We start from the raw sequence: 57,671 nt of genomic DNA, 5'->3' as shown, positions 1-57,671 counted from the left end.
AGAACGAGAAAACGCGTTCGAACCGTTTAGTCTGGTCGCGCATCGCGTTAACTATATTCTTCCGTTTACATACAGTGATCGTGTAAATAAACGCGCGTATGCCGACACCAAATACGGCGATGAACTGCGTAAGGAAGAGGCGGAGTTCCAAATCAGTTTTAAAGTACCAATGAACTATGATGACTTGTTGTTTGATGGCGATGGTCTGTTTTTTGGAATGACTCTTAAATCATTTTGGCAGGTATATACGGGTGCAGCATCTCGTCCATTCCGTGAAACCAATTATCGTCCAGAGCTTTTTTACTACACCCCAACTGACTGGAAACCACTTGATGGTTCGACTTGGTTAGGTTTTGGTATTGAACATGAGTCTAACGGTCAGAGACAGGAGCTATCGCGCAGTTGGAACCGTGTCTATGCCAACGTAACCTTTGCAAAAGACAATTTTGCGGTTTCTATCCAGCCTTGGTGGCGTATACCTGAAGATGAAAAGACATCGCCTAATGATCCCAAAGGTGATGATAACCCGGATATCGAAGACTATATGGGACACTTTGAGCTATCGAGTGCTTACAAGTGGAATGGTTACGAGTTTACCTTTTTAGGTCGCCAGAACTTTCAAACACATAAGGGTTTTGCAGAACTGGGAGTGTCATTTCCGATTTGGGGCAAAGTTCAGGGGTACGCACAATACTCAGCGGGTTATGGTAAGAGCTTGATCGACTATGATCATAATCAGCAGCGGATTGGTGTTGGTATTGCAATCAACGGTGTTTTGTAGTTTTTCGTAGATGGATAGAAATTAACACTGGCAATTGAAATTTCAATATTTAGAATGCGAGGCTGAAATTGATTTCTAACCTAGAGTGATTTTATGCTTCGTGATTACACCTTCGATTGTCTTGTAACTATGCCTCGCCATGAGCTGGAAGAGTTTAGTGCTCGTATGATCAGTAAAATGGTGCCAGAAGACGTGATGAATGATCTGTTCACCTTTGATCAAGAAGAAGTGGATAGTGAAGACCGCATGTTGTCTGCACGTCTTGATGCAATGCTACGCATGACAGCAATCGCACTGAGTGAAATTCAACAAGCGTTTGATGACTCAGACAACGCAAAGCAAAATAGCGAGCGAATGACGCGATTGGTGCTTTGGCATTTCTACGCGATCTCATTCCGTTTGGAAGAGGCCATCACGCTAGAAACACACTGTGCTCTAGTGGAAAAACTAATCGAAAATGCACCTTCGGATGTTTTTGCGTGGGTAAAAACATTGACGGATCTGCTGCACACTTACGCTGAAATCAACGCGAAAGAGAATCCTCAAGACTAAACACCTGTCGTTTATCGTTCAGTAAATTAGAAACAAGGCGAGCCATTTGGATCGCCTTGTTTTTTCGCGTCAGATAAACATTCGGGTTTGAAATACCAAACAAGCCTAGACTCAGATTTGTTCGTTCACTAGCGAACGGCGTGATTCCTTCTTACACTAAATCAAGGTGTTTGTTGCTAAACAAGCAAATGCATGACTAAGTCGTGTATTGTTTTCCACTTAAATGCGGATAATTTATGTCGAAGAACCTTCTGGTTTTTAAATTGGAACCGACTATTGAGCGTGTACGCTTTCCAGCTGAGCTTCATCTATCTAAAGGAAGTGAACGATGGATCCGTTAACGCAAGGTTTATTGGGTGCAGCTTTGCCACTGGCCGTGAGCAACAAGCGAAACCTTGCAGTTGTTGGCGTGTTGGGCGTGGTCTCTGGGATGGCTCCGGATTTAGATGTGCTCATCCGTTCTTCAACTGATCCTTTGCTGTATTTGGAATACCATCGCCAATTTACTCACTCGCTCTTGTTTATCCCGTTTGGTAGTTTCATTTGTGCTTTGTTGTTGTATCCGTTGTTCGTAAAGAAGCGAGGACTATGCTTCCGGCAGAGTTGGTTTTACTGCGCGCTTGGTTATAGTACCCATGCGTTATTAGACGCATGCACCAGTTATGGAACACAGCTTCTATGGCCGATAAGCAACACGCGTTATGCTTGGAACACTATTTCGGTAATCGACCCCGCGTTCACACTCCCTATTTTAATATTGCTTTTGTTTGTTGCACTGAAGCGAAGCCCAAACTATGCCCGCATTGCATTTTTATGGTGCCTGGCTTACCTAAGTCTTGGAACGATACAACGAGATAGAGCAGAAGTAGCTGGTTGGGAAATCGTCAAAGAGCGACAACACAACGCTATACAATTAAAAGCCAAACCAAGTTTCAGCAATCTTTTGGTTTGGAAACTAATTTATGAAACGGAAGAGAGCTACTATGTAGATGCCGTAAGGGTGGGGCGTTCAATAAAAATTTACCCTGGCGAATCAACTCCAAAGTTAAATATAAAAGAGCAATTTCCGTGGCTAAACCCGCAATCGCAACAAGCAAAAGACATCGAACGTTTCCGTTGGTTTTCAAACGGTTTTGTAGCGACGGATCCGAATAATGAAATGCGAATTGTTGATATGCGTTATTCCATCGTACCAAACCAAATTAATGCGTTATGGGGTATCAATCTATCCCCAAAAGCCAGTGCAGACGCGCACGTTGAATACACTGCTCATCGAGGAAGTACTGCAGAAGATCGCCAAGTTTTTTTCAACATGCTTACGGATTTTGAGTGATGGTTTTACTTTGGATGTCGATGCGGTTTCGTAATAACTATTACGCAGACTGAAAGTCCTTTACTAGGGTCGGCTTGCTAGCGAAGAAAATCTTGCCAAACAGGGACTTGTACTTCCAGCCAAGAGACAAAAGCCGTTTAGCTAAGTTCTTGTTTTCAATGATTGCAACCTCAACACCTTGGTAGTGGTAAGGATTGCTTTTGATGTAGTCGATAAATGCAGTAAGCACGCCTTGCCCGCGAACGGAGGGTGCAAAGTTGACTGCTACAATAGAAAAGCGTTGGCTACCTGCTGGGCAACGGACTAAACAGTGCCCAAGAGGATGAGTAATAGTCTCAGAAAATTCAGGAAAAGGGCGAGACTCAAGCTCTTGAGAAAGCGCATCGTATCGCTGACATAGATAAGAAAATAGTTGTTTCGCTTCGCTGTTCATATCGGTGCCGCTTTTGTGTTGCTTGGTTTAAAGGCATTGATGTCTCGAATATTGTAACCATAGATAGCAACACAAAACGCGGTAAACTTTTTCAGTAATGATTTCCTATTTTTGAAACCTGAATTGTTACAAATGAAGTTGATTGGGTTTTATATGGTGGTTGTGAACGAGTGTTTCTAGTTGAAGGGAGAATACGCTGGTTACTGGAATTCCTTTGTTAAAAGGCGAGCTGCTTGGTTTAATGCCGCTCGTTTAACTGCGAGTGGCATCTTTTGTATTTCGTCACCTTGTACAGCGACGATGGGACATGATGTGGGATCTTCTATCCTAGCTCTTCATGGTCTAAAATATCTCATTAACCACTCAGAGCGCAGCTATTAGATTCCTAGTCTCGCAAGGGCTCGCTGGACTGACACAAAAACATCGTTAAACTCCTGTTATTAAATTATTTGGTCCGCCTTTGCTTATTTTTGAGCGCTTAACTAGGCGTTACTCCAAGTGCTTAAATTGCAATGCCACAAGTCGCTGATACAACTCACAGCTTTGCATTAATGATTGGTGGTTACCAGCATCGACTAATTCGCCATTGTCGAGCACCGCAATTTTATCCGCATGTTGGATAGTCGAAAGACGATGAGCAATAATCAGCGTTGTGCGTCCTTTCATTAGAGCTTCAAGTGCTTGCTGAACGTGATGTTCACTTTCACTATCAAGGGCGCTGGTAGCTTCGTCTAGCAGTAAGATTTTTGGATCTTTTAGAATCGCGCGAGCAATCGCAATGCGCTGCTTTTGTCCGCCCGATAGCCTAACGCCGCGCTCCCCTAAAAAGCTGTGATAGCCTTCGGGAAGCTTCTCAATAAACTCATGGGCATGGGCTTTTTTCGCGGCTTCGATAACTTGTTCATCCGTCGCTTCAGGATTACCGTAGCGAATATTATGGAAAACATCATGGCTAAACAGCGCTGGTTGTTGTGGTACGAGCGCCATTTGACGTCGAAGCTCGTTTGGATCGAACTGTCGAATATCTTCACCACCAAACAACACTTGCCCTTTTTGCGGATCATAAAAGCGTTGCAGCAGTTCGAATAGTGTTGTTTTACCGGCACCAGAAGGGCCGACCAACGCCAACACTTTTCCTTGTTCAGCAGTTAGATTTAACTCTTTGATAGCTGGTTGATTTGGGCGAGAAGGGTAGTTGAAACTCACCGAATTAAAGTTAACCTCAGCAGGCATGTCGGCACGGACAGGCAAATGGTTGCTTGGCGCTTTAATATCACTGGCTACTTGAAGGATCTCAATCAGCCGTTCGGTAGCACCTGCGGCTCTTTGCAATTCACCCATGACTTCGGAAATGGTTGCAGTCGATGAGGCAACCATAATGGCATAAAACACAAATGCGGCTAGGTCACCCGCAGACATTTTTCCGTGAATCACATCGCTGCCGCCTATCCAAAGCATGCCTGAAATCGCGCTGAACACAATCACAATAACGCCTGATATCAGGATCGCTCGCTGCTTTACTCTCTGTCTGCCTACTTCATAAGCTTTTTCCACCTCGACAGCGAAAGCCGCTCGTTCATGCGACTCTGAGCTAAAACTTTGCACGGTTTTAATATGTTCTATCGCTTCTCCAGCGTAGCTTCCGACATCGGCCATTGAGTCCTGACTTTGGCGAGAGAGAGCACGCACGCGTCGTCCATAAAACAAAATTGGCACCAAAACCAAAGGCACAGAAGCAAGCACAATCAGCGTGAGCTTAACGTTGGTAGCGAATAACATAATGATGGCACCAAAACACATCAAAGCGCTACGCATCGCCATCGAGAACGATGAACCAATAATGCTTTGCAGCAATGTGGTATCGGTAGTCAGGCGCGACATTATGTCGCCGCTACTGTTGGTCTCAAAATAGCTCGGATGCAGCGTAATCACATGATTAAACACCGCAAGGCGAATATCCGCACTAACGCGCTCACCTACGGCAGAGACAAGGTAAAAGCGAAAGAAAGTCCCAATGGCAATACACAATGTGACACCGACAATAAACTGAATCGCATTGGTGAGCTCTTGCAATGATTGCTGAGCAAAGCCTTGGTCGATAAGAATGCGCACTCCATAGCCAACGGATAACGTCAAACTTGCTGTCGCGACAAGGGCAACCAAGGCTGCCGCAACCCGCCATTTATAAGGTGCAATAAAGGTGCTGAGTTTAAGAAGAATGCTGAGATTTTTGTTATTTTTTCTGCTCATGAGTGACTCACAAAGCGTTTTAGGTACCTGGCATAGTAAGCCAGTTTGGTTGGTGAGACCAGCGAACTACCGCTTTCGGATTAGGAAGTTGAGGAGTTTGATAGAGTAAACATTACTCTATCTGTTTACTTTTAAGTAATCACTTAAGTCACATTGACTACTTACGGAATCCCCATGGGATTGAAATTCAAACTTTCTGATGGGGTTGGTGGCTTCGCAGTTTAAATTAGACATATTTACTCTTTCCTTCATACCGATGACATGATGCCTGAAAACTCCTTTCCAAATAACAACCTTTTGATTGGCAACGGTTGTGGTCACTTCTACACTGCATATTGTTTGAAATAGACCGTCGAAAATACTTAGAACTTTATTCCTTTTTCTGAAAACAGGATCAAACTTGAATTCCCCATTTGTATTCGTGGTGAAGCTACGTTCGAAAGAACGATTTTCTGACCGAATGGTAAGTACTACATTTGCATTCTTTATGGGGGTATCGTTCTTCGTAATACGTCCTTTTATGCTTGGTGTAAACTCTTGAGCTTCCTTACCAAAAAATAAAAAGCCAACAGCAAAAACAGAAATCAGTACGAGTATGAGTAAAGCTGCAAACTGTTCTAAGAACAGAAAAACATTGTTGATCATCGCTTACAAATCAGTAGTCAGTGAATACACCTCGAATTGTTGCGTATTGTCTCGAGTGACTATAGCGAGTATCTAAATCGGTGAGACATAATTCACGATTTTTTTAGAAGTTTTGGAGGATAGAGTGACCCAGGCGATCTTTGTTTTGAATAAGAAGCACTGCGATATTGACAGATATAGCCAATATCGCATGTATATCGAAAATCACTTAAACGTCGAAGAGACTAGAATCAGCTTTTAGTTCGGAGGGGGTTACGCACGGCTTTTGGCGAGTAGCAGGTCGACTTTTCCTTTGGCTGTTTTACTGACCGTTTGCATCAACTGAAAACTTGGTTTTTCGACGCCTGAGTTTTCTATCCCTTCGACCATTAAGAGCCAAAGCTTGGCTGTCATTTGCGCATCGGCTAGTGCTCGGTGGAAAACACCGTCGTTGTCGATATTTTTATAGCGAACAAGTTCACCTAGCTTATGTGATGGGGCTTCTTGAATGAGCCGTCTTGCCACTAGTAAGGAGCAAGCAAACTCACCCGAATAACCACAGTTGATTCGTTCAAGCTCCGCATCTAAAAATCGTTTATCGAAGGACGCGTTGTGAGCGATAAGGTTTTCGCCTGCAATGAACTCACTAAATGACGCCATTACCTCTTCGCAGCTTGGTGCCGATCGCAACATATTGTTGGTAATGCCGGTGTAGTTCTCAATGAAAGAACTCACTCTGAAACCGGGATTCATGAGTTGCTGAAAACTATCGACAACCTCGCCATTGACTAACTTTACTGCACCAATTTCTATTGCGCGATCACCTAAAGTAGGAGAGAGACCTGTGGTTTCAAAGTCGAGTACGACCACAGAGTTTGCTTGAGGCATAAAATTTTCCAGCTGAGTAATATTGCGCAAGAGTATTATCGAAAGCGACAGAAAAAGAAAGGCGAACACAATGGTGAATATCTGTCTATCTTTACTCCACAAAGTCAGTGTTCGTCGTCCACTGTTTATGGACAGGTACGTTCTGGCTTACCCATCGCGGCTTGTGCGGTAGCCTTATATTTCAAATGTTTTTCGGCTTTTCGATTCATTTCAATTAAGCATTAACTTTCGATACAACATACTGATTATAAATTGATTTTATAAATCAACTTCGGCATCATTCACGGCTTGATTTTGAGTATGAATATCATCACGGCAAAAAATTAGAACAACTTATAATGAGAGGCTAGGGAACGATGGAACCAATGAAGAATCATTATTTAGAGATACCTGAAGAAAGAAAATTGCGTATTTTTCGTGAAGAAGATGAAGATTTCTACAGCTTCTGGGAAAGAATGCTTGATGAAAAACAATCTTTTTATAAGCAACCTCTTAAAAGAATGAAAGGCGATGCTTGGGATTCGCTTGAGGCATTCTTCACCGCTTCCGAATTCGGACAACATCAGGCCTCGCCAGCTTACATAAAAAGGGCGCTTGAGTTACTGAATAACGTGTACTTGCTGGCCAATCATTCAGACCAAGTGGTTGAATTTTCCGTTGGGCACCGACACTTTTCGGAAGTGGGTAACCGTTCTGTTGCAGAAGGAACAATGGATGCTTGGTTGGATGAAATCTGTTTAGCAATGGCAGCGAGAGATTGGCGCTGCGTAGAGCTGATGACCATCATGGATGAGTCGTTAGTTTCTATAAAGACGCCGTTTAATGTTGCGCTAGTCGAGTTCGTTAACGGTGTATTTAGCAATTCATCAGCGTTACCTGAGTTATTGCAAACTGTGATGGAGAAATCTTCTCCGCAATACTTAGAATCAACCAGAGTGCCATATGTACACTCTTTGTTTATTCCATTTGTGAATGTGTTTGTTGCCATTATCGATGGCGATGAGGCACATTATCAAGAGGCACTGAGGGATGCGTTAGAGGCGCATTACCAGTTCTACATGAATGAAGATGTTCGCTATTCGCCAAAAGGAAATGTTTCTCTGAAACTGACTGGTCTTGCTGCATTAGCATACGATAAGTATGGCTGGACGATTCCAGAAGCCGCATATTTACCTAAATGGCTTGTTTACGGTGAGCATGATCTTTGTTCTGCGTAAATCACTCTTAAGTTAAATCTATGTCCAACCGGAGGTTCAGCACGGAGGCATACGCAGAAAATACATCGCGAAAATGCAGTTTACGCCTCCGTTTTAACAAGTTACATTGTTGAAGCTTTGATTCAAAGGACAGAACAATGAGTGCCCACCTAAAACAGCTTTGTCATATCCATCTCTCTGGTAATAAAGAAGATTCTCCAGCCGAACACTTTGCGAAAATGACAAAGTGGTGCGAAGAGAACAACGTAAATCACGATGTCTACGGTGAGGGAGAAACGATTCAAGCGTTCGAGCAAAAGGTTGCCGATCTGCTGGGTTACGAGGCAGGGCTTTTTGTTGTAACAGGGACGATGACGCAGCCAACGGTGCTTGAAATTGTCACAAGACAAAAGCGTAATCCTATTGTCGCCATGCACGCATCTAGCCATATTCCGGTGCATGAAAAACAAGGCTATCAGCTTCAACATCGCTTTAGTATTTTGCCAGTAGGGAACCCTTATCAAACATGGAAGCTTGAGGATCTCACTGCTTGGCCGGATGAAATCGCAGCCGTTCTTTATGAACTCCCGATGCGAGAAATTGGTGGTCAGCTACCTTCATGGCAAGAACTGGAAGAAATCAAAGCGTACTGCGCCGAAAACAAAATTCATCTCCATATGGATGGCGCAAGACTTTGGGAAACCGCAGCTTACTATCAGAAAGAATACCGCGAGATCGCCGCTGGTTTTGATACGACCTATGTTTCACTTTACAAAGGCATCAACGGCATGGGCGGATCTATGTTGCTTGGCTCAAAGTCGTTCATTGAACTGGCTTCAATGTGGATGAAGCGGCAAGGTGGCAACCTCTATCACAGAACACCTTATGTGGTGTCTGCGGCAATGCAGTTTGATGAAAGGTTGTCACAAATGCCGGCTCTGTTTGAGCGAACAAAACAGATCTACAAGATCATTGAAGAGTTCCCATCTTTGGCGGTGAGACCAACCCAGCCTCAAGCAAACATGTTGCACCTTATCCTGCCATTTAGCTGCGAAGAGTTGAAAGAACTCCAACACACGTTTGCCACGGAAAAGGGCATTTGGTTTGGTAACCCGCAAGTCACGGCACATCCAAATCAATCGATTGTTGAATGGTATATTGGTGACTACCTGCTCAATCTTGGTGATGACGAATTAAGGTCGTTTTTCAATCAGTTACTCGGTAAGAAGGCATAAACTTATCAATATGCGAGCTTACTAACACGCCATACGCGACACTTCATGTATTCTTAATTGAAGCGAAGAAGAGGATTTATCAATGTCAAAAAGCTCCAAACTTCACAATGAAGACAAACTGGTTAAGAAGGCACTAGAGATTGGTGGGAAGATGGCGAAGCTACAAGGCTTTGACCTTCCTCAGTCACCACAACCTCTAAGAGTAAAAGCGATTTACCTATTCTTGGTTGATGCCAAACAGATCACCCCATTACCGGAAAGCAAGCTAGACGGCGCAAGCATCAAACACCGACTGGCAGTCTGGATACACAGTGCATTGCCAGACAACGACCCTCTAAAGTAGAAAACCTCATAAGTCATATAGGTCATTAATTAACAAGGCGAGCCAAATGGTTCGCCTTGTTTGATCTTGGCGAGTGCACCGAGGTCTTCTAATGTTTCGTTATCATTGATTTACAAAACAGTATCAAAAGGGCTAAAGATAAAGCCAGAGAAGCGCTACAATGCTCGCGTTGCAAGAGTGCAACCAAGAATACTCATTTACAGAAGCCTTGAAGTAACCATACATGTCTAAAGATTTCGAATTCACTACAGAATACACACTCGACAAGCCATTTTTTGCTGAGTGTTATGATCAAACTAGCCAGCCAGTTAAGTTCCCGCAAGCGTATTTGAAAGGGATCCTCTTTCTAATTTTTGGTGTGGTTTTATTGGAGTTTGAACTGCTACCTAACGGTTACGTCGGTTGGTTCTTTATCGTATTGAGTGTGATTGAAGCGTGCAGCGTTTACTTCAAAAGAACTTGGTGGCTGTGGCGTCAAACCATCAGCTCAAGTCGCGGCAGTAAAGTGGTGTTTGAAGTGAATGCAGATGGCGTACGCTACAAAAGCGGTAAAGTTGACCGCAGCCTCGCTTGGAATGATATCGACCAACTCGAACAAACTGATTTGGGCTTTATCCTTCACCTTGGTAAACAACGCCAATACATCAGCAAATCTTGCTTAAACGAAGAAGTGATCGCGTTTATGGTAGAGCAGCACGCGGCATCAAAAGCGAGCTAACAAAAAAGCGAGTCCGTGGGTTTGCTTTTTTGATCTTAGAGTTTGATGCTTATGGGGTAGCTCTGATTCAGGCTCAAAATCTGAACCACTACACTCGGTGTTTCTGGTTGCGTCTTTCCAGTATATGGACTCCTTAAGTGTGCTGCGGAGTTAGTGTGTAAACTGAACCAAAAAAGTGACAATGAGATAGTTTATTGTGAGCCTACAGTGATGACGCCAACTTCTAGAGCATTTTTGCTCGATTACTATGTTCGGCAAAGGTTTGACATTCGTTAGTTTGTTGGGTTTTCCCTAATAAAGTTCATGTGGCCAGTGTTGGACTTATGCGTCTAAAGGTAACTTCTATGCGGAAGAAACTTATTCGATTTGAGGGGGCTATCCATGGAATTGCGATTCGAGCCCCATGGGAGGCGTTCGAAGCTTTAGGTAAAGTAGCCTATGAGAATGGAGTGTACAGCGAGAATCGAACCTACATCATCATCAGCTTGGAAGGGGGCGCAGTTCGGGTTTTGTAAGAGCCATTTCCCATTAAATCTATTTAATGTCAATTGTTTAAGTTACTTTTCCAACAGAAATCCAAAAACAGTTGAAACTGTAAACCTACATTTTGGCTCCTAATCACGAATTTGAAAATAGTGAAAAATTCATTATTTTCAAATTCGTTTTGATAAATCGCGACCCGATTTGGTTAGAAAGTTTCATCTAAAAAGTGCTTAATAAGAATCCCATTTAGCGGCGTTATGTCAATGTCACCAGTTAACTTATGAGGTGACGAGTTCGCCTCTAACTAAGCATTCACGTTACTATGCCATTGCAATGGTTAGGTTAACTTAGCAACGATATCGCTTGTTTAGATACTCTGACTAGTCGTCCAATGGTTCTTTCGAAAACCCATCTAATGAATCGGGCGGATAGATCCTCAACGATGGTCCCATAGTGACCGGCAAAAACAAGCATATGGCCTAATAAGCCTTTTAGTTGCTCTTCATTGCGCTTAGATGATTTAGCAACGGCTTCTAGCTTTCTTGAAAGCCAATCATAAAAGGTCAAGCCAGCAATCACGCCTGCTTGAATCGTTACCGTTGACAAAAGAGCCACATCTTTCAAATAGGTGATAAGTGCGCCCTGTATTCTATCGGCCCAATACTCCGAAAAAGAAGCTTGATTTCGTTGCTCATACTTTAGACGGATAGGGGTAAATAAGTGGTCATTCGATTTCCTCTTCAACGCTCCCCAAGAATCCGAGGAAGCAGTGTTTAAGTAACCCGGATTTTTGTTTCTTGCCATCAAATGGGCTGATATGCTTAACCCAGTGCCAGAGTCCAAGCGGTACTCGCCTGTTGAGATTGGAGCATGAATAAATGGCCAAAGCGGTATTTTGGGTACAGGATCAGCACCATGCGTACATCGATAAACACCATCGTTTAGCTTTTCCGATGAGCGTGCGTATGCTTCCAGACCAACTCTAGGAGCGCCAAAGGTGTATAAGGTGGTTCTGACCTTCATCTCATTACGCACCCAATCAGCGCAAAGTGATGCGAGTGCTCCACCTAAGCTGTGCCCAACGCAATGTATACGTTTTGGTTTAGGATTCATCTGCATAATATACTGCTTCAACTTGGGGCTAAGACTTTGAAAACAATTGTTGAAACCAGCATGAGCGGGCGAACCGTTTGGTGATCCTTTCACCCCTATATTCGCATTTGTGATCCAGTCATTAGCATTTTGTGTTCCTCGAATTGAAATGACAATTTCATTCTCAAATGTAGAACCTTTACCAGTGCCAACCACTGCAAACGCCTCTGAAGTTCTCATCAAGCCAGGGATAACTTTACGCAATACCGGTACATTGGATAAACCCGCTACACCGCCTGTAAAACCATCAAATACATCATCTTCAGAAAAAGAAAAGTGATTTGAAAAACTGTTTTTGCCCGGCATGATAAAACGGCCATTATTTTCATAAGCTTTGTAAGGAATATCCGCTATTTCTGAAGCCATTTTTGGTGTTAACTTTGCCATTACGTGTCCTTATTTAGTAATATTTTTTCAGAAAATCCTTTCAAATCACACCTACTAATAATTTCAAGATCGAGGCCATTCTCAACAAATTTATTTTTAAAAAAGTAACGATATTCGTCCGAATTAATCTCACAACTTAAATCAAGAAGATTATCTGAAATAAATTCATAGGGTTTCACGTCAGAAAAGCGAGCCTCTAGTAAGTAGTATTTTTTGCCATCTACAAAAATGTAAATACCAATGTAGCTAGAGGATTCATGAAGGGCAGGTTCTTTAAACGTCTGATAGTGATATGTAGGTTGGAAATGAAAATAACCATTTTCTGACGTAATTGTCTCGGTGATATAACGGTTTTTAGAAAAAGCCGTGTGTAGATAAACTACCTCGCTAGTAAACGCTTTCCCGTCTAAGTATAAGCGACCAGTGATCTCTGAGCTAAGTATGTATTGAAACTTTTTTAATTTGAAGAAATTAAACATATCTGCGTTACAACCTGTTGAGAGCAATAATATTGTGGCACTCATAAGGGAAACCAGTATTTTAGTCATTTGTTTACCAATATTGTACATAGGTCAACCCATATCCACGCGTGAGACGATACTATGTCCTAATGCTCTCAAGTGCTAGCCTAGGACCGCCCCAATTCTCAAAAATAAGTCATGTCAAAGCTTATATCTAGGCATACTTTAAAAAATAATGTAAATGACATGTCTATTACTTTCATGGGGTAAACATAAGTAGACTCCCTCTGGCAAAAAAATACCGAGCTATTCGTTAAAGTACCTATCCACGTCCATTTCGTAAGCTTGCATACTCATTGTCTCATTCTGAATTCTTATCATGAAGACCAGTTAACAATAGCTACCGCGAAAATGGTTGTTTTTTTATAACCGATAAAACATGGCGCCATCTCAACTTTTTCAGCACCATTGCTATATCACAGCGAAAATACCTCGAGTTCACTATAAAGCTCATCGATGTGCCTGGGCAGGTTGGAGTGGTGTCAAAGATGAGCTTCCGAAAGCGAATGTTACTCTCGACTGGTTCCATATTGTGCAGTTATTACACTGGCTGTTGATGACGCTCGAAAAACAATGACATGCAAAAAGCTCTTCGTTGGGCGGTGTTAAAGGATGCTGAGAGTCCGATGACAGATAGGCAAGTACAAGCTTTAGTTGACTAGAGCCAGTAAGAAAAGTCCTAACAACCTTAGAAAAGCACCCAGAGAGAATACTTCAACGTTGGAGCTCGACCTATGCTAATACCGAGAATTTGACTGACCGAGGCACTGAATACTGTGGCCGTGTTGAACAGCATGATTACCAACTCTACCTAGCTATCAATGATATCGACCAATTCGAACAAACTGATTTGGGCTTTATCCTTCACCTTGGTAAACAACGCCAATACATCAGCAAATCTTGCTTAAATGAAGAAGCGATCGCGTTTATGGTAGAGCGGCACGCGGCATCAAAAGCGAGCTAACCAACTCACATCAAGCTGGAATGAGCGATCGAAAAAGTAGGTGATATATGATCGAACATTGTAACAAGTATATGGTCGATTCTGAATCAATTGGGTTTGATGTAGAAAGCTAATAAGGTTTAGAGGTTTCTCTTTCGGACATACTGCTTCGGTGTCATGCGCGCAATCTGCTTACACTCTCTAGTCATGTGTGCTTGATCGGAAAAACCTTGCTCTAGCGCCAACTCCGATAAAGTAAGATCGGGTTGCGCTCGGAGTTGCTCTAAAGTGTGCTTAACTCGTTTAATGCGTTGGTAATGTTTAGGAGTAATCCCCAACCATTTCTGAAAATTGCGCTCTCTCTGGCGCTGACTGATGGTCCCTGTAGGTTGGTCAATAATGTGGCCGACATACCGCGGTTCATATTCGTCAATCAGTGTTTGAACCCAGCGATATAACGTAGAAATCCTTGCATATGGCGAACGCGCTGTTTGCAGAGACTCAAATGTTGCTAGCGCAGAAGAAGCCAAAGGGTGGTCGTCTTGAATCCGCAATAGCTGTTCTAGACGTTTACCAAATAGTTGATAACTAACAGCAGGATGAAAGCGTACGCCAGTCATCACCGCACCTGGCGGTAGGCAGACCTGATGTGCCAGAATGCTTATAGGTAGTAGGACAACCCCTGGCGTTTGCCACTCACCATCCATTTGTACTTCATTCTGTAAAATGAATACCACACCTGTACCAGCATCACTGAGTAATTGTTTACGTACGGTTTGCGTCGTATCAGGTTTGACGGATGCTGACCAAATGGCTTGAACATAGCCAGCTAAAGCCTTTTGAGGTTTTAAAATATCAAATTCTAAGTTCAAATGAATCATCCTATTTAACCTCAACTTAAATGAGAAAGTGATACACATGTACTTTTCATCCTATTAAGTTGAGGTATAAGCAGTGGCTTACAAGTAAGAACCGTCAAATAGAATTATCGAGGTTTATAGACTCCAACCTTTGGCTTAAATGCCTTAACTATTCGGTTCCAACTATTGATCGCGTTGATTGCAATTGTTAGGTTGACCATAGCTTCTTCTCCGAAGGTATTCAAGGTCAGCTGATAGGTATCATCATCTACTGGTAGGCCAGCAGTTAGTAATTCAGCCCAACCTAGTGCAACGTGTTCTGCATCGCTGTAGAATGGCATATCTTTCCATGCACTAAGCCCCCATATGCGTTCCGGCTTTTCACCTAACTTAAGCGCATCTTTACTATGCATGTCGATACAAAATGCACATTGATTGATTTGCGATATGCGTAACTTAACCAGTTCCCATATGATCATGTTCATAGTTTCTGATTGGCTAAATTGTTCATGGAAGTAAGCTTCCTGAGCGTATAGGATTTCTATTGCTTTTGGCGCTACTTCAATATATTTGAGTCGTTTTTTCATGGTCATTCTCCTTTGTTTTTTACATAGTAAAAAACGCTCTTAGCAAAAGATTGAAGATTTTCGACATGCACTCAATAAAGTTAGATAAAAGAGTGAACGACGAAAGCGAAAAAATGTACCTATTGGAAACCAAGAAAACTTATGCCAATTAACAAAGTATTGCTCTAAATAATGCGACTTAAGGTTGGCGTCTATTTTTACTCCACCACCTTCCGTAAACGAGCAAAAGGTGCTGAGTTACCTATATACACACCAGCCGCAACGATAAAGACGCCTAAAACATTTTCCCATTGAGCCTGATCACCAGAAATGGACGAAATCAGTAGAGTGAATACCGGCATAATATTAAATAATGGAGACATTTTATCTGGACCAAGAACGATAGCGCCTTTCATCCAAAAGTAATAAGCAATCAAAGTTCCAAACAGGCTCATGTAAGCTATTAATGCTAGGTCTTTAAATGTTATGGCATTTAAGCTACGGCTAAAGTCGCCGTGGTACATCGCTATAGCGACCATTTGAATGGCACCAATACTTAACACCCAACGTAACTGCTGAGTTACTGGGATATGAGATGTTAAACGCTTCGCTAGAATTGTGTATAAACACCCACTAATTAAAGCAAATAACATGTATAGATCACCAATATTACTATTGCTGCTAATAGAATGAATATTTCCCCCTGTAATGACGATTACCACTCCACAAAAACTGATTAGTGCACCTAAAATAGTTTTAACCGAAATGGAAGTTTTGAGAATAAAGCCCGACAACAAGATAGTGACAAGTGGTAGATTTGCCTGAACAACCGCTGCGTTCACTGGGGTAGTAAAGCTCATTGCAGAGAAAATAGAGAAGTTTTGGATAGTTACACCCACGGTTGCTATAACAAACAACGACAACATACTTTTTCGTGTGAGCTTGGCTCCATATGGAGAGCGTTTAGTACCTCTTATCAACAAGAGTATTAAAGCTGCAACGGAAAACCGTAACGTCGCTGAATCCAAAGGAGAGACATCGCTATTAATAGCCTTTATTACGTTAAAATTACTAGACCAAAAAAAGATAGCGACAACAACACCGCACCAAATTGATAAATGCTTAGACATAGATCTTCCTGATAAAAATTAACTTGACGCGATAATGCTATATATTTCATATTTGATTTTTAATAGCCAAATTTAAGAGGGTTAATCCCAAATATGGAACGTCACTCTTTGGATGACCTTTTGTTATTCGTTTCTGTTGCTCGTTATCAAAGCCTAACACAAGCATCTGAGCGTCTTAATGTCCCGTTAGCCACGCTAAGCCGGAAGTTAAAAAGGCTGGAAACAAACTTAAATTGCAGACTATTTAACCGCAGTGCACACCACTTTGCGTTAACAACTGATGGCGAAAAATATTATCAACTCTGTGAGCCATTACTTCTTAGCTTAAATAATGTGACATCGAGAATTGCGACTGAGCGTCAGTCTTTAAGCGGAACGATAAAACTATCAGCGCCAATTAACATGACACAGATGTGGTTAAAGCGGTGCGTTTATGAATTTGCAGAGCAACATCCGAAGATATGTATCGATTTAGATGTACAGAATGAAAAAATCAATCTTGTATCTAACCGTGTCGATGTTAGTTTTCGTCTTGGTGATCTTATTGAACAAGACTGGATTGCTCAGAAATTATGGTCGATTCCATTTGCGCTTTGTGCATCACGAAGCTATTTAGAACAACACCAACCGATTACCCATCCAGAACAACTTGTTCATCATCGCCTAATTACGGTAAACAACGACAGCCAATGGAAATTAGTTAATCAAATCACCAATGAAACATTTGATCATCCGCTAAAGTTTCAATTCACTTCAAATGATGTACTACTAGTTAGAGACGCCGTCATCCATGGTTTAGGAATTGCGTGGATTCCAACCTATTACTTTCATGAGCTAAATCATGATCAACATAACCTGCTGCCTTTGTTGCCGGAATGGCAATGCTCGGGTAAAGAAGTATTCATTATGTATCGAGACCGCGATAAAAGGCCTGCAAGAGTTGATGCATTTATTGAACATGTCTTAAATTGGAAAAATCGCATTCAAATGTTTGCTTGAAAGAGGTTTATCACATTGTGCTGTGCCGGTAACCTCAAGTGAAGCTTCATGACTCTGCTTCAATTGAGTTCATTTATTTAACCTCTAAAAGAATCATGAATACATAGGCAGTTAATGGGATTCGAGTTTACAAGTGATTCGGTCAGCTAAAACTCAAGCTAAGTAGAAAGTATTTGCAGTTGTATTTGCCTCTGAAAATCGTTTAGAGCTTTCTCATCCGCGAAGTTCTATAAGAAATTATTAAGGATATATTTGTGTGCGATTTCGTGAAAAAAATTATTGTAGGTTTACTTTTCAGTGCTTCGTCTTTTGCTTCCTTAAGTCAATATGTTCCAGCAATGAATGATAAGAACGGTTATGTAGAACCATTTCAGATGTTTGATAATGTCTATTATGTAGGAGACAAGTGGGTCTCATCATATGCCATTGCTACAGAAGACGGACTTGTTATCATTGATACGCTTGACTTCCCTTACTCTGAGTGGATACCTATCAACCTAGAGAAGCTAGGGCTAAAAGATAAGCCAATAACGCACATATTGGTAACTCATGGGCATTCTGACCACGTTGGGGGCGCCCAGTTACTTCAAGAGAAGTATGGTTCCAAAGTCGTGATGACCAAAAGCGCTCATGAACTATCTATACAGCAATCAAACAAAAGCGAAGGTGAGAACAAGTTCCTTCCTCCAAATTTAGACATAGAGATAAAAAGCGATAGCTCCATGGTTATTGGTGGACATGAGTTTAAGTTCTATCTCACACCTGGCCACACGGAAGGTGATTATTCCTTAGACTTCGCTGTTGAAGATAATGGCGAACAATATCGTGCTTTTATCGTTGGTGGGCATAGCGTAAGTAGCAATGATCCAGAAGTTATTGGCCAGTTCCTGACTAGCATGGAGAAAATTAGAAAAATTTCACTACAGGCACCTATTGTGAACGTTAACCTTTCGAACCATCCACATAAAAATTTCCTTTTTGAAAATAGGAAGAAGCTCGGCACAAGCGGTAACCCGTTTATCAGTGAGGCAAACTTCTTCATGTTCCTTAAGCAACAAGAAGATTTAGCTAAGGGAAAACTAGAAGAACTATAATACCATGGTATACGAGCAGCCTTCGTTATTAGGTTAGAGGTTTACTCTTGAGTTATAGCTAAGGCTTTAATAAGTTGCTCAATCAAGATTCGACACTGGTGGCAGCTATATTGTTTGTCGGTTCTAGTGACAAAGGCGCTGTGCGTAAACATTCGTATTGTGTGCCTTAAACCTTTGCAAGGCGTTACGTGCTTTCTGGAAAAGTCTCAAAATAGCGTACAATTAGCGTTTTGACACAGCGGAAATCATCATGGCCAAAACTGTTCAGCAGCAAATCGGAAACATTGCTCTAGTCGTTGAAAATTACGACGATGCTATCGAGTTCTATACTCAAAAACTTCAATTCACTCTGGTTGAAGATACCAACCTAGGTGGTGGTAAACGCTGGGTTCAAGTTTCTCCTCCAAACTCCAATGGTACAAACCTACTTTTAGCTCAAGCGAGTACACCGGAGCAAACGCATGCAGTAGGAAATCAAACAGGTGGTCGTGTTTTCCTGTTTCTGCAAACTAATGATTTTTGGCGTGACTACGAGTTGATGAAGAAAAATGGTGTTGTATTTAATGAAGAGCCTCGTGTGGAAGAATACGGGACAGTGGTGGTGTTCCAAGATCTCTATGGTAATAAATGGGACTTACTGCAACTGAACTAGAAACTACATAGCACCTGCATAGCATAGTGTTCATGAGGAGTTTCCAACAAGCCTTTAAGGCTCTGAGATATTAGTGCTAATTCATAGGTTCTCAGAAGTTACTGTATTTCTAAATCACTTTTGTGCAAACAATAACTAGCCATCATTCCTTCTCGATGTATCAACAAGTGTTAGGGCGGCACACCAAAAACAAAAAGGCGAACCAAACGGTTCGCCTTTGTCGATTTAGAGACTACAAAAATTAATCTTCGTAGTTATCGATGCTTGGGCATGAACAGATTAGGTTACGGTCGCCGTATACGTTATCTACGCGGTTTACCGTTGGCCAGTACTTCCAAGATTTGGTCGCTTTAGACGGGAAGCAGCCAATCTCGCGAGAGTAAGGGCGGTCCCAATCTTCAGCTGAAAGATCAACTTGTGTGTGTGGCGCGTTAACAAGTGGGTTGTTATCCAGTGGCCATTCACCGTTTTTCACTTTCTCCATTTCTTCGCGGATAGCGATCATCGCATCACAGAAGCGGTCCAGCTCTTCTAGATCTTCCGATTCCGTTGGCTCAACCATTAGCGTGCCCGCTACAGGGAACGACATAGTTGGTGCGTGGAAACCGTAGTCCATTAGACGCTTCGCGATGTCTTCTTCGCTGATACCTGTTTCTTCTTTCAGCGGACGAATGTCGATAATACATTCGTGCGCTACGCGGCCATTTTTGCCACGGTAAAGAACAGGGTAGTGTTGGCGAAGTGTTTCCATCACGTAGTTTGCGTTCAGAATTGCTACTTTTGTAGCATCTGTTAGGCCAGCTTCGCCCATCATTGCGATGTAAGCCCAAGAGATAGGCAGGATAGAAGCGCTACCCATATCTGCTGCTGATACTGCGAAATCTGCGCCTTCTACACCGTCTTCAATATGCCCTGGTAAGAAAGGAGCTAGGTGAGATTTCACACCGATAGGACCCATACCCGGACCGCCACCACCGTGCGGGATGCAGAAGGTTTTGTGTAGGTTTAGGTGAGAAACATCTGAACCGATGAAGCCTGGTGATGTTAGACCAACCTGCGCGTTCATGTTAGCGCCGTCTAGGTAAACCTGACCACCAGCGGCATGAACCATTTCACACACTTCTTTCACTTTCTCTTCGTAAACGCCGTGCGTAGAAGGGTAAGTGATCATAATGCTTGATAGGTTGTCTTTGTGTTTCTCGATTTTCGCTGCTAGGTCGTCGATGTCGATGTTGCCTTCTTCATCACACTTAACCACAACCACTTTCATTGACACCATAGATGCTGTCGCAGGGTTAGTACCGTGCGCAGAGCTTGGGATCAAACATACGTTGCGGTGACCTTCGCCACGGCTTTCGTGGTAGCGTTGAATCGCGATAAGACCTGCGTACTCACCCGATGCACCAGAGTTTGGTTGTAGTGAGAATGCGTCATAGCCAGTGATTTCACATAGCTTTTCTTTAAGGTCTTTTGCGAGTGCAGCGTAACCAGCTGCTTGTTCTGCTGGTGCGAACGGGTGGATCGAACCAAACTCAGGCCAAGTTACTGGAATCATCTCTGCTGCTGCGTTCAGCTTCATCGTACAGCTGCCCAGTGGGATCATGCCGTGCGTGAGTGAGAAGTCTTTGTTCTCTAGCTGTTTTAGGTAACGCATCATCTGTGTTTCGCTGTGGTGCGTGTTAAACACAGGGTGTGTTAGATATTCTGTTGTGCGGCGCAATGCTTCTGGAATGGCTGCAAACTCGTTGCCTGCGATTTCAGTTGATAGTGCTGCGACTTCTTCTTTCACACCGAATACTGCGAATAGGGCTTCTACATCTGCCACGGTTGTGGTTTCGTCGAAGCTCACACCTAGCTGAGTATCCAACTTACGTAGGTTGATGTCTGCGGCTAGTGCTTTCGCGTATAGGTCTTCAGTTTGTGCACCTGTGTTGATAGTGATGGTGTCGAAGAAGCTGTTGTGAGCAAGCTCGAAGCCGCCTTTAGTTAGGCCAGCGGCTAGGATGGCTGTCATGTGGTGCGTACGACGAGCAATCGTGCGTAGACCTTCTGCGCCGTGGTAAACCGCGTAGAAAGACGCCATGTTCGCTAGCAGTGCTTGAGCAGTACAAATGTTTGAAGTCGCTTTTTCACGACGGATGTGCTGTTCACGCGTTTGCATTGCCATACGCAGTGCTTGGTTACCGTTGGTATCGATAGAAACACCGATAACACGCCCAGGCATTGTACGCTTGTGCTTATCACGAGTTGCCATGAAAGCAGCGTGTGGACCGCCGTAACCCATCGGCACGCCAAAACGTTGTGCTGAACCGATTGCTACGTCTGCGCCCATTTCACCTGCAGGTTTAAGCAGGGTAGAAGCAAGAAGGTCCGTTGCTACAGTCACTAGTGTTTTGTTTGCTTGCGCTTTAGCGATGATGTCCGTTAGGTCACGAACTTCACCTGTTGTACTTGGGTATTGAACTAGTGCGCCGAACACGTCTTGCTCTGGTAGTGATTCTAAAGAACCAACCAAGACTTCAAAGCCGATGAATTTCGCACGAGTTTTTACCACTTCGATGGTTTGTGGGTGAACGTCGTCAGCAACGAAGAATACGTTGCTCTTGCTTTTACCCGCACGCTTACAAAGTGTCATCGCTTCTGCTGCTGCCGTTGCTTCATCAAGCAATGACGCGTTCGCGATTTCCATACCAGTAAGATCCATCACCATTTGTTGGTAGTTTAGAAGTGCTTCTAAACGACCTTGTGAGATCTCTGGTTGGTAAGGGGTGTAAGCAGTGTACCAGCCCGGGTTTTCCATCACGTTGCGTAGAATCACGTTCGGCGTGAAGGTGTTGTAGTAACCCTGACCAATGAATGTACGTTTAACTTGGTTCTGATCGGCGAACTTACGCATGGCTGCCAGCATGTCTGCTTCGCTTTTCGCTTCAGCCAAGCTCATTGGTTGCTCTAGGCGAATTTGTGCTGGTACGGTTTCGTCGATAAGCGAATCTAGGCTAACTGCGTTGATCGCTTCCAACATTTTCTGTTGGTCAGATTTGTTTGGTCCATTGTGGCGAGCAACGAACTCGTTTTGTGTGCTGAGGCTTTGAAGTAATTCAGTCATTGTCCTTTACCTACTCCTTGGTTCGGGTAACGGATTTGCGTTACTGATAAATTAAATTATACGTCCGAACCTAGAAAAAAAGCTGTTCTCTAAACAGGCTAGGGAACAGCTTTCGTCACATCCTAATTACTCTTCTTCGATAGAGTTTAGGTATTCGTCTGCGTCTTTCAGGTTATCTAGTTCAGATACATCAGACATCTTCACTTTTACGATCCAGCCACCTTCGTACGGCTCTTCGTTAATTAGCTCTGGGCTGTCTTCTAGTTCTTCATTGATTTCTACGATTTCACCAGTGATTGGTGCGTAGATGTCTGACGCTGCTTTTACAGATTCAACGAGAGAGAAGCTTTCACCTGCTTCAACTTCGTCTTCTACGTCTGGTAGGTCAACGAATACCACGTCACCTAGCATTTCTTGTGCATGCTCAGAAATACCAATTGTTACTGTGCCGTCACCGTTGTCACGTACCCACTCGTGGCTATCTGCAAACTTCAGTGTTTTGTCCATTGCTTAATCTCCGAATAACTTGTCAGGAATTATTATGATTTCAAAAAAATCGTTTACTGGTATAGAGGAAAGCGACTGCAAAGTTCTTTTACTTCTTTGCGAACGCGTTTTTCAACTTCTGCGTCACCTTCAGGGTTGTTCACTAAACCGTCCAGTACGTCACCAATCCAATTACCGATGAGTTTGAATTCTTCAGCGCCAAAGCCGCGGCTTGTACCCGCAGGCGTTCCTAAACGGATGCCCGATGTAATCATAGGCTTCTCTGTATCGAATGGGATGCCATTTTTGTTACATGTGATCCCAGCACGCTCTAGAGCTTCTTCTGCTTTATTGCCTTTCAACCCTTTCGGACGAAGGTCAACCAGCATTAGGTGCGTGTCTGTGCCACCCGTTACGATGTCGCAACCGCGAGTTTGCAATACTTCCGCTAGGACTTTTGCGTTATTGATCACCGAATCAATATAAGTTTTAAATTCAGGGCCAAGCGCTTCACCAAATGCGACCGCTTTGGCTGCGATAACGTGCATCAGTGGGCCACCTTGTAGGCCAGGGAATACGGCTGAGTTGATTTTCTTAATGATGTCTTCGTGGTTAGTAAGAATCATACCGCCGCGAGGGCCACGCAATGTTTTGTGTGTTGTAGTCGTAACAACGTGTGCGTGTGGCAGTGGGCTAGGGTGTGCGCCTGTTGCGATAAGACCAGCGATGTGCGCCATGTCGACCATAAGAATTGCATTTACTTCGTCTGCGATTTCACGGAATTTTGCAAAGTCGATAGTACGTGGAATAGCGCTACCACCTGCGATGATCATTTTAGGTTGGTGCTCAAGTGCTAGCTCACGAACATCTTCGTAGCTAATTTCTAGTGTTTCGCGATCAACACCGTATTGAACTGCGTTAAACCATTTACCAGAAAGTGCAGGGCGAGCACCGTGTGTTAGGTGGCCACCTGCGTCCAGAGACATACCAAGAATGGTGTCGCCAGGTTGAAGCAGTGCCAACTTTACTGCGCCGTTTGCTTGTGCGCCTGAGTGTGGTTGAACGTTTGCGTATTCACAATTGAAAAGTTTTTTTGCGCGTTCGATAGCAATGGCTTCCACTGTATCTACGTGCTCACAACCACCATAGTAACGGCGACCTGGGTAACCTTCAGCGTATTTGTTTGTTAGGCATGTGCCTTGAGCTTGCATTACCGCTTTAGAAACAATGTTCTCTGAAGCGATAAGTTCGATTTGTTCGTTTTGGCGAGCGGATTCCGCTTGAATTCCAGCAAAGACAGCATCATCTGTCGCAGAGAGGTTGGTAGAGAAAAAGTTTTCCAAGCTGTGGTTAGGGTAACTCTTATTCATGGTAGTTGACCTTCCAAATCTGAAAATGAACCCGCAATAGATGAGTTATGATTTGCGGTTGTGGTTCATTTGTCCTCAAAAACAGCTGAACTGCGTAGCAGAACAGAGTGAACATCCGGCCCTAAATTTGGGCAAAAACTCCGTTGGATTGCGTGTTTCCTTTACCAATCTCTTACGGAAATATGCATCTCTACATCTAACAAGTTGGTAACATAGCGCCTGTGACGGGAACAATCAACCAAAAATTTCCTATAGGAAACAAGATTTCAAAATTTGTTAACAAGAGCACGCTTTAATTCACTTGGTGGACTTCTATCCACTATGTGCTTCATGCACAATGCGAGTAAGACAAAAAATATGGATATCTATAGAGGGATTTATGGCAGAAAGTATTTACGATGAATACCCATCGATGACGTTGGCAAAAGAGCAACATGACCAAAATATCGAGCCGTTAAAACTGGGCCAGCGTATTAAGGATATCCGCTCGAAACTCGGTATCACATTAGAAGAAGCGAGTCAGCGAACCGGGCTTGCTCGATCTACACTGAGCAAAATAGAAAATGAGCAGATCTCCCCGACGTTTCAAGCGATGCAAAAATTGGCACTAGGCTTACAAATTGACATGCCACAACTCTTTGAGCCACCTAGAAAAAAGGTAGCGACAGGGCGCAGGGATGTTACCAAGAAGAATGAAGGTAAACCACACCCAACACAAACCTATGAACATGAACTGCTCGCGACACAACTTTCCAATAAGAAAATGATGCCGTTTAAGAGCCAAATTCGAGCTCGTAGTTTTGATGAATATAAAGACTGGGTTCGTCATGACGGCGAAGAATTTTTACTTATCTTATCTGGCGAGGTTATGTTCTATTCTGAGTTTTACGAACCTGTTGTTTTAAGCGAGGGAGACAGCGTTTATTACGATGCAAATATGGGACATATGTTGACCAGTGTTAGCGAGGAAGATGCGCTCATTTTGTGGGTGACAGCCAAATAGTGATAAATACTTGTAAATTTCCTATAGTGAAAGCAAACGATTGCTGTTGGTGGTCGTTATGATGAAAAAGCGCTTTTTTGATGAGAACTTGCTCATTAAAGCGCTTTTTTTGTACGATTTGTTGTGATTAAAATGTTAAGAGTCACACTTTTGAAAGTCGAGCGATGTCTTGTTCGTGCAAAATTGAATCAAGCGTGTTTATTATTGGAAACAAATACCCAAGTGACTTCAAGATGCAGGATTCAGAGCGTTGCCATTGATTCGAGTTCAAGGAAAACAATGCAGCGTAATAGCCAGCTCTTGCCAAGTTGTTTGACGCAGAAGTCGGTTCAATGACACGCTCCCGAAGGGCGAGTTGCCTTGGCTTGCATACTTTTTTGCCGATTCTTGATTTAGAGCCACTAGACCTTTAAATCGCCGCCGCGTCTGCAAACCAAGTCATTCTCGCTGAACCAAGCATCTCGAGGTTACTTGGGTATTATTCAAGTGAATGCCGACAGCATTCTCGGGTCTATCTAAATGGAGACGAAAATGACTCAAGAACTACTGAAAACACCACTACACGCACTTCACGTTGAAGTTGGTGCCAAAATGGTCCCGTTCGCGGGTTACGATATGCCTGTTCAGTATCCTCTAGGCGTAAAGAAGGAACACTTACATACTCGTGATGCGGCAGGTCTGTTTGACGTTTCTCACATGGGACAGCTTCGCCTAATTGGTGACGGTGCAGCTGCGTTCCTAGAAACATTAGTTCCAGTGGATATTGTGGATCTTGAGTCTGGTAAACAGCGTTACGCTTTTTTCACTAATGAAGAGGGCGGCATCATGGACGACTTGATGGTGGCTAACCTAGGCGATCATCTGTTTGTGGTTGTGAACGCAGCATGTAAAGCACAAGATATCGCACACCTACAAGCGCATTTACCATCTGGTGTTGAGCTAGAAATTATCGAAGACCGAGCTCTACTTGCAATCCAAGGCCCTAAAGCGGCGGCTGTATTGGCGCGTTTTGCACCAGAAGTTTCTGAAATGCTGTTCATGGATATTTGTAAAGTCGATGTTTTAGGCGCCGAGTGCATTGTTTCTCGTAGTGGTTATACAGGCGAAGACGGTTACGAAATCTCGGTTCCTGCTGACAAAGCCGAAGAGCTAGCACGTAAACTGACTGCGGAAGATGAAGTTGAATGGATTGGCCTTGGTGCTCGTGATTCACTTCGTCTTGAGTGTGGCCTTTGTCTATACGGTCATGACCTAGACACAACAACAACACCTGTTGAAGCGAGCTTGCTATGGGGTATCCAAAAAGTTCGTCGTATTGGTGGTGAACGTGAAGGTGGTTTCCCTGGCGCAGACATTATTCTTAAGCAGATTGAGACTAAAGATGTGGCGCGTAAGCGTGTGGGTCTAGTAGGTCAAACCAAAGCGCCAGTGCGTGAAGGTGTTGAACTGTTCGATGCTGACGGCGTTAAAATTGGCGTTGTAACCAGCGGTACGGCGGGTCCGAATGCAGGTAAGCCAGTCTCAATGGGTTATGTTCGTGCGGATTTGGCGGCGATTGGTACTGAAGTGTTCGCTGAAGTGCGTGGTAAAATGCTACCAATGACAGTTGAAAAAATGCCGTTCGTACCACAACGCTACTACCGTGGTTAAAACGAATTGAAACAAAAATGCCGAGCTTTGTAGCTCGGCATTTTTTATGTCTTCTTTTCGCTTGTTTACTTTTAGTTTACTGCTTCATCAATAGTACAGCACATATCAATAACGATATCTTCAAGCTTTTCCGGATGAATCATCTCTTCTTTTGGGATCCCAAATTGAGAGGCCATAATGGTATTAAACAATTCCCAATGCTTGATCAGCAGTTTTTCGCGATTATCTGCAATATCCGGCCATGTTTCTTGCATCATTGGCGCGAGACTGACAGCACCATGTGCGAAGATCAACATTTGCCACTTTGATTCCCACTGATCAAATTGTGCATTAGGGTTTTCGCTGTTGTACTGCTCGAAAATTCCGGTAAATATCGCAGCGAACTCATCTTTTGACTTTAAGAAATACTGCAGCAGAGCACCGTCATCGCCTTGTCGAATGGCATCGGCGATCATCTGTACTGGATGAGGATTGACGAGAGCAAATGCTAGCATGCGAACCATAAACAGATAAATTTTTCTATTCGAAGGTGTGTTCTCCGGCATTTCATTGATGAGTTCAGCCATATAGCACTGCATGAACTCGTCCATTGCATCGCTAACCGCTTGCCAGATTTTCTCTTTGCTGCCGAAGTGGTGACGGATCAAACTATGTGAAACACCAGCCTTTTCACTGATATTGCGCAGCGAGACACGCTCGTAACCAAGTTCACAAAACATATCTGCTGCCACTTTAAGGATCAGACACTTAGTTTGTTCTGCTGCTTCAGCACTTCTACGCCCCTGCTTTCTTTCATTCATAGTTCGAATTTTCCCGAATATTAATCACGCGCTTACTTTTACCAGAAACCGAACGCTTTGACTAATTAATTTGCTATCCACCTGGAAAATATGTTGATCAATTTCAAATTCTGCTTATACTGCACGGCTGTGTAATATATAAAACCTACGGAGAAAGCGGGTGCGAAAACAATATTTAAAGCGCACTTTAGTTGGCGCAGTGGTGACATTAAGTCTTTCTGGGATGCTAACTGGGTGTAATAAAGCCATTTCTGAGCCGTCTGAACCTTTAATCAAACCTGTAAAATTACTGGCGGTGAAAGACCTAGAACTTGAAGACTCGCACGCCTTTTTAGCGCGTATTGATGCAACACATCGCGCGCAGCTTTCTTTTCAGGTTGGTGGAGAGGTTGATGAATTACGTGTACGCATGGGTCAAAAAGTCCAAAAAGGTGAAGTGCTCGCAACGTTAGACCCTAAAGATCTTCAGCTTGCGTTAGATGCCGCTCAAGCGCAGTACGCGTTAGCGAAAACACAATGGGACCGCGCGAAAAACCTTTACGGAAAAAAACTCATTAGTACTGATGAGTACGATCAGAAAGAAACTCAATATAAAGCGGCATTGGCGAACCACGAACAAGCTAAAACCGATTTGAGCTATACCAAAATTCACGCACCGTTTGATGGCATTGTGTCATATACCTATGTCAACCCGTTTCAAGTAGTAGCAGAGAAGCAGGAGATCTTGAATCTCATTGATAACACGACGTTGGATGTATCTTTCACCTTGCCAGTAAGTTATGCGGAATCTGTATCACTTGAGTCACTGCAAAACTCCGATATGTGGGTGACGATGGATAGCGAGCCAGGAAAACGTATCCCTGGGCAATTTAAAGAAATCTCGACGCAGCCAAACATCGATACCAATAGTTATGAGGCGATCGTGACCATCACTCGACCAGAAGATCGCAATTTGCTGACAGGTATGACTGGGCAGGTACACATTGCTAAACAACATGTATCGGACGCGATGACGTTACCTCAGTCTGCTTGGGTCAACAAAAATGGGACGCAAGGTGAAGTTTGGGTAATGGACAGAAGCACGCAGCAGGTCAATAAAGTCACTGTGTCACTTGACGCAGCAGGTGGTGTGAAAGCCGGGCTTGATAACAATGATTACGTTGTTATTGCTGGTGTTGAGAGACTGGTTGAAGGACAAGTGGTGAAAGCTTGGGTTCGTGAGGGAGGCATTTAATGAAACGTTCTCTACTTACGATCTCTGCGATTGCACTTGCAGTTTTAACAGGGTGCAAAAATGAAAACCAAGCTATCGTCGAGCAGCCACTTTTTGTGTCGACTATCTCGGTGGATGCACCAGTACAAAGTCAACATCGCGCGTTCAAAGGCATAGTAGTGCCTGCAGAGCAAACGCCAATGGCATTTCGCCGCGCTGGGGAAGTTCAGCACGTATTGGTTAAAGCGGGTGACGTTGTGAAGCAGGGGCAAATGATCGCAAAGCTAGATGATAGCAAAGAGAAGCAAGCCGTGAATGACGCAGAAGCACAATACACACTTGCAATTCGTCAGCTTAAACGCGGTGAAGACTTGCATGCACGTCAAATGATTTCAAAAGCGGAACTTGATGAGCTAACCGCCAATAAAGAGCTAGCTGAGGCTACTTTCTATAACGCGACCAATCAATTGAATTACACCCGTTTATTCGCCCCGTTCGCCGGTAAAGTATCCGATGTTTTCAAAGAACGTTTTGAGCGTGTGGCAATTGGTGAACCCGTGTTAAACCTATACCAAAACGATTTGGTTTACGTGCGTATTGAGCTTTCCGACAATGTTTTAGCGATGGTAGACCCGAACTCAGACAGCATGAGCTACAAGCCTAGAGCAACCTTCTCCGGCATCGATGGCAGATTTGCTTTGGACTATTTAGAGCACACAAGTGAACCCAACGCTGAAACTCAAACCTACGAAATGTACTTGACGATGCCACAGCCAAAAACAGAGATATTGCCGGGAACCAGCGTAAGCGTTTTGGTCGATATGGTGAAGGCGGGCATTACCTCTATCGATGGTTACAGTGTGCCTGTCACGGCGCTTCAAGCAGGCAGTGAAGGGAATGAGTTCTTTGTGTGGAAAAAAGAAGGTGACATTGTCACACGGGTGCCTGTCATGATTTCTCAAGTGAATGGCAATGGAGCCATTGTGTCGTCAGGTGTTAGCCAGGGCGATATTCTGATTAATTCAAATCTGCGTAAATTACGCGAAGGTAAACATGTGGATGTTGTGGAGAATAACCAATAATGAACATTGCTGAGTATTCAATAAAAAACAAAGTCATCAGCTGGTTGTTCATTATTATCCTTGCTGTTGGTGGTTTAACGTCATTTTTGGAGCTGGGACGATTAGAAGACCCGGCATTTACGATCAAAGATGCCATGATCATCTCAACATACCCTGGCGCGACGTCAAAAGAAGTTGAAGAAGAGCTGACGTATCCTCTAGAAAAAGAGATTCGAAAACTCCCTTATATCGACAAAATTACCTCTACGTCTTCTAATGGTATGTCTCAAATAACGGTGAGCATGGAAATGGACTATGGTCCTGATGAACTGCCGCAAATTTGGGATGAAATGCGCCGTAAAATTAATGATTTACGACCATCATTGCCTCAAGGTGTTCAGTCTTTACAGATCATTGATGATTTCGGTGACGTTTATGGCGTGATGTTAATGCTCACTGGTGACGATTACGACTATGTAGAGCTGAAACGTTATGCGGATTACCTGACCCGTGAAATCGAGCTTGTTGATGGTGTTGGTAAGGTAGACATCACGGGCGATCAGCAAGAAATGCTATTCGTTGAGATCTCACTTGATCGCCTTGCTGCACTGAACTTAGACATGAATGTGGTTTCGAGCTTGTTGAACCAGCAAAACAATGTGGTTTCAGCAGGTGAAGTGATGGTCAATGGCGAAAGCCTTGTTATTCGCCCAAGCGGCACTTTAAACACTGTAGAAGCACTAGAAAATCTGATCATTCATGGCCGTGACACAGGAAATCTAATTCGTCTAAAAGACGTAGCAACGATTTCTCGCGGTATTCAAGAGAAGCCAAGCAACGTCGTACTCTTTAACGGTCAAAAAGCGATTAATATCGGTATCTCGTTTGCGTCGGGTGTGAACGTGGTTGAGGTTGGTGAACGTTTGGATGCGGAGCTCGCGAGCCTAGAGTCTATCAAGCCTGCTGGCATCGATATGAACTACTTTTACAACCAAGCCAATGAGGTGGATGAATCTGTTAAAGCGTTTGTAATTAGTCTAGCGGAGGCAGTGGCGATCGTAATCATTGTGTTGCTGTTTACTATGGGTTTACGCAGTGGTGTCATCATTGGAGTTGTGTTGTTATTGACGGTATTTGGTACCTTCATTTTGATGAATTACAACAACATCGAACTGCATCGTATTTCTCTTGGCGCGTTAATTATTGCCTTGGGTATGCTGGTTGATAACGCGATTGTTGTCGTGGAAGGCATATTGGTTGGCCTAAAGAAAGGGCGTACCAAAGTTCAAGCGGCTGTCGATATTGTAAAGCAAACACAATGGCCTTTGCTGGGCGCAACTGTTATTGCAATTACGGCTTTTGCACCTATCGGTTTGTCGCAAGATGCGACAGGTGAGTTCATGGGCTCTCTATTCTGGGTGCTGTGTTTCTCACTATTTTTAAGCTGGATTACCGCTATTACACTGACGCCTTTCCTTGCCGATCTTTTGTTGAAAGAGGAAAACAAAGAGCAGGGTACTAGCGAAGATGATCCTTATAAAGGCTGGTTGTTTGTCGTATTTGGGGCATCACTGAAATTTGCATTGCGATTCCGCTGGCTTACCGTTGCTGGCATGGTGGCGCTATTAGTGGGTGCTGTCGTGGCATTTGGTAATGTAAAACAGCAGTTCTTCCCACCATCGAATACGCCGATGTTCTACGTGGATATGTGGATGCCAGAGGGTACTGACATCCGAGAAACGATTAAAAAAGCTGAAGAGGTCGAAAGCTACATTCGTCAGCAAGATGATATTGACTTTGTTTCTGCTTCGATTGGGCAGGGCCTACAGCGTTTTGCTTTAACCTATCAACCAGAAAAAAGTTACGAAGCGTACGCGCAGTTCCAAGTTCGCGCGACTGATCGTGAGAAAATGTTTGGTTTACTGCATAAGTTAGATGAGAATCTGGCGAAAACATTTGATGCGCCTACGTTCCAGTTTAAATTGATGGAATTTGGTCCATCACCAGCGTCTAAGATCGAAGCGCGTATTACTGGCCCTGATCCACAAGTTTTACGTGACTTGGCGGTGCAAGTTGAAGACATCCTTCATACCGATCCTGGTGCCCGAAACATTCGTCACGATTGGCGAGAGCGCACCAAGGAACTTGTACCCGTTTTCAATGAGTCTAAAGCTCGTCGCTTAGGTATTTCGAAAGAAGATCTTTCAAGCACACTGCAAATGGCGTTTGGTGGTAGCACCTTAGGTTACTTGCGTGATGGTACACATACGTTGCCAATTATGACACGTCTTCCTGAAGAAGAACGCGTAGATTTTGAATCACTACAAAACGTGACCATTTGGAGTCCTTCGTTGCAAACTTATATTCCGGTTGATCAAGTGATTGATGGCGTTCAACTGGATTGGAGTGAGCCGCTAATTCAGCGTCGTGACCGTAAGCGTACGTTAACCGTTCTCGCGGACCATGATGTGTTGAGTGACGACACGGCAGCAAGCTTATTTGCTCGTGTACAGCCTAAAGTGATGGCATTGCATGTTCCAGAAGGGTACGAAATCACATGGGGTGGTGAGTACGAATCATCCAAAGATGCACAAGAAGGCCTATTCGGTTCATTGCCGATGGGTTACTTGTTGATGTTCATCATTACTATTTTACTGTTTAACTCAATCAAAAAGCCGTTGGTCATTTGGTTCACCGTTCCGTTAGCGATCATTGGCGTTGCTTTTGGTTTGCTTACCACGAACATGCCGTTCAGTTTTACAGCATTCCTTGGTTTGTTAAGCCTAAGTGGCATGATTTTGAAAAACGGTATTGTGTTGCTTGACCAAATTAACCTTGAGTTGGAGTCAGGTAAAGATCCTTACCTCGCGATTGTCGATAGTGCGATAAGCCGCGTTCGTCCGGTAAGTATGGCTGCCCTAACAACTATCTTGGGGATGATACCACTGGTCTTCGACGCCTTCTTTGGCTCGATGGCAATAACGATTATGGCAGGTCTTGGTTTTGCTACTGTACTGACACTGATAGTGGTGCCAGTGATGTTTGCAATTCTGTTTAGGGTAAAACCGACCACTGCATAGGGACTCCTGGCTATTTGCCAGCTTCCTGCCTAGCCCTGAAGGTTTTCTTCGGGGCTTTTTTGATCTTACTAATACATACCAAACCATTCATTTGCTTGATTTTAATGATTTTCTTACGATTACAATGCAAATCATGCGTATACTGATGTAACGACACATCAAAGATTGAGATTACATGAATAAGCGCATATTAAACGGACTCTTCTTCGTTGGTTCTTTCACCTTGGTTGGCTGCACCGCGACGGATAGCATGCCGACAGAAACCAAACAACCTGCCCCTAAAATTAACAGTGTTAGTGCCGAAGTCATTTCCAGTTGGATTGATAGTAAGGTTTTAGCCCCTGAAGGGCTGTCGCTCGAGCAAGACAACCTACGTTATCTATCGGGTAGCGCCGACCTAAACAGCGACGGAAAGGCAGAACACATAGTGTTGCTTCAAGATCGCTATTTCTGTGGTAGTGGTGGCTGCTCTGCATATATGTTTGATAATGAGGGAAACGTTATTAATCGAATGTCGGTAACTCGCACGCCTATTGTACTAGCCGACAGTTACAGTAATGGTTGGCAGGACTTTATCGTTTGGAGTAATGGCTCATATCGACTCATGAGTTACAACGGTGAATCTTATCCAAGTAACCCGTCATTAGAGCCAAAGGTTGATCGAGACGCTAACCAGCAGGCGGCAATCGCAAATGTAATGGCGACAGAGCTTTATCAGCAAGACGGCTATGACATTCTGCCCGCAGAGTCAAAAACCTTGTGGACGCCAGCTAACGTTTACCACTTTACCTTCAAGCACTACGGTGACCCGCATAGCGCTTATCAAGCAACGGTGGATATGAGCAGTGGGGAAGTAGACATTGTAGCCGTTCCGGCTGCGGAATAAAAAACACCTCCCTTAACCGGAATTAAAGGGAGGTGCTAAATGCCAAATTCGAGGGTGGCATTGTTAACCGGAGTCGCTCTAATTAAGCTGCGACTTCTTGCTTCGCTTCTGCTTTGCTTTTTAAGAATGCGTAAGTAAAGCCAGTTACCGCTGTACCCGCTGCAATAGCCACTAAATACATTAATACTGGTGAAATTGCGTTAGGAATTAGCAGCACGAATAGACCGCCGTGTGGTGCCATTAATTTCGCACCGAATAGCATCGATAGGGCACCAGTAAGCGCGCCACCTGCCATACAAGATGGAATCACGCGCATTGGATCTTTCGCAGCAAATGGAATTGCGCCTTCAGAGATGAAACACAGGCCCAAGACAAATGATGCTTTACCAGCCTCACGTTCATTTTGTTCAAATTTGTTCTTCGCAATGAAGGTCGCTAAACCCATACCTAGCGCAGGAACCATACCTGCGGCCATGATTGCCGCCATTGGTGCGTAAGTTTGTGAAGCCAGAAGGCCAACACCAAATGCGTAAGCGGCTTTGTTTACCGGGCCTCCTAGGTCGAAACACATCATTGCGCCAAGGATAATACCCAGTAGTACTGCACTGTCAGAACCCATGTTGTTTAGGAAGTCAGTCAGGCCGTTCATGATGCCTGAAACTGGGCCGCCTACGATGTAGATCATGACAAGGCCAGTGAACAATGTTGCTACAAATGGAATGATCAGGATTGGTTTAAGCGCTTCCATCGATTGTGGGAGTTTTACTTTGTCCGCAAGGAGCTTCGCTGCATAACCGGCAATGAAGCCAGCTGCGATACCACCTAAGAAACCAGCACCCGTTGAACTCGCTAGCATACCGCCAACAAGACCAGGAGCCAGACCCGGACGGTCAGCAATTGAGAACGCGATGTAACCAGCAAGTACAGGAATCATCAATGCGAATGCAGAGCCACCACCAATGTTCATCAAGGCTGCTGCTAGTGTGCCTTCTTCTTTAAATGCTTCAATACCGAACACGAAAGATAGTGCGATGATCAAACCACCTGCAACGACAACAGGAAGCATGTGCGAAACACCCGTCATTAGGTGTTTGTAAGCGCCTTTTTTCTCTTCGGTGGTAGATGAAGAGTTAGCTGAACCAGAATGCTGATACACAGTGGCTTGCTCGAATGCTTTGTCCATCTCTTCGGCTGTTTTTTTCAGAGCTGGGCCTGTTTTCGTGCGGTACATCTTTTTGCCGTTAAAGCGATCAAGTGGCACTTCAATATCCGCAGCAATGATCACCAGATCGGCATCTGCAATTTCTTGCTCAGTCAGTTGGTTTTTAGCGCCAACTGAACCACGAGTTTCCACCTTGATTTGATGACCACGACGCTTGCCTTCTTCTTCTAAAGCTTCTGCCGCCATAAAGGTATGCGCAACGCCAGTAGGGCAAGCGGTGATTGCAACAATTTTCTTCGCTGCTGATGTTGTATCTGCAGTGATAGGGGCTGCAAGTGTGGTTGCTTTTTCAAGTAAAGTGGCGTTTTCAACCGCTTGCTGGAGAAACGCAGTTGCGTCTTTTGCTACTTCGCTAATTTCCGCTTGGTAAACCTTTTTTCCTACAAAACGGGAAGTGTCGACGCTAGTATTTGCCGCAATGACAATGACTTCTGCTTGTTCAACGTCAGCTTCCGTCAATAGTGTTGGTTCAACCACACTTGATTGACATTCTATTTTGGCATTCCAGTTTAATTTTGCGGCGGCTTGTTCTAGTAATCCTGCCGCAAGGATGCTATTTGCTACACCGCTCGGACAGGCAGTAATAATGGCAATATTCATACGATAACCTTCTGTTCCTTAGTTTTGTTCTAAGTTTGTAATAGGGTAAAGCGCGCTAACTTCAGTTTGTCGCTTGATATTTTCCAGTTCTTCCTGACTGGTTAGCCCTACGCCAACTTGACTAACTGCCAAAGCAGAAAGTGCCGTAGCGAAGCGCAATAAATCGTTTTTAGGCATCAGTTGCATGTGGCCCCAACACAAGCCAGCGACCAGCGTATCTCCTGCGCCAACGGTGCTCACTACATTCATTCGAGGCGGTTTTGCACTAAGCCATTCGCCTTGGTTGAGCCACATAACACCGTCAGGTCCCATAGAAACCACGATGTTTTCTATGCCCTTGTCGCTCAGTGTTTGCGCAGCAGCTTGGCATTGTTCAGGCGTTTCTAGGTGTTCGCCAACAAAATCACCAAGTTCTTCATCGTTAGGTTTAATCAACCATGGGTGAGCATCAATACCTGACTTCAATGCGGCTTTGCTACTGTCGAACAACACCTTTTTGCCTTGTTGATGCAGTGCTTCTATCCATGCAGCGCATTGTTCAGCGGTTACGCCTCCAGGTAAGCTACCTGCAAGTACAAAGTAATCATGCGTCTCCGCTAGACGAAATAGTGTCTCCTCAAAGCGAGTAATTTCGTCGGCCGCTACTTGAACGCCAGGGAAGTTGATATCACTGACGTTGCCATTGGCCTCAACCAGCTTAACGTTGATACGAGTGGCACCCTCTACTTCCACAAATTCATTCTTAACGTTGATGTCATTAAAAAGCTGATGAAATAGCTCAGGGTTATCTTTACCGAGAAAGCCGGTAACCGTGACGTCTGCGCCTAAATCGCTCAATACTTTTGCTACGTTGACACCTTTACCAGCAGCGTGGAGATTGCTTTGCTGTACTAAGCTCACGGAACCAACGTTTAGTTCATTTACTGAACCTGTTAAATCCAATGCTGGGTTGAGCGTAATAGTGACAACCTTATTTGTTTTGTTTGTCATATCGGATCCTTAACCTTCACCAAGGCCAGAAGCGATTGCATTTCCGATAGACTCCAAGGCTTGCGGCGCATCAGGGCCTTCTGCTGTAAATTGAAGTTGGTGACCGTGCTTAACGCCCAGCGCGATGACTTTCATTAGGCTCTTCGCGTTTACTGCTTTTCCATCTCCGTCTAGGTTGGAAACACGTATAGTGGATTCAAACTTTTTCGCTTCTGCGACTAACATTGCCCCCGGACGAGCATGTAGGCCGTGAGAGTTTTTGATTTTAAATACAGCGGTATTGCCTTCTTCTGAAGATGCAGCTGTGACTTCTTCACCTTTGAACAAAGCAAGAATCTGTTCTACTGATGCATCTAAAAGCTTGCCGTGTTCATTGTTAAACACAATATTAGAAAGCGTTTTTAGGATAGGTTGGTGAGCATTGTTACATGCCGCGAACGCGACAAGTGCACGCACTTTTTGACCTTCATATTCGCAGTCGTTTGCCGTCGAGACAAATGACACACCTGTGCGAGTGACATGTTTGTCACTGCCAATTAACCACAGGCCATTACCTAAGTGAGTTGGTTGTTTGGTAACGAGATCTGCAACGAATTCGTTATCAGCACATCCCGTATTTTTTAACAGACCACCAGCAACAGCACTCATCTGTAGCATGTCGCTTGCAGGGAACATGAGTTGAATTAAAGAAGCGTCAAAGTCTGCTTCAAGCTGAACATCACCGTGCAGTAGGGCGATGATCTCGTCTTCGTTTTTTGCATTACGCAGACGCTCTTCTACGCCATCTGCGCCTAGCACTTTGGTGAGCTGTTTAAGAATGCCAAGGTGTTCATCAGATTTAGCTGCGATACCGATAGCGACGAACACAGTATTGCCATCACCCCAGTCGACACCTTGTGGGAAGTGATGCACAGCAACACCCGTTGTTTTCACCATTGCACGAGTGTCGGTTGTACCGTGCGGGATGGCGATACCGTTCCCCAAAAACGTAGAGTTTTGGTTTTCACGGTTTAGCATGCCTTCAACGTAACCGCGTTCAACTAGGCCTTTATCAGTCAGGCTATGAGCAATACTCTTTATTGCTTCAAACTTATCTGTCGCTGATTGCGAGAGGGTAATGTCGTTCTTATTTAGCTTAAGCATGGTGCTTCTCCAGCCTTAAGGTATCAATTTAAAAATGTATTCTGTGTGAGAAGTTGAACGCCGCTTCTTCTGAGCGCTTATCACTCCTCAAACCTTTTATCTTTCAAGCTAAATCGATTCAGCTTGTTGGTAAATTTTTTAAAAGACTCAGAAAAACTGTTTTAAAAACTGATGTTAACAAACGAGCCTTTGCCGCTGTCCTATAGCCTAGCCTACAAATTGGTTTGTTGTGTATTCAGGTGATTTACGTCAATTTTTAAGTTTTGCTGAATCCTTTCAGCTTTTATACTGAATCGGTTCAGCTTATAATTCAACTTATCGAAAGATCGTTGATGTATTAATATGATCGCGCGCACAGAATAAGGTTTAGAATATGACACTGGATGAAATAGCCAAATTAGCGGGTGTTTCTAAGACAACTGCAAGCTATGTGATTAACGGAAAAGCGCAGAAATACCGCATCAGCGAGAAGACTCAGAAAAAGGTGATGGCCGTTGTAGAAGAGTACAATTATAAGCCAGATCATGCGGCGTCTTCCTTGCGGGCAGGTAATTCACGCTCATTTGGGCTTATCATCCCAGACTTAGAGAACACCAGTTATGCGCGTCTTGCAAAGCTGATAGAGCAAAACTCTCGGAAAGCGGGGTACCAAATTTTGATTGGCTGCTCTGATGATGATCCTGATACAGAGCAAAAGGTGGCGGAAGCATTAGTCAGTCGTCGTATTGATGCGTTGTTTGTGGCAAGTGGTATGCCCACTGCAAACGAGTATTATCTTAAGTTGCAAAATTCAGGTACGCCAGTTATCGCGCTAGACCGTCCAATGGATGATGAGCACTTTTGTTGTGTCATCAGCGAAGATTTTGACGCCGCACTTGAACTCACTCAGTCAGTACTGTCCGAAGATATTAAGTCCATTGGCTTAATCGGTGCATTGCAAGATCTTCAAGTCTCAAAAGAGCGTGAGCTCGGTTTTCTATCTGCTTCTCAACAAGGTGGCAAAACGGCAACAGTGGGTTATGGACAACACTTCTCTCGGGAAGAAGGCAAGAAAGTCTTAGAGAGATGGTTAACAGAGAACGCATTGCCAGATGCCATTGTTACAACGTCATACACACTGTTAGAAGGTGTGTTGGATGTAATGCTAGAAAAACCAGAACTGATGGGAAAGGTGCGTTTAGCGACATTTGGTGATAATCGACTGCTGGACTTCTTGCCTGTGAAAATCAACTCTTTGCCTCAACAGTTTGAGTTGATCGCGGACAGCGCAATGGAGTTAGCACTCAACGCTTCCGCCAAGCGTTACAAGCCTGGCGTAGAACTTATCCCGCGTAAAATTGTGAAACGTCACTAAGTAACTAAATAGGTTGCTCAAAGCTTTACTTCAACCGTCAGCGCCACAAATGCGTGGTCGCTGGCGTTTTTATCTCTGTTATAAATCGGGTTGATCAGATGTTGGTTAGACACCTGATAGTCAACAACCTCGGCAACCGATATATCTGATAAGGTATCAAACTCTTGTGAGAGCAAGATATAGTCGAGTACATTCCCAGTGGAAAAATGATAGTGCGTGGCTGGGCGTTCATCCTTCAGGGTGTCACTTTGCAATAACCAACCATCTTTGAGTTGTAATTCAGTGACGCTGTCACCAGTGTTGGATACCAATGAGCTGTTAACGCTGATAGGAGTGATAGGTTCATTCATATCGCCCATTAACACTGTCGGCATTGGTTCTTTTCGATACCTCTTTTGCATCGCGTCTCTTAACATCGCTGCTTCCCAGCCTCTTTGCTGGGTGGATAACCAGCGCCCAATAATCGTGCTAGACGTTTCTGGTTGTTCTGAGTCGGCTGGGCGTTGAGATTTCAGGTGCGTTACGTAAACGGCGATATGACCAAGTACAGGATGTATTACTTGGGCATAGATAGGTTTGCGACTGAACTCTGGAACAACACTTACTCCAAAAGGCTCAAGCGTTGCTAAGTCAAACTCTACCGCTTGTACTTTTTCTATTGGAAACCGAGATGCGATTGCCACAACAGGGCTTGAGTAAATGTACTCATCTTCAACATGTGGGGTGTCAACGGTCGCAAAGTAGGGGTAGCCGATGGTTGAAAAGAATGCCTGGGTCTTCTCGATACTGAATACTTCTTGTAAGCCAATCACGTCGCCTTCCAGTTTTTCAACTTGACGTTGTGTCCACGAAAGTTTGTCTCGCCATTGCTCTAACGAGTATATGTTCTCGAAATCATAGTAGGCGTTAGGCGGTGCGACAAAATTAAACAAGTTCGCAGTGACAAAGGTAATTCTACTTGGTTGAGACAAAGTATTCGCTCTTTTCAACAATAACTTAGAGAGTATATACCTTCAGGTTGCGTAATTGCAGCTTCGTTTGAGCTACGCATCGGTATACAAGTTAACAAGCGACAAGTTAAATGGGTTAAGAGGTGCTCAAATGCCAAGGCGAATCGGTGATTGAACATCGGCAGAGGTTTCTATTTTTAAGCATTGCGTTTAAACTTCAGGGCATCAAATAGTAAGAGTAAGTAACATGACCCAAGATTACGACCACGAAGAGTATTTAGAAGGCGAAGAGATTGAGATCGAAGCGATTGGCATCGATGTTGATGCGCATCCAATCGAACTGTACAAGCTTTTTAAAATCGCAAACTTGGTCAGCGGTGGCGGCGAAGCAAAACATATCATCGAGGAAGGCTACGTCGCGGTGAATGGTGAACTAGAAACACGTAAGCGCCGCAAGATGTATGATGGTGACTTTTTCGAGTTTAACCAGGAATATTATGTTGTGGTTTGCGATGCGCCAGTAACCGAACCTGAAACGGCAGAGCAAAAAGCAGAAAAGAAAGCGAAAAAAGAAGCGCAGTCTTCTCGTAAAGATAAGTCTCGTCAAAGTAAGTCACCTAAAGCCTCTGGGCCTAAATCAACAGGCCGCAAAGCGGCACATAAAGAGCGTAAAGCGCAGAAAGAAGCGTTGTCTCAGTCTGCTAAGAAAGGCAAAAAAGAAGACAAACCACAAGCCACTCGTGATCCGAAGAGCGGTCGTAATTCTATTGATTTTTTCTAGGGAAATGAACGCTTAACTAAATAAGTGACATCTGAGTAAAACTAAAAAGCGCCGAGCATATTATATCGGCGCTTTTTTGGTTTCACTGTGCTGTAAGTGGGCAGTGTTAATGCACTGTCGTCTCGATGTTTAGGCGATCTGTCCAGTGATGAATGGCGCAAGGCTTTCCTAAGTAAAAGCCTTGGTAATAATCCAAATTAAGTTGATACATAGCTTGTAGCTGCACGTCTTCTTCAACCCCTTCTATAATGACTTTTGCTCCCATATGATCCGCTAGATCAACGGCGCTATGTATGGAAAAGGTTTCTCCGGCGCAGTAGTCTAGCAAATAGGAACGATCGATTTTGATGATGTCAGGGCAGAGCTGCTGAACACGTGCGATATCAGAATGTTGGGCGCCAAAATCATCGATAGCAAAGATAAAACCATTTGCTTTCATTAACTGTACGGCTTTGATTAATAAATCCGTATCTCCGCATGACTCTTCGACTACTTCAAAAACTACGTCTGATGGGCTCATACCAAGTTCGGAAAGGCGTTTGTAAAGCAGGCCGTTATCTTTAAAGCCCATGTCTTTGGTTAGTGTGAGTAGCGTTTGAGGCATGACGTTAAGAAACAGTTTGATCGGCGTCCCTGCGAAATAGCGTGCGAAATTTCGAATGTGCATTGCTCTAGATAAAAACTCTACACATAAGCGAAAGTAGGGATCAAGACCATTATTGGCCAGAAACACGTCAGGACGAATTAGGGAACCATCAATGCCACGAATACGCAGTAAGGCTTCCATACCAATAATACGTTGGCGTCTATCAAAAATTGGCTGATAAACACTGTGAAAAGTGAATTGATTGAGAACTACGTAATATTCACCAAGATTATCTTATTTTATGTATCGCTCGTAGTCGGATTGATTCTTTAACTCCATGAAAAACGCCGAAAATTTAGCATCTTGCCAATGTAACAGGGTGCAATTCTGATTTGAAGAATCAAATGTGCCTAATTACATATGCGGTTGAGTTAATTTGAAATGGCTTCCGATTTTGCTTCAATATGGCGAAAAATAAGTGACAGACCAAAACAAATTAAGAAGTAAGCGAGGCCGACAATCAACCAAATTTCAAATATATACCCTGATGAATTTGCCATCTCTGTCCCAACAAACGTCATTTCTTGTATCGAAATCAGTGAAACAATAGAGGTGTCTTTCACCAAAGAGATGGTTTGACCGGCAAGTGCAGGTGTTATTGATTTAAGCACCTGTGGCGCGATAACAAATCGGTATTTCACCCATCGAGACAAGCCCAATGAGTCAGCCGCTTCCCACTGACCTTGGTCGATACTTAGTAAGCCACCGCGCACAACTTCTGCAATGTAGGCAGAAGAAAGTAAGCCGACACATAACACGCCAGAGGCAAGGTTTTCCCAAAGGTTCGAAGGCCCAAACAGAAAGTGCTGTAGCGTATTTGGTTCGCCGTTGTAGTTTCGTAGAAGATCTTCCAAACCGAGTAACGGGATCAATTGGTTAGATATGAAAAAGTAGAAAATAAAAACAAACACCAACGGAGGGATGTTTCTCACTAACTGGATAAACGCATTGGCAGGTGTGCGCAACCAAACGGAACGAGAGAAGAGTGCTAAGCCTAACAAAGTGCCAAACACTAATGCGAAGCTGATGCCCCAAATACTGAGCCTTAACGTCGAAATCAAACCTTGGAAGAAGTAGGGCAAACCACCATCTGCTCTAGGCGTGAAAAGTAATTCAAGCGCCTCTTTCCACTGCCACAAATAATGCACACCAATAGTGGACCGATGGTACAGCCAAACACCACCGATACCGCACATAACAAGTAGTACCCAGTCTAGTGTGTTTAATTGCGGTAAAAGGTAGCCTGTGCTGGATTTCGCGGGTGCAGTGCGAGTGGTAGTGTGTTCGCCCAAAAATTTAACTCCGATAGATGATGGAAAAGTAAAATAGATGATTCAAAAGTATAGGCTCGCGGCGTCCACGAGCCATTTAGATTACTGGCCTTGCGCGACTTGATCTTGCCAATCTAATGTCGAGAACCAGTATTCATAACGTTGTTTTAACCATCCATCTTGGGTTCTTGCTTCAATCCATTTATTGAAAAAGGCTTTTTTATCTTCTTCCCCCAAGCGAACAGCAAAGGCTTCGTTACCTTTTGATAGTCGCTCAGAGAATGGAAGGAATAGTTTGTCGCTGTGTTTCACTGTCTCATGTTCAGGTTTTGGGCTAGAAGCAATGACCGCGTGGGCGTTACCATTCAGCACCTCTTGGAACGCTTGCGCGTCGTCATCAAATTGCAGGATCTTCGCTTTCGGGAAGGTTTCTCTGGCTACTTGAACGGTGAATGCGCCGCGACGAGCCGCAATTTTTACGCGTCGTGAGTCAAAATCCGAAAATTCGCTAAAACCAGAGGCGAGTTCTTTGTTTGCTGCTACTTGAACGCCTGAGTGCGAGTAGGGCGCAGTAAACAAGACGCTTTTGGAACGTTCAGGCGTAACAGACATGCCACCAATGATCACGTCGAACTTTTTCGCCAGTAGTGCGGGAATAATGCCATCCCACGCAGTCGGTACGAATTCCACTTTCAAACCTGAATCTTGTGCTAAGCGTTTGGCAACATCGATTTCAAAACCGATTAACTCACCTTGCTTGTTACGCATTGCCCAAGGTACAAATGTTGACATACCAACGCGCAAAGTTCCTCGTTCTTTGATTTGATCTACATTGGGTGTGGCGACATCTTCTTTCGCGATTGTAGGCATAGCGATGGCTAGCCCTAATAATGCAGTAATGGTCGCTTTGAATAACTTCATGTTATCTCCTTATAATTTGCGCCAACTGGCTCCGAGTTTGTGTTCTAGCCATGCAGACAAGCCAGAAAGTGACAGAGTGAGAGCAAGATAAATTGCTGCCACGGTAAACCAAATTTCGAACGGCATCGCCGTCTCTGAGACGATGTTGCGTGCCTGTGTTGTTAAATCAAAAATCGCCATCACGCTTACAATGGAAGAGTTTTTGATCAAAGAAACCACTTCATTGGTCAATGGCGGTAATGTGCGCTGTAAAACCTGGGGCAAAATTACGTCTTTGTAAGTGTAAAACGGTGATAACCCGAGTGTTTGTGCTGCTTCGAATTGCCCTTTAGGAATACTGTTTAAACCTGCGCGGAATATTTCTGCAGTGTAAGCACCTTGGAAAAGGGACAATGCCAAAACGGCGGTACTGAATCGGTCCAAACCAATCACGGGGCCAAACACGAAGTAGAGCAAATAGATTTGCACCAACAACGGCGTGTTGCGTATTACCTCGACATAAGTGGTGCCAATAACATTGCCGACTTTCGAATCGCTAAGCCTTAGTAACGCGGTGACCAACCCCAACACTAAGGTGAAGAATAGACTAATACCCGAGATGTTTAGCGTGACCAATAACCCATCGATAAGTTCTGCTGGCCACCATTCCCCATCTTCATAAAAAGCGATGTAATCAGGTACGCGTTCCCATTGCCATTGATAGCCCATAGCAGCGGCACCAGAGTCCAACACCCACACAATCGCGATGAAGAGGAGCATCATTTGCAGCAAAGCTTGAAGGACGGGTTTGATTACGCGAACTATCATCAGTAACTTAAAATTTGGTTCAAAAATGCTTGGGTTCGTGGATGCTGTGGTGTTTCAAATAAGGCGATCGGTGAGTTCATTTCCACGATTTGGCCTTCATCCATAAATACCACGCGGTTCGCTACTTTTTTGGCAAATCCCATTTCGTGCGTGACGCAAATCATCGTCATTCCACTTTGAGCCAGTTCAACCATGACATCCAACACTTCGTTGATCATTTCCGGGTCAAGCGCCGAAGTCGGTTCGTCAAACAGGAGTAAATCCGGTTCCATACACAAGGAGCGGGCAATCGCGACGCGTTGCTGCTGACCGCCAGAAAGCTGGATAGGATACTTACTCGCTTGCTCTTCAATATTGACTCGCTTTAGGTAATGTCTTGCGCGTTTTTCAGCTTCTTGTTTTGATAATTTGTGTGTGCGAATCGGCGCTAAGGTGAGGTTTTCCAGTACAGTCAAATGAGGAAAAAGGTGAAAGTGTTGGAACACCATGCCGATTTTACCGGGCTTGAGAGATTTTGCGTGAGAAGGCTGGCCGAACACATGAAGCTGGCCTTCTTGAATCGATTCAAGATGATTGATGCAACGAATGAGCGTTGATTTTCCGGAACCTGAAGGGCCACACACCACGACGATCTCGCCAGAATGCACGGAGAAGTTGATGTCTTTTAGAGCGTGGTAATCGCCATACCACTTATTTACGTCGCTAAACTCAACGACGGGAGTATTCTCTTTCAAAGGGGCACGCTATAACGGAAAAATATCCTTTTACAATAGCAAGTTGTGCGCGTAATTTCATTAAGAATAAGCTAATGTTTAGGCGATGATTTTAAGACTCTATTCAGATCGCTTACAAGATACATCCATGTTTCTTTAATGTTGGTGCAGTCTAGAGTATGACTAACTCAGTTCAACGAGATACGGATAACGAACAACAATCGCAACAACAGACATAACCATTAGTGTCTGTGCAGAATAGTAGGTCACCATGACAACTTGTCGTGAAAATATTGACCGTCCTCCAAAGCGTTCGAAAGCCAATACGATGCCAGAGATAATAAAGATAAAGCTTCCGAGCACTGCAAAAGAGGAGGATTGTGTTTTCCCACTCAAATAATACTCGATCGAAGCCCAGCACATAGTCATCAGTACCAATATATAACTAGCAACTGGCCGTTTTTCTTTACCGAGATCCGGTCGGAACAACCAGTAGACGCATATACCGAGTCCGAACAAGGCAATTGGGAGCCAAGGTGTAAAATGCCACGCTGACATGATGGCAAAACCATAACTATAGGAGAGATGGGCAGAGCAAAAGAGCACTAATCCTGTAATGAACTTGTCTCTAGGGAGCATTAATAACACGTCACCAAGCAACGAGAGCGATAAGCCAATCAAAATCCAATGCGCATATGGCATTGGGTAAGCCGGGGACTGAATTAAAATACCAAGCATACAGAGCACTGGTAATGGTTTAGAAACGTAAAAGAGCCATTTAGAGCCTTTACGGATACTGATGATATGTATGAATGCTAATACGACAACAACTAGCCACATAAAGTGTTTTCTCGAACAGACAAAATTATGTAGTACATCACTACAACAAATCAAAACTTAATTAACGAGTTAACTCGTTCTTTGATCTCAATTATTTTTATTTGTGTAAAGCTGGACAGTTGTCTCTTTACTAACCAACACGGCCGATTTTTTGTCTGGAGGGAATCGTTGTTTTTAGAAGCCTCCTCGTTTTGAACGTGATGTGGCTTACAAAATAGCATAAAAAAACGGTATTGTGACTGTTAAGTCACAATACCGTTAAACCCTAGGAAGGGCAGTGAAGAATTGTTGCAGTTATGAGACAGCTAACTCTAAGATTTCTCGGCTACGTTCAAGTGTGATCGCCTGGTTTTCACCTAAAACAGTCATGCCGTGTTTGTTTAGTTGATCAATGATGGCATCGATAGCTTGTTCACGGCTCTCACCATAGTTTTCGAGCTTAGTTGCGACATCAAGTTGATGATAAAACGCTTCGATAGCTTCGATTGTGCGCTCTGCTAAATCCTCACCTGCTTCAAGACCAAATACGTTGCGACCCATTTGTTCTAACTTAGGGCGCTTAAACTGCATTTGGTTACGAAGTAACGACGGTTGGACAATTGCAAGAGAACGCGCATGATCAACGCCCCATAGAGCCGTTAATTCATGGCCGATCATATGTGTTGCCCAGTCTTGTGGAACGCCACTACCAATTAACCCATTCAATGCTTGGTTAGCAGACCACATTAAGTTTGCGCGCCACATATCGTCGTCTCGTTCCGTAAACTGTTCTCCGAGTGTTTTTAAAGTTTTCAGCAGTGTTTCTGCGTAACCATCTTGAACCATTGCACCGGTAGGAAGCGTCAAGTATTGCTCACATACGTGCACCCATGCGTCAACAATGCCGTTGATAAGTTGGCGTTCTGGCAGTGTTTTCATTACATCTGGGTCTAACACGGCAAATTTTGGCTGCACTGCTGGAGACATGAACGGAAGTTTGTCTTGAGTTTCTTTTTTAGTGATAACTGCGCCCATGTTTGACTCTGAGCCTGTTGCTGGCAATGTCAAAATTGCAGCTAGAGGCGTCGCTTCAGTGACTTGGTGCTTACCAATCATGATATCCCAACCATCACCATCATACTTTGATGCCGCTGCTACGTATTTGGAGCCATCGATGACTGAACCACCACCTACCGCTAAAATAAAGTCAACGCCATGCTCTTTTACCATTGCGACTGCTTTATCGAGTGTTTCTTTGGTTGGGTTTGGTTCAACACCTGAAAACTCTAGCCATTCATGTCCCTCAAGAGCTTCTGCTACTTGGTCGTACACGCCATTTTTTTTGATGGAGCCACCACCGTATACCACTAAAACTTTTTGGTCGGATGGGATAGCTTCTTTGATTGCTGCGATTTGTTTTTGACCAAAGAAAATCTTGGTTGGGTTTACATAAGAAAAGTTCATTATTAGCCCTCTTGCTTCCAGTGAAGGAGATTGAATACATGCATATTAGTCCTGATTAACGATGGTTAACAGGTCGATTTCTGCAAATAATTTGCCTATTTCTACAAAATTGATGCTCTTGAGCTAGAAAGTTAAAGTCGAGAGGAAGTATAGTGCTCGAAACGATAATAGAGACCAAACTCGTTGGTCATTGATGGAGCGCTCTAATGCACACTCTCGCAGATATCATGCAGCAATATGTTGAAAAGCAGGGGCTGCATGACCTAGAAGGTATGAAGAAAACAGCGATAGATGGCGTATGGTTTTATCGCAGTAGCAAAGGGAATCATCGCCAGCCGTTTGTCTATCAGTCCGGCATCATCGTCTTGGGTCAAGGGCATAAGAACATTCATATTGGTGATACACCAGTGCAATATGGGCCCGATGATTACCTTGTTGTCGGGGTTCCCATGCCACTAGAGTGCGAAGCGTTTGCGACAAACAATGAGCCTTTACTTGGCATTTCGATAGATATTTCGCCAACGCTTCTTCATAAACTCGTTAAAAAATTAGAGGCTGAGAAATTCAGTAATAAGTGTCTGGATGCTACCCGTTGCGGCCTTAAGTCGGTACGTATGAATGAAGGTATGTTGGATGCGTGCAAGCGGTTAATGAAAGCAATGTGTGACGAGCTTGATGTTATCATGCTTGGCGAGCTGCTTCTTGAGGAAATTGTGTATCGTACTTTGGTGAGCAAAGAGGGGTATGTTTTATTTGACCTAGCACATCAAGAAGGTTCTTACGCGAGGGTCGCTAAAGCACTAAATCGTGTACATCAAGCGTATCATGAACAGTTGAACGTACAAGCATTGGCTGAAGAAGCCAACATGAGTGTGTCTGCTTTCCATCAAGCATTTCGCAATGTCACGCTTGAATCTCCGTTGCAATATATTAAGAAAGTTCGACTTAACAAAGCGCGCGAATTGATCCAGTTAGAGGGGCGACGTGTTAATGATGCAGCGAGAATGGTCGGGTACACGAGCCCATCACAGTTTAGTCGCGAGTACAAGCGGCATTTTAATGAAACGCCAAGGTCAACAAAGGCTTAGTGATCTTTATTTCAAAATGGCGACTTTTTTTACCTTTTTTATTAATTTGCGAGTGACATATTTATTTGAGTTATAAAATTAGTTACTGGTGCCAAATAATAGGTACGTTGTTGCAATCATTTAGTGGATTGTTGCGAGGCGGTGTGGAAAACTCGTAAATAGATAGTGTGAAATCACCAACTTGTACTTAAGTTATTTTACGTCGAAATAAAAGTATAGATGCGTTTCGTTTAGCGCATTTAGTATTGTTTTAACAATAACTTAAGGAAGAGCGATTATGCACCTTAACAACGGCAACGCAGTGAAAAACGTGTTCACACTAAGCACACTCACCGCTTCTTGTCTTATGGCCTTCAATAGCTACGCAGCAGTTGACTGTGCCCCTCTAGAAACTTGGCAATCATCAAAAGTTTATAACGGTGGCGACCAAGTTCAGCATGAAGGTAATGCTTATAAAGCGCGTTACTGGACGCAAAACAACAATCCAGCGCAATCTGGTGAGTGGGGCGAGTGGGAAACACTTGGCGCTTGTGATGGCACTGGACCGGTTGATCCACCTCAGAATGAAGTCCCGACGGTTACTCTGACATCGCCTTCTGCGTCGGCTTCTGTGACTGCGGGTGATGTTGTTAACCTAGCTGCAGATGCGGCAGATACTGATGGGACTGTTAGCAAAGTAGAGTTCTTTGTTGATGGTGTATTAGTTGGTCAGGCAACGTCTGCGCCGTATGCTGCATCGTGGACAGCAACTGAAGGACAGCACGAGTTCTCTACCAAGGCCTATGACGATGCAGGTGCCGTTAGTACGGCAAGTGTTGTGACGTTAACTGTGGCATCAGCGCAACCTGGTAATGAAGCGCCGACAGTGGATGTCGTGCTTTCTGCGAACTCTATTGACCTGGGTGGTTCCGTAACACTGACTGCAAATGCTACGGATGCGGATGGTACCGTTGCTAAAGTTGATTTTTATGTTGCAGGTGTGCTTGCTGGCACTGCTACAACAGCGCCATACACGCTGGATGTAACCCCTTCACAAGCTGGCTCATTAAGTGTTTATGCGAAAGCAACCGATGATGCTGGAGCAACAGCAGATTCTGCACTTGCAACGTTAACGGTAAACGGCGGCGCAGTGACATCTAATTGTCGTCCTGATGGTCTTTATCAAACAACGGGTGTAGATGTTCCTTACTGTTCTATTTATGACGAAGAAGGCCGTGAGAAAATGGGGGCTGATCACCCACGTCGTGTAATCGGCTACTTCACCAGTTGGCGAGCAGGTGACGACCCACAATCGACTTACCTTGTTAAAGACATTCCTTGGGAACAACTTACTCACATTAACTACGCGTTTGTGAGCATTGGTTCTGACGGCAAAGTAAACGTTGGCGACGTTAATGATCCAAACAACCCTGCTACAGGCAAAACTTGGCCAGGCGTTGAGGTAGATCCTGCTCTTGGTTTTAAAGGTCATTTTGGTGCACTAGCAACTTACAAGCAAAAACATGATGTTAAAACGCTAATCTCGATTGGTGGTTGGGCTGAAACGGGCGGTCACTTCGATACGAACGGCGATCGTGTAGCTGATGGTGGCTTCTACACCATGACGACGAATGCGGACGGTTCTATTAATCATGCTGGTATTGAGAAATTCGCAACTTCAGCCGTTGAAATGATGCGTCAGTACAAGTTCGATGGCCTGGATATCGACTATGAATACCCGACGTCAATGGCTGGTGCTGGTAACCCTTACGACAAAGACTTCATGGAACCACGTCGTCAGTATTTATGGGCGTCTTACCAAGAGCTGATGAAAGTATTGCGTGAGAAACTTGATGTGGCATCCGCGCAAGATGGTATTCATTATATGCTGACTATCGCAGCACCATCTTCAGGTTACTTGCTACGTGGGATGGAAACCTTCGATGTAACTAAGTACCTAGACTACGTAAACATCATGTCTTACGACTTGCATGGGGCTTGGAATGATCACGTTGGTCATAACGCGGCTTTATTCGATACAGGTAAAGACTCTGAGCTAGCGCAGTGGAACGTATACGGCACTGCTGCATACGGTGGTATCGGTTACTTGAACACAGACTGGGCTTACCATTACTTCCGTGGTTCTATGCCAGCAGGTCGTATCAACATTGGTGTTCCTTACTACACCCGTGGTTGGCAAGGTGTTACTGGTGGCGAAAATGGCCTTTGGGGCCGAGCGGCACTACCAAACCAAGCAGAGTGCCAACCGGGCACAGGTGAAGGTGAGAAGAACAACTGTGGTCACGGTGCTATTGGTATCGACAACATGTGGCATGATACCGACCCTAAAGGAAACGAAATGGGCGCTGGTTCTAACCCAATGTGGCATGCTAAGAACCTAGAAAACGGTATTTGGGGCTCTTACGCAGCTGCTTACGGTCTCGACCCTGTCAACGATCCTTCAGATAAGTTTGTTGGTACTTATACCCGTCATTACGATAGCGTTGCTGTGGCACCTTGGTTGTGGAACGCAGAGAAGAGCGTATTCCTATCTACGGAAGATAAAGCTTCTATCGAGGTGAAAGCCGATTACGTTATCGATAAAGAGATCGGCGGTATCATGTTCTGGGAACTAGCCGGTGACTACAACTGTTACGTACTGGATGCAAATGGTAATCGTACGGCAGTAGATGCCACTGAACAAGCTTGTGCGGCGGGTAATGGTGAATACCACATGGGTAACACTATGACCAAAGCTATCTACGACAAGTTTAAGTCTGCGACGCCTTACGGTAACAAAGTAGCTACTGGTCCAACACCAACTGAAGCAGTAGACATTACTGTTAGTGTTGGCGGCTTCAAAGTTGGCGACCAAAACTACCCAATTAACCCGAAAATCACGTTTACAAATAACACTGGTCAAGCGATCCCTGGCGGTACTGAATTCCAATTCGATATCCCAGTATCTGCGCCGGACAATGCGAAAGACCAATCAGGTGGTGGTTTGAAAGTGATTGCTTCTGGACATACTCGAGCAAACAACATTGGTGGCTTAGATGGCGTAATGCACCGTGTGTCGTTCTCTCTACCAGCATGGAAAGACTTGCCAGCGGGCGGCACTTACGAGCTTGATATGGTTTACTATCTACCAATCTCTGGTCCTGCTAACTACTCAGTGATTTCTGGTGGTAAAGAGTTTGCGTTTAAGTTTGAACAGCCAGATCTACCAATTGGTGATCTCAATGCGGGCACGGGTGGTGGTACCACTGAACCAGGTACGTGTGATACGACAGGTTTAGTGACATACCCAGCTCTGCCACAAACGGATTGGGCAGGTAATCCAAGCCACGCTAACCAAGGTGATAAGATCATCCACAACGGTGTGGTTTACCAAGCGAACTGGTGGACAGCGGCTGAACCGGGTACAGATGGTAGCTGGTCAACGGTATGTAACATCTAATTATTATGGATTACTTGTTATAGCCTAATGTTTACAGGCACTTAAACAAAAGCGCACGATGATTATCGTGCGCTTTTTTGTTGTGATAGTTTGTCGTTTAATCGAATTGGTAACTTTCAGGTATGACGACAATACCTTTGTCTGAGATTTTAAATCGCTTCGCATCTTCAAGTTTGTTGATGCCAATTTGAGTATGTGGCGGAATACGAACATGTTTATCAACTATGCAGTTGACCAACTGACTTCCTTCACCGACTTCTACGTCATCAAAAATGATGGAATCGACTACCGTTGCACTATCTTGAATGCGTACATTAGAGGAAATAATGGAGTGCTGTACTGAGCCTCCGGAATTGATGACACCGGTAGCAATGATGGAGTTAATAAAAATGCCTTCATTACCCGTAGCCGACGATACAGTACGAGCTGGTGGAAACTGCGGCTCGTAAGTACGAATCGCCCAATTAGACTGATAAAGGTTCATTGGCGGCACAGGTTCTAGTAGATCCATATTCGCTTCATAGAAGGAATCAATGGTACCCACGTCGCGCCAATAGCAATCTTTATCGACGCGCCCTTTACTGCCACAGAATTGATAAGCGTAAACGGATTCGGTATCAATCAGCTTAGGTATGATGTCTTTTCCGAAGTCATGGCTTGATGAATCGAGTTTTGAGTCTTCTTCAAGCGCTTCTTTCAAAACATCCATATCAAAGATATATATTCCCATAGAAACAAGGCTTCTGGTCGCGCTTCCAGGAAGAGTAGGTGGGGTTTCAGGTTTCTCTATAAACGAAGTAACGAGCCCGTTTTCTGCGGTGCCCATTACACCGAATGCTGAAGCATCCTCTACGGGAACATCCATACAGGCAACGGTGAGCTTAGCACCTTTCTCTTTATGCTCTTCAAGCATTGCGGCGTAGTCCATTCGATAGATATGATCGCCAGATAACACAACCACATACTTTGCATCATTTCGCGATAGCAACCACATGTTGTGATAAATCGCATCGGCGGTTCCTTCATACCATGCACCACCTTTGCGCATTTGTGGTGGAACAGCAGTGATGTACTCGCCTAGCTCTGGATTGAATATCGACCAGCCGTCTCGTAAGTGTTTTTGAAGTGAATGAGATTTATATTGGGTTAAAACAAGGATCTTGCGTAAACCCGAATGTAAACAATTGGTTAGTGTGAAATCTATAATTCTATATTTTCCGCCAAAAGGTACGGCTGGCTTGGTTCTGTCATCGGTGAGTGGGCTGAGTCTAGACCCCATCCCTCCTGCTAAAATTACGGCGAGTGCGTCTTCCATAGTATTCCCTTTCCCTTTTCTGACATGCATCAAAACGGTGCTAACCTGAAGGAGGTGGTATGCAACGCAGAGGTTTTGAAAAGCATGTGCTAATGTGCTTATTAGTGAAAAGTCTACTACAAGAATCGAGCCATAGAATATCTCCTTAAAAATCAAGGAGGTTAAAATTTCACTGTAAGACAACTGCACCATATTAGTGAAGTGCTAAATAACCCGTGCATCAAATTGGCGCAAAATTGTAGAAAGGAGAAGTCAACAAGTATGGATTTACAATGTAAAGTGGCGACAAAACAAGAAGATAAATAGGGTTTTCTAGCTTAATAACTATGGCTAAACAAGGCTTAGGGTTAGCGTCTTAACTCTAAAGGTGTAAAACAGGCGCGTTGATGTAAGGCAGGAGAGCTTTGTATCAACGATTCAAGAGTAGAAGGCCTGAGATAACTCTTTTCACAGTTGTTGAGAGTGAGTGGATAGGTAAGTAGACCACTCACTCAATGAATATGCTCACTTCACTGATAGCGATACGTTATCACTGCACTAAGAGAGACCGACGATATTTCCTTCATCATCAAGATCTAAATTCATAAATGCGGGTTTATCAGGTAAGCCTGGCATCGTCATCACGGTACCAGATAATGCATAAACGAATCCTGCGCCCGCACACAAGCGCAGCTCGCGGATTGGGACGGTAAAACCAGTTGGTGCGCCTTTGACTGCGGAGTCTGTGGTTATCGATAGTGGTGTCTTCGCGATGCAAACCGCTAAGTTGTTAAAGCCTAATTGCTCAAAATGTTTGAGCTGTTCAGTCGCGATAGGAGTCATTTCTATATTGGTTGCTCCATAGCCCGCTTCACATACTGCCATGAGCTTTTCGAGTAATGATTGCTCTTTGTTGTATAACGGACAAAACTCTACAGGCGTGTTACACGCATCAATAACATGTTGAGCTAGTTCCGTTGCGCCTTGTCCGCCTTGCGAAAAAGCGGTGCTGATGGCTACTTTAACTTCGGGATTAAATTGGTGAATTAGATCTTCAAGAGCTTTAAGCTCTTTCACACAATCTTGTGGAAACTGGTTAATGGCAACGACAGCAGGTAAACCGTATTTATGAACGTTATTTATGTGCCATTTTAAATTTTCAAACCCAGCCTCCAATGCTGCTTGGTCCGGATTAAAAATGGAATCTGGAATAGCCATACCTGGCCGTAAATCGTAGTGTCCAGAATTCGCTTTGAGGCCGCGTAATGTTGCTACGATCACTACACAGTCTGGAGCTTTGTTGGCGGCAGCAGCTTTAATGTTACACGCTTTCTCAAATCCCATATCCGAACCAAAACCGGCTTCAGTTACCGTGTAACCTGATAGTTTTAGCGCAATATCGTCCGCGATAATGGATGAATTTCCATGGGCGATGTTTGCAAATGGACCTGCATGGATCAACGTAGGAACACCTTCTAGAGTTTGCATCAGTGTTGGTGCAATCGCCTCTTTTAGTGTTACTGCCATTGCTCCTGCAACTTGTAGATCTTCCGTAGTGACGGGATTTCCGTTCAAATCGTACGCTACGACAATTTTCCCGATACGTTGGCGTAAATCTTTTAAATCTTTGGCTAGTGCAATGATAGCCATTAACTCGGAAGCGGCTGAAATATCGAACCCTTCATCACGCTCGAAACCATTGATGGTTTTTCCCGCATCATTGAGGCCAATTTTGACTTTACGTAGTGTACGATCATTATGGTCCATCACTCGTTTCCAAGTAATATTGGCCGTGTCGATTTTAAGTGCTCTTAACCCGGTGCGTGATTCAAAGGCATCATAACCCTCGCGTTGTTCATGGAACAAGCGAGCGTCAAGAGCGGCTGAAGCAAGGTTGTGCGCCGCTGTCACTGCGTGAATGTCACCAGTAAGGTGTAAGTTTAACTCTTCCATTGGAGCTACTTGAGAGTAACCGCCGCCCGCAGCGCCACCTTTAATACCGAAGACAGGTCCCATCGAAGGCTGCCTTATACATGCAATAACAGATTGATTAAGCTTTGCTAAACCTTGCGCCAGGCCTATCGTCGTAACGGTTTTTCCTTCGCCAAGAGGAGTCGGCGTGATCGCAGTGACGAGTACAAGTTTACCGTCATCATTTGCTTTGAGTCGTTCCAAACATTTTGGGTGGACTTTGGCTTTGTGCTTCCCGTGAGTGTCATACTCTTCGGGTGATAGTCCTACTTTTTCCGCGATAACATCAATAGAAGAAAGTGGTGTGTTTCGGCAAATTTCGATATCTGACTGCATGGAGAATCCCCAAAGTGGCACACAGGTAGCGTTGAAAAACTACCTGAGTTATAACGAGTATTATTGTGAGGCAAAGGTCTGCTTGGTGATGGTACTGTTTCGGTTAGGCTTGTAAAGAGTTTACTGCTTCGTATTGTGCGACATACTAACAAAATCTACTCGTTACAGTGCTAGATAAAAACAAAAAGGCCACCAAATGGTGACCTTGATATATTTTCAGCTTTAAAGCTGTCGTTTTAACGATCCCAATAAGTCTCTTCTAAGCTATCTTCTCGTTCAGGAAGCGCTCGCGATAGGCGAGGAGAGTGCTGCGTCAACACTTCATAGCTTACTCGGTTTGCGTATTTACAGATCTGAGAAAGCGAGGAGTAGGTTAAGCATCGTACTTCGTGCTTTTCTGAGTTAGGCACTTCTTTTTGGTGGAAAGAGTTTGCTGCCATGTCATGCAGTAAGGCTGAAAGGGCTGCATCACCCGCACCGTTAGTGTTCTTAATCTCTAATGGTCCACCAAGGTAAGGGCCGATGTGAGAGTAGACCTTCATTGGGTTTTGACAGTCTTCTTTACGCATCGCACGACTAAACTCGTACTGGTTAAAGGCTTCGAGGGAGCTTTCAAGGATGTCGTGTGTGGTTTCTCGTTTTACTTTCTCGTCGGTGTAACCAGCCATGTACAGACCATTTGGTCCTGCCGTACACAGTACGAGATCAACCCATTCAAGTGCTTTATCAGCAGCAGCTAGCGGCTCTGTTTCACCTGTTAGCGCCGCACCTTCTTCTTCATTCATAGCGACAACAGAAATGTTTTCGCGAATGTATTCTTGCCACCACTGTGCGTTACCTTCGATAACGTACTTTGTCCCTAACGTAAGTACAACAGGGACATCGTGCTTCTTAGCAAAGTCGATCGCTCTTTGTACCGCTTTAGGCATTGGATCTTCTTCTTTACCACGCATTAGGTAAGAAGAAACAACCAGGGCTGATGCTTTCTCAAAGATCTCTTCAGGAATGCTTTCCGGAAGTAGTTGATTCATATGACCTTCGTTGATAGCAAATGTACGCTCACCGTCTTGAGAAATTAGGGTGTAGCAGCGACCAATAGGGCCATCTACCGTTTGTAAATGGTTAAGGTTCATGCGTGAAGACGTACGGCAAAGGTAGCGATAAGCAAAAGAACCGACTTGAATGTTCTTAGACATCACACCGAGCAAAACGGATTTGCTATCGGCTAAAACTGAGTAGTTGTGAAGAGTATTGCCAATCGTGTCACCTGGGTATTGGTGTGTGATCAGGCCTTGCTCAACCAGTTCTTCGTAAAGTGCATCTGCTTTGCTTTCTTCAAGAACGAGCGAATGTCCTTTACTCAGGTTGTATTTCTCTAAAAACGCGTCATCTACACGTGCTTCGATATCTACAATGGTTTGACCGACACCAACAATAGTTGGGCGATATAGCTTAGGTGCCTGTCGGATTTGGTTTACTAATGGATCTCGAGCGTGAGTTGGGAAGTAGTGTTTAGATTTACGCTGACCAGGAAACTTCATGCTTGTTCTTGAGTGAGAAAAAAAAGAGGCGGGATTGTATCACAAAAAAATGAAAATCGTGGCGATTTATTACAAAGAAGTCAGCTCGCTGAAAAAATCAGCGAGCTGAGTAAATAGCAACCAAAGCAGCTGCAATTTATGAGGCTTGTCGTATTGCAATGGGTTGTTTTTTAAACTTGTTGCTCAGCAGCGCCCGGAAAGAGCCTGCTCCGCGCTAACTAAATTTACCCGCGTTACTTTTTCACTTCAGTTGGCTCAACGTAAGCCTTGGTACCCCAAAGTGGGACTGTCGAAAGGCTATGCTTAAAACTACCATCGGTCTCTTTTGTTGTATAAGACAAGTAGAGTAAGGTTTGGTTATCGGCATCATAAATACGGCGAACCTTCATTGTTTTGAAGAAAATGCTTTTTGACTTCTTAAATACAATTTCACCGGACTTACTCTTATCTATTTTTGCAATCATTTCCGGTGTGATTTCGCCAGTCTGACGACATGATATTGAACTATCACTTGGATCTGCTAAGC

General features: G+C 44.1%; 49 protein-coding genes and 2 pseudogenes (2 of these 51 cut by a window edge). 23 read left to right on the top strand and 28 right to left on the bottom strand.

Annotation, left to right across the window (positions count from 1 at the left end; genetic code table 11):
- The 3 genes from R7044_RS00505 to R7044_RS00495 form a co-directional block, all read left to right on the top strand.
- Positions 1-781 carry the 3' portion of a phospholipase A gene (locus R7044_RS00505; protein ID WP_005376466.1) on the top strand. 248 nt of this gene lie to the left of the window's left edge, so only the last 781 of its 1,029 coding nucleotides appear in the window; its start codon lies off the left edge, out of view; the stop codon is at positions 779-781.
- A 93-nt stretch (positions 782-874) separates the two neighbouring features.
- The gene (locus R7044_RS00500) at positions 875-1,333 is read left to right on the top strand and encodes a hypothetical protein (RefSeq protein ID WP_033906515.1); all 459 of its coding nucleotides are present in this window, start codon (positions 875-877) and stop codon (positions 1,331-1,333) included.
- Positions 1,334-1,661: 328 nt separating this feature from the next.
- Positions 1,662-2,666, top strand: coding sequence for a metal-dependent hydrolase (locus tag R7044_RS00495; RefSeq protein WP_033906516.1), 1,005 nt, complete (start codon positions 1,662-1,664; stop codon positions 2,664-2,666).
- A 40-nt stretch (positions 2,667-2,706) separates the two neighbouring features.
- Here R7044_RS00495 and R7044_RS00490 read toward each other — a convergent pair whose 3' ends face one another.
- The 4 genes from R7044_RS00490 to R7044_RS00475 form a co-directional block, all read right to left on the bottom strand.
- Positions 2,707-3,099: a hypothetical protein gene (locus tag R7044_RS00490; RefSeq protein WP_005376463.1), complete on the bottom strand. Its 393-nt coding sequence runs from the start codon at positions 3,097-3,099 to the stop codon at positions 2,707-2,709.
- Between the two features lie 489 nt (positions 3,100-3,588).
- Positions 3,589-5,349: an ABC transporter ATP-binding protein/permease gene (locus tag R7044_RS00485; protein ID WP_033906517.1), complete on the bottom strand. Its 1,761-nt coding sequence runs from the start codon at positions 5,347-5,349 to the stop codon at positions 3,589-3,591.
- A 117-nt stretch (positions 5,350-5,466) separates the two neighbouring features.
- Positions 5,467-5,994 carry a DUF6795 domain-containing protein gene (locus R7044_RS00480; RefSeq protein ID WP_033906518.1) on the bottom strand — a complete coding sequence of 176 codons (528 nt, stop codon included), beginning with the start codon at positions 5,992-5,994 and terminating at the stop codon, positions 5,467-5,469.
- 252 nt (positions 5,995-6,246) lie between these two features.
- Positions 6,247-6,861 (bottom strand): PolC-type DNA polymerase III, encoded by a 615-nt coding sequence (locus R7044_RS00475; protein ID WP_005376459.1) that lies wholly within the window; start codon positions 6,859-6,861, stop codon positions 6,247-6,249.
- A gap of 356 nt (positions 6,862-7,217) precedes the next feature.
- Between R7044_RS00475 and R7044_RS00470 the strand changes: the two genes are divergently transcribed.
- From R7044_RS00470 to R7044_RS00450, 5 genes are all read left to right on the top strand, one after another.
- The gene (locus tag R7044_RS00470) at positions 7,218-8,078 is read left to right on the top strand and encodes an immunity 49 family protein (protein WP_033906519.1); all 861 of its coding nucleotides are present in this window, start codon (positions 7,218-7,220) and stop codon (positions 8,076-8,078) included.
- A 137-nt stretch (positions 8,079-8,215) separates the two neighbouring features.
- Positions 8,216-9,292 carry a threonine aldolase family protein gene (locus R7044_RS00465; RefSeq protein ID WP_033906520.1) on the top strand — a complete coding sequence of 359 codons (1,077 nt, stop codon included), beginning with the start codon at positions 8,216-8,218 and terminating at the stop codon, positions 9,290-9,292.
- Between the two features lie 82 nt (positions 9,293-9,374).
- The gene (locus R7044_RS00460) at positions 9,375-9,635 is read left to right on the top strand and encodes a DUF5062 family protein (RefSeq protein ID WP_005376453.1); all 261 of its coding nucleotides are present in this window, start codon (positions 9,375-9,377) and stop codon (positions 9,633-9,635) included.
- Between the two features lie 223 nt (positions 9,636-9,858).
- Positions 9,859-10,353, top strand: coding sequence for a YcxB family protein (locus R7044_RS00455; protein ID WP_033906521.1), 495 nt, complete (start codon positions 9,859-9,861; stop codon positions 10,351-10,353).
- Between the two features lie 344 nt (positions 10,354-10,697).
- Positions 10,698-10,868, top strand: coding sequence for a hypothetical protein (locus tag R7044_RS00450; RefSeq protein ID WP_162564176.1), 171 nt, complete (start codon positions 10,698-10,700; stop codon positions 10,866-10,868).
- Between the two features lie 310 nt (positions 10,869-11,178).
- Here the strand turns inward: R7044_RS00450 and R7044_RS00445 are convergent, their stop codons facing one another.
- Positions 11,179-12,375, bottom strand: a complete 1,197-nt coding sequence (locus tag R7044_RS00445; RefSeq protein ID WP_033906522.1) for a lipase family protein — start codon at positions 12,373-12,375, stop codon at positions 11,179-11,181.
- Complete coding sequence (locus tag R7044_RS00440; RefSeq protein ID WP_033906564.1) at positions 12,375-12,923, bottom strand: DUF6795 domain-containing protein; 549 nt, start codon at positions 12,921-12,923, stop codon at positions 12,375-12,377. The genes R7044_RS00445 and R7044_RS00440 overlap by 1 nt, the downstream gene beginning before the upstream one ends.
- A gap of 352 nt (positions 12,924-13,275) precedes the next feature.
- Here R7044_RS00440 and R7044_RS28585 point away from each other — a divergent pair, with 352 nt between their 5' ends.
- Both R7044_RS28585 and R7044_RS00435 read left to right on the top strand, forming a co-directional pair.
- Positions 13,276-13,473: a transposase gene (locus tag R7044_RS28585; RefSeq protein ID WP_033906523.1), complete on the top strand. Its 198-nt coding sequence runs from the start codon at positions 13,276-13,278 to the stop codon at positions 13,471-13,473.
- 234 nt (positions 13,474-13,707) lie between these two features.
- Positions 13,708-13,860 (top strand): annotated as a pseudogene (locus tag R7044_RS00435) (YcxB family protein); the annotation flags it as partial.
- 119 nt (positions 13,861-13,979) lie between these two features.
- Here R7044_RS00435 and R7044_RS00430 read toward each other — a convergent pair.
- The 3 genes from R7044_RS00430 to R7044_RS00420 form a co-directional block, all read right to left on the bottom strand.
- On the bottom strand, positions 13,980-14,720 hold the full coding sequence (locus tag R7044_RS00430; RefSeq protein WP_172563782.1) for a helix-turn-helix domain-containing protein: 741 nt from the start codon (positions 14,718-14,720) through the stop codon (positions 13,980-13,982).
- 104 nt (positions 14,721-14,824) lie between these two features.
- Entirely contained in the window at positions 14,825-15,286 is a 462-nt protein-coding gene (locus tag R7044_RS00425) for a carboxymuconolactone decarboxylase family protein (RefSeq protein ID WP_033906524.1), read from the bottom strand.
- Between the two features lie 197 nt (positions 15,287-15,483).
- Positions 15,484-16,395 (bottom strand): DMT family transporter, encoded by a 912-nt coding sequence (locus R7044_RS00420; RefSeq protein WP_033906525.1) that lies wholly within the window; start codon positions 16,393-16,395, stop codon positions 15,484-15,486.
- A gap of 93 nt (positions 16,396-16,488) precedes the next feature.
- Here R7044_RS00420 and R7044_RS00415 point away from each other — a divergent pair, with 93 nt between their 5' ends.
- The 3 genes from R7044_RS00415 to R7044_RS00405 all read left to right on the top strand — a co-directional run bounded on the left by R7044_RS00415 (position 16,489) and on the right by R7044_RS00405 (position 19,140).
- Positions 16,489-17,394, top strand: a complete 906-nt coding sequence (locus tag R7044_RS00415; RefSeq protein ID WP_054730378.1) for a LysR family transcriptional regulator — start codon at positions 16,489-16,491, stop codon at positions 17,392-17,394.
- Between the two features lie 266 nt (positions 17,395-17,660).
- Positions 17,661-18,488 (top strand): MBL fold metallo-hydrolase, encoded by an 828-nt coding sequence (locus R7044_RS00410; RefSeq protein ID WP_225455282.1) that lies wholly within the window; start codon positions 17,661-17,663, stop codon positions 18,486-18,488.
- A 250-nt stretch (positions 18,489-18,738) separates the two neighbouring features.
- Entirely contained in the window at positions 18,739-19,140 is a 402-nt protein-coding gene (locus R7044_RS00405) for a VOC family protein (RefSeq protein ID WP_005388788.1), read from the top strand.
- 241 nt (positions 19,141-19,381) lie between these two features.
- Here the strand turns inward: R7044_RS00405 and gcvP are convergent, their stop codons facing one another.
- The 3 genes from gcvP to R7044_RS00390 all read right to left on the bottom strand — a co-directional run bounded on the left by gcvP (position 19,382) and on the right by R7044_RS00390 (position 24,102).
- Entirely contained in the window at positions 19,382-22,246 is a 2,865-nt protein-coding gene (gene gcvP / locus R7044_RS00400) for an aminomethyl-transferring glycine dehydrogenase (RefSeq protein ID WP_225455281.1), read from the bottom strand.
- A 126-nt stretch (positions 22,247-22,372) separates the two neighbouring features.
- Entirely contained in the window at positions 22,373-22,753 is a 381-nt protein-coding gene (gene gcvH / locus R7044_RS00395; protein WP_005376432.1) for a glycine cleavage system protein GcvH, read from the bottom strand.
- A 53-nt stretch (positions 22,754-22,806) separates the two neighbouring features.
- Positions 22,807-24,102 (bottom strand): serine hydroxymethyltransferase, encoded by a 1,296-nt coding sequence (locus R7044_RS00390; protein WP_225455280.1) that lies wholly within the window; start codon positions 24,100-24,102, stop codon positions 22,807-22,809.
- A gap of 379 nt (positions 24,103-24,481) precedes the next feature.
- Between R7044_RS00390 and R7044_RS00385 the strand changes: the two genes are divergently transcribed.
- Entirely contained in the window at positions 24,482-25,105 is a 624-nt protein-coding gene (locus tag R7044_RS00385) for a helix-turn-helix domain-containing protein (protein WP_005376429.1), read from the top strand.
- Positions 25,106-25,636: 531 nt separating this feature from the next.
- Positions 25,637-26,755 (top strand): glycine cleavage system aminomethyltransferase GcvT, encoded by a 1,119-nt coding sequence (gene gcvT, locus R7044_RS00380; RefSeq protein WP_053303572.1) that lies wholly within the window; start codon positions 25,637-25,639, stop codon positions 26,753-26,755.
- Between the two features lie 71 nt (positions 26,756-26,826).
- Here the strand turns inward: gcvT and vdeR are convergent, their stop codons facing one another.
- Positions 26,827-27,555, bottom strand: coding sequence for an efflux transporter transcriptional repressor VdeR (gene vdeR / locus R7044_RS00375; RefSeq protein WP_005376423.1), 729 nt, complete (start codon positions 27,553-27,555; stop codon positions 26,827-26,829).
- A 160-nt stretch (positions 27,556-27,715) separates the two neighbouring features.
- Between vdeR and R7044_RS00370 the strand changes: the two genes are divergently transcribed.
- The 4 genes from R7044_RS00370 (at position 27,716) to R7044_RS00355 (ending at position 33,795) form a co-directional block, all read left to right on the top strand.
- On the top strand, positions 27,716-28,789 hold the full coding sequence (locus R7044_RS00370; RefSeq protein ID WP_225455279.1) for an efflux RND transporter periplasmic adaptor subunit: 1,074 nt from the start codon (positions 27,716-27,718) through the stop codon (positions 28,787-28,789).
- On the top strand, positions 28,789-29,850 hold the full coding sequence (locus tag R7044_RS00365; protein WP_005376420.1) for an efflux RND transporter periplasmic adaptor subunit: 1,062 nt from the start codon (positions 28,789-28,791) through the stop codon (positions 29,848-29,850). Before R7044_RS00370 ends, R7044_RS00365 begins: the two co-directional genes overlap by 1 nt.
- The gene (locus tag R7044_RS00360) at positions 29,850-32,909 is read left to right on the top strand and encodes an efflux RND transporter permease subunit (RefSeq protein ID WP_053349132.1); all 3,060 of its coding nucleotides are present in this window, start codon (positions 29,850-29,852) and stop codon (positions 32,907-32,909) included. The genes R7044_RS00365 and R7044_RS00360 overlap by 1 nt, the downstream gene beginning before the upstream one ends.
- Before the next feature lie 175 nt (positions 32,910-33,084).
- Positions 33,085-33,795, top strand: coding sequence for a hypothetical protein (locus tag R7044_RS00355; protein ID WP_064377087.1), 711 nt, complete (start codon positions 33,085-33,087; stop codon positions 33,793-33,795).
- Between the two features lie 82 nt (positions 33,796-33,877).
- Here R7044_RS00355 and fruA read toward each other — a convergent pair whose 3' ends face one another.
- The 3 genes from fruA to fruB are packed head-to-tail and all read right to left on the bottom strand — an operon-like array spanning position 33,878 to position 37,750.
- Entirely contained in the window at positions 33,878-35,617 is a 1,740-nt protein-coding gene (fruA, locus tag R7044_RS00350; protein WP_064377086.1) for a PTS fructose transporter subunit IIBC, read from the bottom strand.
- A gap of 18 nt (positions 35,618-35,635) precedes the next feature.
- Entirely contained in the window at positions 35,636-36,607 is a 972-nt protein-coding gene (gene pfkB / locus R7044_RS00345) for a 1-phosphofructokinase (protein WP_064377085.1), read from the bottom strand.
- 9 nt (positions 36,608-36,616) lie between these two features.
- Positions 36,617-37,750, bottom strand: coding sequence for a fused PTS fructose transporter subunit IIA/HPr protein (gene fruB, locus R7044_RS00340; RefSeq protein WP_064377084.1), 1,134 nt, complete (start codon positions 37,748-37,750; stop codon positions 36,617-36,619).
- 373 nt (positions 37,751-38,123) lie between these two features.
- Here fruB and cra point away from each other — a divergent pair, with 373 nt between their 5' ends.
- On the top strand, positions 38,124-39,104 hold the full coding sequence (cra, locus tag R7044_RS00335; RefSeq protein ID WP_062730994.1) for a catabolite repressor/activator: 981 nt from the start codon (positions 38,124-38,126) through the stop codon (positions 39,102-39,104).
- Between the two features lie 17 nt (positions 39,105-39,121).
- Here the strand turns inward: cra and R7044_RS00330 are convergent, their stop codons facing one another.
- Positions 39,122-40,075, bottom strand: a complete 954-nt coding sequence (locus R7044_RS00330) for an endonuclease/exonuclease/phosphatase family protein (RefSeq protein WP_033906531.1) — start codon at positions 40,073-40,075, stop codon at positions 39,122-39,124.
- 226 nt (positions 40,076-40,301) lie between these two features.
- Between R7044_RS00330 and R7044_RS00325 the strand changes: the two genes are divergently transcribed.
- Complete coding sequence (locus tag R7044_RS00325; protein ID WP_005376400.1) at positions 40,302-40,835, top strand: RNA-binding S4 domain-containing protein; 534 nt, start codon at positions 40,302-40,304, stop codon at positions 40,833-40,835.
- Positions 40,836-40,941: 106 nt separating this feature from the next.
- Here R7044_RS00325 and R7044_RS00320 read toward each other — a convergent pair.
- The 7 genes and pseudogenes from R7044_RS00320 to R7044_RS00290 form a co-directional block, all read right to left on the bottom strand.
- A pseudogene (locus R7044_RS00320) lies at positions 40,942-41,760 on the bottom strand (EAL domain-containing protein).
- Positions 41,761-41,852: 92 nt separating this feature from the next.
- Positions 41,853-42,773: an amino acid ABC transporter permease gene (locus R7044_RS00315; protein WP_225455278.1), complete on the bottom strand. Its 921-nt coding sequence runs from the start codon at positions 42,771-42,773 to the stop codon at positions 41,853-41,855.
- 81 nt (positions 42,774-42,854) lie between these two features.
- Positions 42,855-43,673, bottom strand: a complete 819-nt coding sequence (locus tag R7044_RS00310) for a transporter substrate-binding domain-containing protein (protein ID WP_033906534.1) — start codon at positions 43,671-43,673, stop codon at positions 42,855-42,857.
- 9 nt (positions 43,674-43,682) lie between these two features.
- Entirely contained in the window at positions 43,683-44,480 is a 798-nt protein-coding gene (locus R7044_RS00305) for an amino acid ABC transporter permease (RefSeq protein WP_033906535.1), read from the bottom strand.
- Positions 44,480-45,214 carry an amino acid ABC transporter ATP-binding protein gene (locus R7044_RS00300; RefSeq protein WP_033906536.1) on the bottom strand — a complete coding sequence of 245 codons (735 nt, stop codon included), beginning with the start codon at positions 45,212-45,214 and terminating at the stop codon, positions 44,480-44,482. The genes R7044_RS00305 and R7044_RS00300 overlap by 1 nt, the downstream gene beginning before the upstream one ends.
- Before the next feature lie 162 nt (positions 45,215-45,376).
- On the bottom strand, positions 45,377-46,033 hold the full coding sequence (locus tag R7044_RS00295; RefSeq protein WP_005376394.1) for a lysoplasmalogenase: 657 nt from the start codon (positions 46,031-46,033) through the stop codon (positions 45,377-45,379).
- 294 nt (positions 46,034-46,327) lie between these two features.
- The gene (locus R7044_RS00290) at positions 46,328-47,476 is read right to left on the bottom strand and encodes an iron-containing alcohol dehydrogenase (protein ID WP_033906537.1); all 1,149 of its coding nucleotides are present in this window, start codon (positions 47,474-47,476) and stop codon (positions 46,328-46,330) included.
- Positions 47,477-47,682: 206 nt separating this feature from the next.
- Here R7044_RS00290 and R7044_RS00285 point away from each other — a divergent pair, with 206 nt between their 5' ends.
- Both R7044_RS00285 and R7044_RS00280 read left to right on the top strand, forming a co-directional pair.
- A complete protein-coding gene (locus R7044_RS00285) occupies positions 47,683-48,564 on the top strand; it encodes an AraC family transcriptional regulator (protein WP_033906538.1) in 882 nt (293 codons plus the stop codon).
- Positions 48,565-48,841: 277 nt separating this feature from the next.
- Positions 48,842-52,003 (top strand): chitinase C-terminal domain-containing protein, encoded by a 3,162-nt coding sequence (locus tag R7044_RS00280; protein WP_033906539.1) that lies wholly within the window; start codon positions 48,842-48,844, stop codon positions 52,001-52,003.
- A gap of 97 nt (positions 52,004-52,100) precedes the next feature.
- Here the strand turns inward: R7044_RS00280 and glgC are convergent, their stop codons facing one another.
- From glgC to R7044_RS00260, 4 genes are all read right to left on the bottom strand, one after another.
- Entirely contained in the window at positions 52,101-53,318 is a 1,218-nt protein-coding gene (gene glgC / locus R7044_RS00275; protein WP_033906540.1) for a glucose-1-phosphate adenylyltransferase, read from the bottom strand.
- 537 nt (positions 53,319-53,855) lie between these two features.
- Positions 53,856-55,604: a formate--tetrahydrofolate ligase gene (locus tag R7044_RS00270; RefSeq protein WP_033906542.1), complete on the bottom strand. Its 1,749-nt coding sequence runs from the start codon at positions 55,602-55,604 to the stop codon at positions 53,856-53,858.
- A gap of 236 nt (positions 55,605-55,840) precedes the next feature.
- Positions 55,841-57,145: an inosine/guanosine kinase gene (locus R7044_RS00265; RefSeq protein WP_005376376.1), complete on the bottom strand. Its 1,305-nt coding sequence runs from the start codon at positions 57,143-57,145 to the stop codon at positions 55,841-55,843.
- Between the two features lie 233 nt (positions 57,146-57,378).
- A protein-coding gene (locus R7044_RS00260) for a CreA family protein (RefSeq protein WP_005397614.1) crosses the window boundary here: on the bottom strand, positions 57,379-57,671 show its 3' portion. Its footprint extends 178 nt past the window's final position; only the last 293 of its 471 coding nucleotides appear in the window; the start codon falls outside the window, past its right edge; the stop codon is at positions 57,379-57,381.

The organism is Vibrio sp. 1402, from assembly GCF_033340275.1.
Note: the sequence above shows the minus strand (reverse complement) of the source record. Positions and strands in the feature narration are given on the sequence as shown.

Coding starts and splice junctions, on each gene's coding strand:
- R7044_RS00500 (WP_033906515.1), top strand. CDS start 875: ATGCTTCGTGATTACACCTTCGATTGTCTTGTAACTATGCCTCGCCAT.
- R7044_RS00305 (WP_033906535.1), bottom strand. CDS start 44,480: ATGATAGTTCGCGTAATCAAACCCGTCCTTCAAGCTTTGCTGCAAATG.
- R7044_RS00420 (WP_033906525.1), bottom strand. CDS start 16,395: ATGTCTAAGCATTTATCAATTTGGTGCGGTGTTGTTGTCGCTATCTTT.
- R7044_RS00390 (WP_225455280.1), bottom strand. CDS start 24,102: ATGAATAAGAGTTACCCTAACCACAGCTTGGAAAACTTTTTCTCTACC.
- R7044_RS00450 (WP_162564176.1), top strand. CDS start 10,698: ATGCGGAAGAAACTTATTCGATTTGAGGGGGCTATCCATGGAATTGCG.
- R7044_RS00445 (WP_033906522.1), bottom strand. CDS start 12,375: ATGGCAAAGTTAACACCAAAAATGGCTTCAGAAATAGCGGATATTCCT.
- fruB (WP_064377084.1), bottom strand. CDS start 37,750: ATGCTTAAGCTAAATAAGAACGACATTACCCTCTCGCAATCAGCGACA.
- R7044_RS00310 (WP_033906534.1), bottom strand. CDS start 43,673: ATGAAGTTATTCAAAGCGACCATTACTGCATTATTAGGGCTAGCCATC.
- glgC (WP_033906540.1), bottom strand. CDS start 53,318: ATGGAAGACGCACTCGCCGTAATTTTAGCAGGAGGGATGGGGTCTAGA.
- R7044_RS00415 (WP_054730378.1), top strand. CDS start 16,489: ATGGAACGTCACTCTTTGGATGACCTTTTGTTATTCGTTTCTGTTGCT.
- R7044_RS00295 (WP_005376394.1), bottom strand. CDS start 46,033: ATGTGGCTAGTTGTTGTCGTATTAGCATTCATACATATCATCAGTATC.
- fruA (WP_064377086.1), bottom strand. CDS start 35,617: ATGAATATTGCCATTATTACTGCCTGTCCGAGCGGTGTAGCAAATAGC.
- R7044_RS00490 (WP_005376463.1), bottom strand. CDS start 3,099: ATGAACAGCGAAGCGAAACAACTATTTTCTTATCTATGTCAGCGATAC.
- R7044_RS00485 (WP_033906517.1), bottom strand. CDS start 5,349: ATGAGCAGAAAAAATAACAAAAATCTCAGCATTCTTCTTAAACTCAGC.
- gcvP (WP_225455281.1), bottom strand. CDS start 22,246: ATGACTGAATTACTTCAAAGCCTCAGCACACAAAACGAGTTCGTTGCT.
- R7044_RS00385 (WP_005376429.1), top strand. CDS start 24,482: ATGGCAGAAAGTATTTACGATGAATACCCATCGATGACGTTGGCAAAA.
- R7044_RS28585 (WP_033906523.1), top strand. CDS start 13,276: ATGGCGCCATCTCAACTTTTTCAGCACCATTGCTATATCACAGCGAAA.
- R7044_RS00280 (WP_033906539.1), top strand. CDS start 48,842: ATGCACCTTAACAACGGCAACGCAGTGAAAAACGTGTTCACACTAAGC.
- R7044_RS00495 (WP_033906516.1), top strand. CDS start 1,662: ATGGATCCGTTAACGCAAGGTTTATTGGGTGCAGCTTTGCCACTGGCC.
- R7044_RS00425 (WP_033906524.1), bottom strand. CDS start 15,286: ATGAAAAAACGACTCAAATATATTGAAGTAGCGCCAAAAGCAATAGAA.
- R7044_RS00460 (WP_005376453.1), top strand. CDS start 9,375: ATGTCAAAAAGCTCCAAACTTCACAATGAAGACAAACTGGTTAAGAAG.
- vdeR (WP_005376423.1), bottom strand. CDS start 27,555: ATGAATGAAAGAAAGCAGGGGCGTAGAAGTGCTGAAGCAGCAGAACAA.
- R7044_RS00360 (WP_053349132.1), top strand. CDS start 29,850: ATGAACATTGCTGAGTATTCAATAAAAAACAAAGTCATCAGCTGGTTG.
- gcvT (WP_053303572.1), top strand. CDS start 25,637: ATGACTCAAGAACTACTGAAAACACCACTACACGCACTTCACGTTGAA.
- R7044_RS00285 (WP_033906538.1), top strand. CDS start 47,683: ATGCACACTCTCGCAGATATCATGCAGCAATATGTTGAAAAGCAGGGG.
- R7044_RS00325 (WP_005376400.1), top strand. CDS start 40,302: ATGACCCAAGATTACGACCACGAAGAGTATTTAGAAGGCGAAGAGATT.
- R7044_RS00465 (WP_033906520.1), top strand. CDS start 8,216: ATGAGTGCCCACCTAAAACAGCTTTGTCATATCCATCTCTCTGGTAAT.
- R7044_RS00365 (WP_005376420.1), top strand. CDS start 28,789: ATGAAACGTTCTCTACTTACGATCTCTGCGATTGCACTTGCAGTTTTA.
- cra (WP_062730994.1), top strand. CDS start 38,124: ATGACACTGGATGAAATAGCCAAATTAGCGGGTGTTTCTAAGACAACT.
- R7044_RS00440 (WP_033906564.1), bottom strand. CDS start 12,923: ATGACTAAAATACTGGTTTCCCTTATGAGTGCCACAATATTATTGCTC.
- R7044_RS00355 (WP_064377087.1), top strand. CDS start 33,085: ATGAATAAGCGCATATTAAACGGACTCTTCTTCGTTGGTTCTTTCACC.
- R7044_RS00290 (WP_033906537.1), bottom strand. CDS start 47,476: ATGAACTTTTCTTATGTAAACCCAACCAAGATTTTCTTTGGTCAAAAA.
- pfkB (WP_064377085.1), bottom strand. CDS start 36,607: ATGACAAACAAAACAAATAAGGTTGTCACTATTACGCTCAACCCAGCA.
- R7044_RS00470 (WP_033906519.1), top strand. CDS start 7,218: ATGGAACCAATGAAGAATCATTATTTAGAGATACCTGAAGAAAGAAAA.
- R7044_RS00455 (WP_033906521.1), top strand. CDS start 9,859: ATGTCTAAAGATTTCGAATTCACTACAGAATACACACTCGACAAGCCA.
- R7044_RS00265 (WP_005376376.1), bottom strand. CDS start 57,145: ATGAAGTTTCCTGGTCAGCGTAAATCTAAACACTACTTCCCAACTCAC.
- R7044_RS00475 (WP_005376459.1), bottom strand. CDS start 6,861: ATGCCTCAAGCAAACTCTGTGGTCGTACTCGACTTTGAAACCACAGGT.
- R7044_RS00270 (WP_033906542.1), bottom strand. CDS start 55,604: ATGCAGTCAGATATCGAAATTTGCCGAAACACACCACTTTCTTCTATT.
- R7044_RS00405 (WP_005388788.1), top strand. CDS start 18,739: ATGGCCAAAACTGTTCAGCAGCAAATCGGAAACATTGCTCTAGTCGTT.
- R7044_RS00480 (WP_033906518.1), bottom strand. CDS start 5,994: ATGATCAACAATGTTTTTCTGTTCTTAGAACAGTTTGCAGCTTTACTC.
- gcvH (WP_005376432.1), bottom strand. CDS start 22,753: ATGGACAAAACACTGAAGTTTGCAGATAGCCACGAGTGGGTACGTGAC.
- R7044_RS00430 (WP_172563782.1), bottom strand. CDS start 14,720: ATGATTCATTTGAACTTAGAATTTGATATTTTAAAACCTCAAAAGGCT.